The organism is Flavobacterium sp. UBA7663 (assembly GCF_002483315.1).
Taxonomy (GTDB): domain Bacteria; phylum Bacteroidota; class Bacteroidia; order Flavobacteriales; family Flavobacteriaceae; genus Flavobacterium.
The window spans coordinates 339,643-381,639 of record NZ_DLHR01000015.1 but is presented as its reverse complement, the minus strand read 5'-3'; the positions used below and the strand labels follow the sequence as shown (position 1 = coordinate 381,639).

38 protein-coding genes and 1 tRNA gene are annotated in these 41,997 nt (G+C 33.2%); 20 read left to right on the top strand and 19 right to left on the bottom strand.

Annotated elements, in window-relative coordinates; translation table 11 throughout:
• Positions 1-19: 19 nt before the first annotated feature.
• Entirely contained in the window at positions 20-655 is a 636-nt protein-coding gene (locus B2741_RS06365; protein ID WP_291136450.1) for an endonuclease III domain-containing protein, read from the bottom strand.
• A gap of 72 nt (positions 656-727) precedes the next feature.
• Entirely contained in the window at positions 728-1,867 is a 1,140-nt protein-coding gene (locus B2741_RS06360) for an acyl-CoA dehydrogenase (RefSeq protein WP_291136447.1), read from the bottom strand.
• 96 nt (positions 1,868-1,963) lie between these two features.
• Between B2741_RS06360 and B2741_RS06355 the strand changes: the two genes are divergently transcribed.
• The 8 genes from B2741_RS06355 to B2741_RS06320 all read left to right on the top strand — a co-directional run bounded on the left by B2741_RS06355 (position 1,964) and on the right by B2741_RS06320 (position 9,089).
• Entirely contained in the window at positions 1,964-3,034 is a 1,071-nt protein-coding gene (locus tag B2741_RS06355; RefSeq protein WP_291136444.1) for an anhydro-N-acetylmuramic acid kinase, read from the top strand.
• 81 nt (positions 3,035-3,115) lie between these two features.
• Positions 3,116-4,342, top strand: a complete 1,227-nt coding sequence (locus B2741_RS06350) for a Glu/Leu/Phe/Val dehydrogenase dimerization domain-containing protein (RefSeq protein ID WP_291136441.1) — start codon at positions 3,116-3,118, stop codon at positions 4,340-4,342.
• A 10-nt stretch (positions 4,343-4,352) separates the two neighbouring features.
• Positions 4,353-5,729, top strand: a complete 1,377-nt coding sequence (nhaD, locus tag B2741_RS06345) for a sodium:proton antiporter NhaD (protein WP_291136438.1) — start codon at positions 4,353-4,355, stop codon at positions 5,727-5,729.
• A 49-nt stretch (positions 5,730-5,778) separates the two neighbouring features.
• Positions 5,779-6,483 (top strand): MotA/TolQ/ExbB proton channel family protein, encoded by a 705-nt coding sequence (locus B2741_RS06340; RefSeq protein ID WP_291136435.1) that lies wholly within the window; start codon positions 5,779-5,781, stop codon positions 6,481-6,483.
• Entirely contained in the window at positions 6,483-6,878 is a 396-nt protein-coding gene (locus B2741_RS06335) for an ExbD/TolR family protein (RefSeq protein WP_133610972.1), read from the top strand. Before B2741_RS06340 ends, B2741_RS06335 begins: the two co-directional genes overlap by 1 nt.
• Positions 6,879-6,885: 7 nt before the next feature.
• Positions 6,886-7,692 (top strand): energy transducer TonB, encoded by an 807-nt coding sequence (locus tag B2741_RS06330; protein WP_291136432.1) that lies wholly within the window; start codon positions 6,886-6,888, stop codon positions 7,690-7,692.
• Positions 7,693-7,713: 21 nt separating this feature from the next.
• On the top strand, positions 7,714-8,928 hold the full coding sequence (locus B2741_RS06325; RefSeq protein ID WP_291136429.1) for a bifunctional folylpolyglutamate synthase/dihydrofolate synthase: 1,215 nt from the start codon (positions 7,714-7,716) through the stop codon (positions 8,926-8,928).
• An 83-nt stretch (positions 8,929-9,011) separates the two neighbouring features.
• A tRNA-Val gene (locus tag B2741_RS06320) sits at positions 9,012-9,089 on the top strand.
• A gap of 34 nt (positions 9,090-9,123) precedes the next feature.
• Here the strand turns inward: B2741_RS06320 and B2741_RS06315 are convergent.
• Together B2741_RS06315 and gldJ are read right to left on the bottom strand one after the other, a co-directional pair.
• Positions 9,124-10,410, bottom strand: coding sequence for a UDP-N-acetylmuramoyl-tripeptide--D-alanyl-D-alanine ligase (locus tag B2741_RS06315; protein ID WP_291136426.1), 1,287 nt, complete (start codon positions 10,408-10,410; stop codon positions 9,124-9,126).
• 80 nt (positions 10,411-10,490) lie between these two features.
• Positions 10,491-12,185, bottom strand: coding sequence for a gliding motility lipoprotein GldJ (gene gldJ, locus B2741_RS06310; RefSeq protein ID WP_133609488.1), 1,695 nt, complete (start codon positions 12,183-12,185; stop codon positions 10,491-10,493).
• A 211-nt stretch (positions 12,186-12,396) separates the two neighbouring features.
• Between gldJ and porU the strand changes: the two genes are divergently transcribed.
• The 10 genes from porU to B2741_RS06260 all read left to right on the top strand — a co-directional run bounded on the left by porU (position 12,397) and on the right by B2741_RS06260 (position 25,909).
• The gene (gene porU / locus B2741_RS06305) at positions 12,397-16,269 is read left to right on the top strand and encodes a type IX secretion system sortase PorU (RefSeq protein WP_291136423.1); all 3,873 of its coding nucleotides are present in this window, start codon (positions 12,397-12,399) and stop codon (positions 16,267-16,269) included.
• A 39-nt stretch (positions 16,270-16,308) separates the two neighbouring features.
• Positions 16,309-17,520 carry a type IX secretion system outer membrane channel protein PorV gene (porV, locus tag B2741_RS06300; protein ID WP_291136466.1) on the top strand — a complete coding sequence of 404 codons (1,212 nt, stop codon included), beginning with the start codon at positions 16,309-16,311 and terminating at the stop codon, positions 17,518-17,520.
• Between the two features lie 65 nt (positions 17,521-17,585).
• The gene (locus B2741_RS06295; protein ID WP_291136421.1) at positions 17,586-18,065 is read left to right on the top strand and encodes a cytidine deaminase; all 480 of its coding nucleotides are present in this window, start codon (positions 17,586-17,588) and stop codon (positions 18,063-18,065) included.
• Between the two features lie 161 nt (positions 18,066-18,226).
• On the top strand, positions 18,227-19,225 hold the full coding sequence (gene pdhA / locus B2741_RS06290) for a pyruvate dehydrogenase (acetyl-transferring) E1 component subunit alpha (RefSeq protein ID WP_290819481.1): 999 nt from the start codon (positions 18,227-18,229) through the stop codon (positions 19,223-19,225).
• A 5-nt stretch (positions 19,226-19,230) separates the two neighbouring features.
• On the top strand, positions 19,231-20,835 hold the full coding sequence (locus tag B2741_RS06285) for a 2-oxo acid dehydrogenase subunit E2 (RefSeq protein WP_291136419.1): 1,605 nt from the start codon (positions 19,231-19,233) through the stop codon (positions 20,833-20,835).
• A 74-nt stretch (positions 20,836-20,909) separates the two neighbouring features.
• Positions 20,910-22,505 (top strand): S41 family peptidase, encoded by a 1,596-nt coding sequence (locus B2741_RS06280; protein WP_291136417.1) that lies wholly within the window; start codon positions 20,910-20,912, stop codon positions 22,503-22,505.
• Between the two features lie 64 nt (positions 22,506-22,569).
• Positions 22,570-23,535, top strand: coding sequence for a M28 family metallopeptidase (locus B2741_RS06275; RefSeq protein WP_291136415.1), 966 nt, complete (start codon positions 22,570-22,572; stop codon positions 23,533-23,535).
• Positions 23,525-24,208, top strand: a complete 684-nt coding sequence (locus B2741_RS06270) for an SDR family NAD(P)-dependent oxidoreductase (protein ID WP_291136413.1) — start codon at positions 23,525-23,527, stop codon at positions 24,206-24,208. The genes B2741_RS06275 and B2741_RS06270 overlap by 11 nt, the downstream gene beginning before the upstream one ends.
• Positions 24,209-24,210: 2 nt before the next feature.
• Entirely contained in the window at positions 24,211-24,813 is a 603-nt protein-coding gene (locus B2741_RS06265) for a SprT-like domain-containing protein (protein ID WP_291136411.1), read from the top strand.
• Positions 24,814-24,853: 40 nt separating this feature from the next.
• Positions 24,854-25,909, top strand: a complete 1,056-nt coding sequence (locus tag B2741_RS06260) for a mannose-1-phosphate guanylyltransferase (RefSeq protein ID WP_291136409.1) — start codon at positions 24,854-24,856, stop codon at positions 25,907-25,909.
• A 2-nt stretch (positions 25,910-25,911) separates the two neighbouring features.
• Here B2741_RS06260 and B2741_RS06255 read toward each other — a convergent pair whose 3' ends face one another.
• The 7 genes from B2741_RS06255 to gcvP all read right to left on the bottom strand — a co-directional run bounded on the left by B2741_RS06255 (position 25,912) and on the right by gcvP (position 33,494).
• Positions 25,912-26,682 (bottom strand): ABC transporter ATP-binding protein, encoded by a 771-nt coding sequence (locus B2741_RS06255; protein ID WP_291136407.1) that lies wholly within the window; start codon positions 26,680-26,682, stop codon positions 25,912-25,914.
• Complete coding sequence (locus tag B2741_RS06250; protein ID WP_133609516.1) at positions 26,682-27,428, bottom strand: MlaE family ABC transporter permease; 747 nt, start codon at positions 27,426-27,428, stop codon at positions 26,682-26,684. Before B2741_RS06250 ends, B2741_RS06255 begins: the two co-directional genes overlap by 1 nt.
• 65 nt (positions 27,429-27,493) lie before the next feature.
• Positions 27,494-28,342 carry a glycosyltransferase gene (locus B2741_RS06245; RefSeq protein WP_291136405.1) on the bottom strand — a complete coding sequence of 283 codons (849 nt, stop codon included), beginning with the start codon at positions 28,340-28,342 and terminating at the stop codon, positions 27,494-27,496.
• Positions 28,343-28,370: 28 nt separating this feature from the next.
• Positions 28,371-28,892 carry a methyltransferase gene (locus B2741_RS06240; protein ID WP_291136403.1) on the bottom strand — a complete coding sequence of 174 codons (522 nt, stop codon included), beginning with the start codon at positions 28,890-28,892 and terminating at the stop codon, positions 28,371-28,373.
• A gap of 66 nt (positions 28,893-28,958) precedes the next feature.
• Positions 28,959-30,017: a 3-oxoacyl-ACP synthase III family protein gene (locus tag B2741_RS06235; protein WP_291136401.1), complete on the bottom strand. Its 1,059-nt coding sequence runs from the start codon at positions 30,015-30,017 to the stop codon at positions 28,959-28,961.
• 134 nt (positions 30,018-30,151) lie between these two features.
• Positions 30,152-30,523, bottom strand: coding sequence for a group III truncated hemoglobin (locus B2741_RS06230; RefSeq protein WP_291136400.1), 372 nt, complete (start codon positions 30,521-30,523; stop codon positions 30,152-30,154).
• Positions 30,524-30,650: 127 nt separating this feature from the next.
• Positions 30,651-33,494, bottom strand: coding sequence for an aminomethyl-transferring glycine dehydrogenase (gene gcvP, locus B2741_RS06225; protein WP_291136398.1), 2,844 nt, complete (start codon positions 33,492-33,494; stop codon positions 30,651-30,653).
• Between the two features lie 150 nt (positions 33,495-33,644).
• Here gcvP and B2741_RS06220 point away from each other — a divergent pair, with 150 nt between their 5' ends.
• The gene (locus tag B2741_RS06220) at positions 33,645-34,484 is read left to right on the top strand and encodes a hypothetical protein (RefSeq protein ID WP_291136396.1); all 840 of its coding nucleotides are present in this window, start codon (positions 33,645-33,647) and stop codon (positions 34,482-34,484) included.
• Between the two features lie 2 nt (positions 34,485-34,486).
• Here the strand turns inward: B2741_RS06220 and B2741_RS06215 are convergent, their stop codons facing one another.
• The 4 genes from B2741_RS06215 to B2741_RS06200 are packed head-to-tail and all read right to left on the bottom strand — an operon-like array spanning position 34,487 to position 36,122.
• Positions 34,487-34,873, bottom strand: coding sequence for a hypothetical protein (locus B2741_RS06215; RefSeq protein WP_291136394.1), 387 nt, complete (start codon positions 34,871-34,873; stop codon positions 34,487-34,489).
• An 11-nt stretch (positions 34,874-34,884) separates the two neighbouring features.
• Complete coding sequence (locus tag B2741_RS06210) at positions 34,885-35,229, bottom strand: hypothetical protein (RefSeq protein ID WP_291136392.1); 345 nt, start codon at positions 35,227-35,229, stop codon at positions 34,885-34,887.
• A complete protein-coding gene (locus B2741_RS06205; protein WP_291136390.1) occupies positions 35,226-35,564 on the bottom strand; it encodes a hypothetical protein in 339 nt (112 codons plus the stop codon). Before B2741_RS06205 ends, B2741_RS06210 begins: the two co-directional genes overlap by 4 nt.
• Before the next feature lie 54 nt (positions 35,565-35,618).
• Positions 35,619-36,122 (bottom strand): GbsR/MarR family transcriptional regulator, encoded by a 504-nt coding sequence (locus B2741_RS06200; RefSeq protein ID WP_008254547.1) that lies wholly within the window; start codon positions 36,120-36,122, stop codon positions 35,619-35,621.
• A gap of 190 nt (positions 36,123-36,312) precedes the next feature.
• Here B2741_RS06200 and B2741_RS06195 point away from each other — a divergent pair, with 190 nt between their 5' ends.
• On the top strand, positions 36,313-37,428 hold the full coding sequence (locus B2741_RS06195; protein ID WP_291136388.1) for an ATP-binding protein: 1,116 nt from the start codon (positions 36,313-36,315) through the stop codon (positions 37,426-37,428).
• A gap of 48 nt (positions 37,429-37,476) precedes the next feature.
• On the opposite strand, the gene B2741_RS06190 is transcribed toward B2741_RS06195, so the two are convergent.
• The 4 genes from B2741_RS06190 to B2741_RS06175 all read right to left on the bottom strand — a co-directional run bounded on the left by B2741_RS06190 (position 37,477) and on the right by B2741_RS06175 (position 41,981).
• Entirely contained in the window at positions 37,477-39,501 is a 2,025-nt protein-coding gene (locus B2741_RS06190; RefSeq protein ID WP_291136386.1) for a M3 family metallopeptidase, read from the bottom strand.
• Between the two features lie 160 nt (positions 39,502-39,661).
• Complete coding sequence (purE, locus tag B2741_RS06185; protein WP_291136384.1) at positions 39,662-40,144, bottom strand: 5-(carboxyamino)imidazole ribonucleotide mutase; 483 nt, start codon at positions 40,142-40,144, stop codon at positions 39,662-39,664.
• Positions 40,145-40,210: 66 nt separating this feature from the next.
• Positions 40,211-41,374, bottom strand: a complete 1,164-nt coding sequence (locus B2741_RS06180; protein WP_291136382.1) for a 5-(carboxyamino)imidazole ribonucleotide synthase — start codon at positions 41,372-41,374, stop codon at positions 40,211-40,213.
• A 70-nt stretch (positions 41,375-41,444) separates the two neighbouring features.
• The gene (locus tag B2741_RS06175; protein ID WP_291136380.1) at positions 41,445-41,981 is read right to left on the bottom strand and encodes a hypothetical protein; all 537 of its coding nucleotides are present in this window, start codon (positions 41,979-41,981) and stop codon (positions 41,445-41,447) included.
• Positions 41,982-41,997: the final 16 nt, after the last annotated feature.

Here is a 41,997-nt window from a genome sequence, read left to right as displayed (position 1 = left end):
CCTCAATAGGGTGGTTTTTTTATTGGTTCAAATTTTTTAAATAATTACAATGTGAATTTATAGGACAATCATCACATTTAGGATTGGTTGGTCGACAAATTTCTCTGCCTAAAAAGGATAAAGCCATTCCAATTTCGTTCCAAATTTCATAAGGTAGTTGTTGCATTAATAGTTTTTCGATTTTATTTCCATCTTCATATTTTGGTGTTAAACCAATTCTTGGTACAACTCTAATAACATGTAAATCAACTATTATGCCTTCTGTCTTTTGATTGGATTCTCTTAATATTACATTCGCGGATTTTCTTCCAATCCCTTTTAAAGCGATTAAATCTGTTAAATTTGTTGGAAGATTGCTGTCAGTTTTTAATAATTTTGCTAATTCAATTATCCAATTTGTCTTTGTAGGATAATTTTTGACTTTTGTAAAATATGGGGTAATTTCTTCAATGCTTGAATTTGAAATGCTTTTCATATTAGGATATTTTTCAAAAAATGGAATACTAATATTGTTAATATTAGCATCAGAATCTTGAGCGGACAAAATAACCATAATAACCAATTGATAGGTGTTGTTGTAGTTTAGAGGATGTTTCCTTCCTTTGTACTTGTCAATTAATGGCTCTAAATTTTCTTTCCAATTTTCAAACAACATTTTTATTTTAAAGGTAATAAAAAAAGGAGTTCAACTTGATTGCTGAACTCCTTTTGTGAATTATGTATTATATTATTTTACTAAACCTCTTGAAATAACAATTCGTTGAATTTCTGAAGTTCCTTCGTAAATCTGTGTAATTTTAGAATCACGCATCATTCTTTCTACGTGGTATTCGCTTACGTAACCATTTCCACCATGAATTTGTACTGCTTCATTTGCTACCTCTAATGCAATTTCTGAAGCGTATAATTTTGCCATAGCGCCAGAATGCGCAATATCTTCTCCGTTATCTTTTTCAGTTGCTGCTTTGTGGATTAACAATCTAGCACATGTGATTTTAACATGCATATCAGCTAATTTGAAAGCAATTGCTTGGTGATTGAAAATTGGTTTTCCAAAGGCTACACGCTCTTGAGAATATTTCAATGCTAATTCATAAGCTCCTTGCGCAATTCCTAAAGCTTGAGAAGCAATTCCAATTCTTCCTCCGTTTAATGTTGACATTGCGAACGCAAAACCAAATCCGTCTGCACCAATTCTGTTTTCTTTTGGAACTTTTACATCATTGAATAATAAAGTATGTGTATCCGATCCACGGATTCCCATTTTCTTTTCTTTTGGACCTACTTCAAAACCTGGCATTCCTTTTTCCACGATAAGAACGTTAATTCCTTTGTGTCCTTTTGAAGCATCAGTTTGAGCAATTACTAAATACGTAGAAGCTGTTCCTCCATTCGTAATCCAGTTTTTAGTTCCGTTTACTAAATAATGATCGCCCATGTCAACAGCAGTCGTTCTTTGTGAAGTAGCGTCTGAACCTGCTTCTGGTTCTGATAAACAGAAAGCTCCAATTACATCTCCTTTTGCTAATGGAGTTAAATATTTTATTTTTTGTTCTTCTGAACCATATTTTTCTAAACCAGCACAAACTAAAGAGTTATTTACTGACATAATAACCGCTGCAGAAGCATCAACTTTAGCAATTTCTTCCATTGCTAAAACATAAGATAAACTGTCTAATCCAGCTCCTCCGTATTTTGGATCAACCATCATTCCTAAGAACCCAAGTTCTCCCATCATTTTTACTTGTTCTGTTGGGAATTTTGAATGCTCGTCTCTTTCAATAACTCCAGGTAATAATTCTGTTTGAGCAAAATCTCTAGCAGCTTGCTGAATCATTAAATGCTCTTCGGTTAATTTAAAATCCATATTATTTAGATGTAATGTTTGTTTATTTTGTAATTTCAGGAACCAAATGTAAAGATTAATTACCAAATTTTCAATAACAATTTGTAATTTTAACCCATGTTTAAAGAAAACTACAACGTTATCGGAGTTATGTCGGGCACATCGTTAGATGGTGTCGATTTGGCTTACATAAAATTCAATCATTCAGAGTATTGGACGTTTGAAATTTTTCAATCCGAAACCGTTTCTTATTCGGAAGAATGGCTTAACAAATTGAAAAATGCGATTCATTTTAGTCATTCAGAATTAGAGGAATTGAATATAAGTTATACAAAACTTTTAGCTTCGATAATTTCTGAATTTATTTCCAAACATAATCTTACCGAAATTGATGCCGTTTGTAGTCATGGTCACACAATTTTACACCAACCTCAAAACGGTTTTACGCTTCAAATTGGGAATCTTCCAATAATTAGAGATCTAGTAAATCAAACGATTGTTTGCGATTTTAGAGTGCAAGATGTGCAATTTGGTGGTCAAGGTGCGCCTTTGGTTCCGATTGGAGATGAATTGCTTTTTTCGGAATATGATTATTGCTTGAATTTGGGCGGATTTTCGAATGTGTCATTTAATGAAAATGAGAACCGTATTGCTTTTGATATTTCACCCGTGAATACCGTCTTGAATTTTTATGCTAATGAATTAGGTTTTCCGTATGACGATGCTGGGAATTTGGCAAAAGCAGGAAATGTCAATCAGGATTTATTGCAACAATTGAATGATTTAGATTTTTACAAAGCACCGTATCCAAAATCTTTAGGAATGGAATTCGTAAATGCGGAAATTTTCCCACTTATGCATTCTTTTTCTATAGACGTAAAAGATAAACTTCGAACTTTTGTAGAACATATTGCCATTCAAATTGCGAAGATTTGTTCAAAACCAAATTCAAAATTATTCATAACTGGTGGAGGAGCATATAATCGATTTTTAATTGAGAGATTACGTAATTATTTGCCTACAACTGAAGTTGTAATTCCAGATGATAAAACTATTCAGTTTAAGGAAGCATTGATTTTTGGATTTTTAGGTGTGTTAAAATTACGAAATGAAATTAATGTATTGTCCTCAGTAACAGGAGCTAGTAAAAATCACTCATCAGGAGTCGTGTTTAATAGAATGTTATAAAAAACTAAAAAATGGAGTTTAGGCTTCGATGCTTAAACAGAATATGTATATTTGTAAAACGAATAAAATTTAACCAACACAATGAAAGATTTATTAAAGAAATTTGAAAACAAAGAACCAGAAATAGTATTTAATTGGAAAGACCCTGAAACGGATGCAGAAGGATGGACAGTAATCAACTCGTTAAGAGGTGGTGCTGCTGGTGGAGGAACTCGTATGCGTAAAGGGTTAGATATGAACGAAGTACTTTCATTAGCAAAAACGATGGAAGTTAAGTTTTCAGTTTCAGGACCAGCAATTGGTGGTGCTAAATCAGGAATTAATTTTGACCCGAACGATCCAAGAAAAAAAGGTGTTTTAGAGAGATGGTATAAAGCTGTTTCTCCTTTGTTAAAAAATTACTACGGAACTGGTGGTGATTTGAATGTGGATGAAATTCACGAAGTTATTCCAATGACTGAAGATTGCGGGGTTTGGCATCCACAAGAAGGTGTTTTCAATGGTCACTTTAAACCAACAGAAGCAGATAAAATTAATAGAATTGGACAATTACGTCAAGGTGTAATTAAAGTGATTGAAAATCCAAATTTTTCTCCAGATGTAAATAGAAAATATACAGTTGCCGACATGATTACTGGATACGGAGTAGCAGAAGCGGCTCGTCATTACTATGATATTTATGGAGGAACAATTGTTGGAAAAAAAGCTATAGTTCAAGGTTTTGGAAACGTAGGTTCGGCAGCCGCTTTTTATCTAGCGCAAATGGGAGCTAAAGTAGTTGGAATCATCGATAGAGATGGTGGTGTTATCAATGAAAACGGATTCTCTTTCGAAGAAATTACAACATTATTCTTAAACAAAGACGGAAATAAATTAGTAGCAGACAACATGATTCCTTTTGCTGAAATCAATGAGAAGATTTGGTCAATGGGAGCTCAAGTATTTGCTCCATGTGCAGCTTCAAGATTGGTTACTAAAGACCAGGTTGATAGTATGATTGCGTCTGGATTGGAAGTAATTTCTAGTGGTGCAAATGTTCCGTTTGCGGATAAAGAAATTTTCTTCGGTCCTATTATGGAAGAAACAGATAAAAAAGTGAGTTTAATTCCTGACTTCATCGCAAATTGTGGAATGGCAAGAGTTTTTGCTTATTTCATGGAGAAAAAAGTACAAATGACAGATGAAGCTATTTTCTCTGACACTTCAAATAGAATCAAAAATGCAATTGAGAAAGCTCATGCAATAAATTCTGACAAAAAGAATATTAGTGCAACCGCCTTTGAAATTGCTTTGAAACAACTTGTATAAAAAATAAATCATGGAAGCAGTATTAATACTTCTGTTCGTTATCGGATATTTGTCTATTACTTTAGAACATCCTTTAAAATTAGACAAAACAGTGCCAGCTCTTATGATGGCAGCTTTGATGTGGGCTTTGCTTGCAATAGGTTTTCATAATGGATGGTTTTCTGTAGTTGATGGACATGGAGCTATTTTTAATATTAATTCTGGAGATATTCATCAACAGGAACATGGGTTCGAAGGGTTGCTTTTGCATCACGTAGGAAAAGTAGCTGAGATTTTAATTTTCCTGATTGGAGCCATGACTATTGTTGAGCTTATCGATTTACATAGAGGTTTTGATGTTCTAAAAGGAATGGTTAAAACTAAAAGTAAAATTAGATTGTTGTGGATAACAGGAATTCTTGGTTTTATTTTATCTGCTGTTATTGATAATTTAACGGCAACAATTGTATTAATCTCTCTTTTAAGAAAATTGATTTATAATAGAGAAGAACGTATTTGGTATGCTTCATTAATTGTTATTGCAACAAATGCAGGAGGTGCTTGGTCCCCAATTGGCGATGTTACTACAACAATGCTATGGATAGCTAAAAAAGTATCAGCTGGTGGATTGTCAGAATACATTATTATTCCTGCAATTCTTTGTTTTGTTGTGCCTTTTGCATTAGCATCAAAAATGAAAATATTTAAAGGAGATATTGAAGAAATTGAAACGAAAAATAACGAAGAGGCACATAAATTATTAAGTAGTAAAACCATGTTATGGTTAGGCTTAGGTGCTATTGTTTTTGTACCAATTTTTAAAACTATCACACATTTGCCTCCTTATGTTGGCATGATGTTGAGTTTATCAGTAGTTTGGTTAGTTTCTGAATATATTCACCCAGAAGATAATTTCGATAAAAGTAAAAAGCATTTATATTCAGCTCATAAAGCATTATCTCGTATTGAGATTTCGAGCATTTTATTCTTTTTAGGAATTTTAATGTCGGTTGCAGCACTAGAAAGTTTAGTTTTTGGAGCAATTAACGGACAAGAAGTTGGAACACTTAGATATGCTGCAGAAAGTATTTCTAATGCTATTCCAAATATGGATATTGTGGTAATATTATTAGGAGCTTTATCTGCTGTTATTGACAATGTACCTTTAGTTGCCGCTTCAATGGGAATGTATACTTATGAAATGGATAATCCAATTTGGCATTTTATTGCTTATTCAGCAGGAACAGGTGGAAGTATGCTAATAATTGGTTCTGCTGCAGGTGTTGCAGCAATGGGAATGGAAAAAATCGATTTTATTTGGTATTTGAAAAAAATCACATGGTTAGCATTTGCAGGTTTTATAACTGGAGCTCTTGCTTTCTTATTTATTGAACATTATATTAGATAAACAATAATAAAATTATATATACGTTTTTAATACAAATTAAGTAATTACTATGAGTATATTTCTTCAAGCAGATAGTTTAGCAGTTGCAAGCCAAGTGGTGGCAGAAGCTCAGCCAACAGAACAAACCTTATCCATGTGGAGTTTGTTAACTAGTGGTGGAATAGGTGGGCAATTAATTATGTTGGTTCTTTTTATTCAATTGTTTTTTGCTTTATTTCTATATTTTGAGCGATTAATGGCCATTAACAAAGCTTCTAAAATTGATGCTAGTTTTATGAACAACATCAAAATGAATATTATGTCGGGCAAAATTGATGCTGCCAAAATGTTATGTGCTCAAACAAATTCACCGGTTGCAAGATTAATCGAAAAAGGAATTTCTCGTATTGGAAAACCATTAGAAGACATCAATACCGCAATTGAAAATGCAGGAAACTTGGAGTTATATAAGTTGGAGAAAAATACCAGTATGTTAGCTACTATTTCAGGAGCTGGACCAATGGTTGGTTTCCTTGGAACTGTAGTTGGTATGATTCTTGCCTTTCATAAAATGGCTAGTGGTGGCGGACAAATTGAAGTGGGTGCTTTGGCTGAAGGAATTTATACGGCTATGACAACTACGGTAGTTGGACTAATTGTTGGAATTATAGCTTATGTTGGTTACAATCACTTGGTAGTAAAAACGAATAAAGTGGTTAACCAAATGGAAGCCAATGCGGTTGATTTCTTAGATTTATTAAACGAACCAGTGTAATGAAATTAGGTAAAACTAGAAATAAAGTTTCAACAGAATTTAACATGTCGTCAATGACCGACATTGTTTTCTTGTTGCTTATTTTTTTCATGATAACCTCTACTATGGTAACTACTAATGCATTAGATTTAGTGTTGCCAAAAGCAAAAGGGAAAACGGATAGTAATAAAAGTACTTCAGTAAGTATTGATAAGGATTTGAATTTCTTCATCGATAAAGATAAAATCAATGAAGCTGATTTAGAAAAACAATTATTGGCTTTAATGGCTAATTCTGATAATAAAGCTATTGTTTTAAGAGCTGAAAAATCGGTGCCTCATGAAAAAGTGGTTAAGGTTATGGAAATAGCTTATCGAAATCAAATAAAAATGGTTATTGCGGTTAATCCAAAATAAATAAAAAATGAAATTTTTAGAAACACCAGAGGAGAAAAAATCATTCACAATAACGTCAGTTATTTTTGTGATACTTTTTCTGTTGTTCGCTATTTTTGGATTAACATATATGGATCCACCACCAGAAAACGGAATTGCAGTTAACTTTGGAACTAGCGATACAGGTAGTGGAGAAATTCAACCAACAGAACCCGTGCAAATGTCACCTGATCAAGCGCAGTCAGAACCTGTTCCCGCAGAAGAAGATGATGTCTTAACGCAAGACGAAGAGGCACCAGTTACGTTGCCTAAAAAAGATATAAAAAAACCTGTTGTCAAGCCTTCAGAGACTAAGCCTGTAACAAAACCAACAGAAACAAAACCAACAAAACCGAATAATAGTGCTTTAAATAGTATTATTAAAGGCCCAAAACAAGATGGAACATCACAATCTGGTCATGGAGATGATGCTGAAGGTGGTGATAAAGGTAATCCAAACGGAAGTTTGTATGCCAATAGTTTTTACGGAAGTGGTTCTGGCGACGGAATTGGAACTGGAAAAGGAACCGGTTGGGGATTAGTTGGAAGAAAATTATCAGGTAACAGTAAACGAATTCAAGATTGTAATGAATCTGGAAAGGTTGTGGTTAAGATTTGGGTAAATCGTCAAGGAAATGTAATCCGTGCAGAACGCGATAAAGGAACCACAAATTCTGATCCATGTTTAGTAAACCCTGCAATTGCAACCGCAAAAACTTTCAAATGGCAACCCGATGCTAACGCACCCGAAACTCAAATTGGTTTTGTAGTTGTAAATTTCCAAGTAGGAGAATAATTCTTTGTTATCCCATTTAAAATGACGTATCAAGAAACAACAACATGGTTATTTAACCAGTTACCTATGTTTCAAATGCAAGGAGCATCGGCTTATAAAAAAGATTTGACCAATACGCATTTATTGGTAGAACATTTACAACATCCCGAAACCAAATTCAAATCGATTCACGTAGCAGGAACTAATGGAAAAGGTTCAACTTCGTCTATGATTGCTTCAATACTTCAAGAAGCAGGATATAAAGTTGGTTTGTACACTTCGCCTCATTTAAAAGATTTTCGCGAGCGCATTCGTATCAACGGAGAAATGATTTCAGAAGATTTTGTGGTTGATTTTGTAGCTCAAAATAAGAATTTTTTTGAAGCCAATCAGTTGAGTTTTTTTGAAATGACAGTAGGCTTAGCCTTTGACTATTTTGCAAAAGAACAAGTTGATGTAGCTGTTATCGAAGTTGGAATGGGAGGAAGATTAGATTCTACCAATGTGATTACTCCTTTAGTTTCTGTGATAACGAATATAGGTTTTGATCACACTCAGTTTTTAGGAGATACGTTATCAAAAATAGCTGCTGAAAAAGCTGGAATTATCAAATCTAATATTCCAGTAGTAATAGGAGAATATTCAGAAGAAACAAAACCTGTTTTTGTAGATAAAGCGAAATTAGAAAATACTCCAATTTATTTTGCTCAAGATAACCCTGAAGTTACTTACGAATGTGCTTTGTTAGGAGATTATCAAGTACATAATAAGAAAACAGTTCTTCAAGCGATTCAATTATTGCAATCACAATTTAATATCGAAGAAAAGCATATTGAGTTAGGATTTAAAAATGTAGTTCAAAATACAGGATTACTTGGTAGATGGCAAATTTTAAATCAAAAACTCTTTACGGTTTGCGACACAGCTCACAACAGTCATGGATTGAAAATAGTATTGAATCAAATTCAAAAACACGAATTTGAAGCACTACACATCGTTTTAGGTGTGGTAAATGATAAAGATTTAGATTCAATTTTACCTTTATTTCCAAAAAATGCCAACTATTATTTCTGTAAGCCGAATGTCCCAAGGGGATTAGACGCACAAATTTTACAGAAAAAAGCAGATGAATTTCGATTGTATGGTGAAGTATTTAATTCTGTTTCAGAAGCTTATGCTGAGGCATTAAATTTGGCTAATGATTCCGATTTTATTTACATTGGTGGTAGTACTTTTGTTGTGGCAGAAATTGTGTAATTTTTTTTTCAAAAAGACTTGTAATTATAAATATTCAGTGTATATTTGCACTCGCAATACGGTAATAGTAAAGCGTTTTATTGGGGCGATTAGCTCAGCTGGTTCAGAGCACCTCGTTTACACCGAGGGGGTCGGGGGTTCGAACCCCTCATCGCCCACCAATTCAAATCCTACTTTAAAGTAGGATTTTTTGTTTTATATCAGTTCTAAAGTTTTTTCTAGCGCCATTCCTCTGGATCCTTTAATTAAAATTAAACTTTCTTTCGGTTGGTTTACTTTGAAAAATGTTGCGAAATTTTCAAAATTTTCAAAGAATTTAATGTGTGAATTTTGAACTTGATTTGCATAAAAATCTTTTCCAATAAAGTAGGTAGTTATATTAGTTTCGGAAATTAATAATGCTATTATTTTTTTATGTTCAGAAAGACTTTCTTCGCCTAATTCAAACATGTCGCCTAAAACTGCAACTTTATGATTGTTCTCTAATTGAATAAAATTTGTTATGGCTGCCGACATGCTACTCGGATTCGCATTATAGGCATCTAATATTATTTCATTTCCGTTTTTTTGTATCAATTGCGAACGATTATTTTCAGGAATATAATTTTCAATTGCTTCTTTAATTTGTCTATCAGAAACTTTAAAATAATTTCCTATAGCGATAGCGGCATTGATATTATTAGCGTTGTAAATTCCAATAAGATGCGAATTAATTGTTAAGTCATTGAAGGATATTTTTACCATCGGATTGGCTTCAACCTTATCGATTTTTACATCAACATTTAACTCGTTTAAACCGAAACTAAATTGTTTAATTCTTGTTGCTTTTTCCTTTTGAATGGTATCATCTAAATTAATAAAAGCAATTTTTTCATTGTTTCTTAGGTAATCATACATCTCGCTTTTTCCTTTGATCACACCTTCAACTCCGCCAAATCCTTCTAAATGAGCTTTCCCGAAATTAGTAATGTAACCATAATCAGGTTGAGCAATTTTACATAAGAACTCAATTTCCTTTTGATGATTAGCACCCATTTCAACAATGCCAATTTCGGTTTCTTTTGTAAAACGCAATAGTGTAAGAGGAACTCCAATATGATTATTCAAATTGCCAATAGTTGCCAGTGTATTGTATTTTTTTGAAAGTACAGCGTGTATTAATTCCTTGGTAGTAGTTTTTCCATTGCTTCCTGTTAAGGCTATTATCGGCAAACCTAAATAGTTTCTGTGAAACTTAGCTAACTCTTGTAAGGCAATAAGTGAGTCTTCTACTAATAAAGTTCGCTCGTCAATTTTATAGCTAGGGTTGTCAATTATTACAAATTTGGCTCCTTTTTCTAAAGCCTCTTTTGCAAAGGTATTGGCATCAAAGTTTTCTCCTTTAAGGGCAATAAATAAGCTGTCTTTTTCTATTTTTCTTGTATCGGTAGAAACGCTTGAGCAATTTAAAAATAAGGAATGTAAAGTAGCTATTGTGGTCATGTGAGTTGTTTTAAATCGAAACGAAGATAAAAAAAAGCCCTTTCAAACGAAAGGGCTTTTTTAAGTATTTTGTATGAAAATTATTTTTTTGGATTTCCTCTAGGAGTCTTTTTGTTTGACTTAGGACCTACTTTAGACATCGCACATCTGAATCCGATGTAATCAGTTGCCATATCTTGAGGGAAAAATCTTCTAGAAGCTGGGTCTAACCAGTATGCTCTATCTCTCCATGAACCACCTTTGTAAACTCTAACGTTGTCATCTACTAAAGTAGTTCTCTTATCAGATTTATCAAATTTTTTATCCATTTTACCTAAACTATCAGCAGTGATAGAGTGTTTAGGAGCTTCGTACATTCTGTGTTTTTCTTCACCTGCACCTTCTTCAGAGTCAGTAAATTTGTAGAAACGTGTAGATTGTCTATCACCATCTCTGTAATTTCTGTTATCAGAAGTAGAAAATTGAGTTCTTAAGTAAGTTTCGTTTTCATCAACAGGAACTTGAGCAATTTGACCAGGGAAATTTCTAGCCATGATTCTACCGTTACTTAATGTATCATAAGTGATGTTGTCAGAAGTTACTAATTCAACAACTCCATCTTCACCAATTTTGTTTTTAGTATAAACGTTACCTCTAAAGTAGTTGAAGTCATTTGCTTCGTCATCTACCATAGGTCTGTAAACGTCTTGTACCCACTCAGCTACGTTTCCGGCCATATCATATAAACCAAAATCATTTGGAGCATATGCTTTCACTTTATTTGTAATGTCAGCTCCGTCATCAGACCAACCTGCAATTCCTCCGTAATCCCCTTTACCTTGTTTAAAGTTAGCTAATTGGTCACCTCTGTATTGTCTTTTAGACGAACGAGTATATTGACCACTCCAAGGGTATTTTTTTTGTCCTTTGTAAATATTGTACTCTCTGTTTCCAACTAAAGCTACTGCAGCATATTCCCACTCAGCTTCTGTTGGTAATCTATATTCTGGTAAAATTAAACCAGAACTTCTTTGAGCGTATACGTTTTTAGCAGTATCTGCAGCTGGTCTTCTACCTCCACCCATTTCTTTTTTCAATACTACTTCTTCGTTACCACCAAATGCTTTAGATGGCGTATTGATATAAGTTTCAGTACTGAAAGAGTTTTCAGCAGTTACGTCAGAACCTAATTTGATTTTGTTATCTTTCTTAAGGTAACCTTCACGCTCTAAAATGTTTTCATTTACACGGTCAGTTCTCCATTTGCTAAATTCAGTTGCTTGAATCCAGTTAACACCAACTACTGGGTAGTCAGCATAAGCAGGGTGTCTTAAGTAGTTGTTAGTCATCGTTTCGTTGTAACCTAAACGATTTCTCCACACTAAAGTATCTGGAATTGCTCCATTATAAATGTGTTTGTAGTTTTCTTCTGTTGGAGGAAACACAGTTTTCACCCAAAATAAGTATTCAGAATACATTTTATTGGTTACTTCTGTTTCGTCCATAAAGAAAGATTGTACGTGTTGTTGATTTGGAGAGTTGTTCCAATCATGCATAACATCATCTTGTACTTTTCCCATTGTAAAAGTACCTCCTTCAATAGAAATCATCCCTGGAGGTGTTTCTTGTTGTTTAAACTTGTCGTTAAACTGGAATCCACCTTTTTTATCATTGATTTTCCATCCTGTAGCTGTAGAACCACCTTTTGTGCTTCCTTTTTTGCTACAACCTGTAAAGCCTAATGCCAGTGCTAATACTACTAACACTTTTAAAGCCATAATTTTCTTAATTTTCATACTTTAGTAGGTAATAAATTTCGTGTCGCAAGATAATAATAATGAATTAAAATGCAACATGTTTTTAAATTTTTGTAAAAAAAAATTAATGTTGTGTTAAAATCCTTTCTCTTACAACGATTTATATTAAGTTTTATTGTAAAAAATTAGATTAAAATAAATATTTTTTTTCTCTTTGTAATATATAGGTGTTTAACACGTTTTATAGCTAATGAAAAAGACTATCTCATTTATACTGTTATTTTCTGTTGTGTTTGTTTTTGGGCAACAAGCAGATAATATTTCTATTAATTGGAATTCAAATGTGGATTACAACTTAGGGGAAACTTCAATTAAAGTACCACAGTTTGATTCAGAATTTTACAATATTGATATTCCGTTAAGAAAAATTCAATACAGAAAATTAGTACCAGTTACTGCTTCAACTAATGTGTCAAGTTTAGTTATATCAAATGTAAATTATCAAACTATAAACGAATCGGAACTTTATGATTTGAATAAATCTTTACTGCCTAATAAGATTCAAGCTTCATTGGAAGTAGTTAGAGCTCGTGATGATTACAAGGGTATTTTAATTTTTAATCCTATTATAAAAGAAGGTAATGTTTATAAAAAAGTTATTTCTTTAACTTATTCTTTTCAAAATAATCTGTCAAATAGAAGTCAAAATCAGAATGTTGTTCAGGCGGTTTCAAATTCTGTTTTAGCAACGGGCAGTTGGTATCGTTTTTATGTGGAAAAATCTGGGGTTTATAAAATTTCTAAATCTTTCTTGCAAAGTTTAGGTTTTAATGTTAATGTTGATCCAAGAAATATAAAGATTTATGGAAATGGCGGGCGTATGTTACCGTTAAATAATTCAATACCTTATCCAGATGATTTAGAGCAGAATGCCATTCAATTTATTGGTGAAGATGATGGTGTTTTTGATAATAGCGATTATATTTTATTTTATGCAGAAGGAGTTGATACTTGGAATACCGAAAGTTTAACCAGTGTGAATTTGTTTACTGATAAATCATATTATTACATAACTTCATTAGGTTCAGGTGGAAAAAGAATAGAACAAACATTGCAACCAATAAATCCTCCAACTTTAACTTTTAATCAGTTTGATGATGTTATTTATTATGAAAAAGATTTAGTTAATGCTGGAAAAGTAGGTAGAAGATGGTTTGGGGAGCAATTTAATGTAGATGAATTTCAAACATTTGATTTTTCAATTCCTAATTTAGATACTTCAGTTCCTGTTCAAATAAAAGTAAATACTGCTTCAAAGTCATTTGGTAACTCTTCATTTAATGTAAAAGCCAATACTGTTGATTTGGGAACTTTGAATTTTCCGCAGTTAACTTCAGGTAGTGGAGTTGAAGGTTATGAATCTGCTTTAAATACAGTTTTTAATGCCACTTCTTCAAATATTTCAATTGCACTAACATATAACAATGGTGGTGTTCCGAGTTCAAATGGTTTTTTAGATTTTATACGATTAAAAGTAAAACGAAATTTAACTGGTTTCTCTAAACAATTCCTGTTTTTTAATGATCAGGAGCAAGCTAATATTGGTGTTGGTGAATACAGAATTACAAATGCATCAGGAATTTCTCAAGTTTGGGATGTTACCGATTTATATAATATTACGGCTTACGAAAATACCACTGGAGCCAATTTTAATTTTAAAGTAAATTTAGGTACAGCTAGAAAATATGTGGCAGTTGACATGTCTGACACCTTTACGCCACTACGTGAATCAAATTCAGTTGTGCTGAATCAGAATTTAAAAGGCACAATTTTTAAAGATGCTCAAGGAAATTTTCAAGACATCGATTATTTGATTATTACGCCAGCACAATTAACAACACAAGCAGAACGTTTAGCTGATTTTCATAGAAATAATTCTGGTTTGACAGTGCGTGTGGTTGCTTTAGAAAAAATTTATCAAGAATTTGCTTCTGGAAAACAAGATATTGCAGCAATTAGAAATTTAATTAAGTATGTGTATTGGAATGCTTCCACTCCAGATAAAAGAGTAAAATATGTAAATCTTTTTGGAGATGCATCTTATGACTATAAAGACCGATTATTTAGCAATACCAACATTGTTCCTGTTTTTCATGGATTCAATCCTTTTGCTTCAGAGACAAATAACATTTCTAATTTCTCATTATTCTCGTCCTTTATGTCGGATGATTTTTATGGTTTGATGGATGATACTGAAGGTCAAATGTTAGGAGGTTTTGATGGAATTGATATTGCTGTTGGGAGAATGTTAGTTTCTTCTACTGGTCAAGCCAAAGAAATGGTTGATAAAGTAATTGAATATCACGATGAAAAATCATATGGTAGATGGCGTAATAATTATGTTATCTATTCTGATGACGCAGATAATACAACAGATGCAACGCTACAGTTTGGACTAGATAATTTAGCAAACACTTTAACTGCAGAAAAGCCATTTGTAAATGTTAAAAAAATACATACCGATTCTTATTTGCAACAAGTAGCAGCGGGTGGTGAGCGTTATCCAGAAGCAAAAAAAGACTTTTTAGACGCTTTAGCGCTTGGAGCTTTAGTTTTTAATTATTTCGGACACGGGAATGAAGAATCGCTTGCAAGAGAAAGATTGTTTGAAAAATTAGATGCTCAAAATTTAACTAATCGTTACAGATATCCGCTTTTTATAACAATAACTTGTGAGTTTACACGTTTTGATGATCCGGGTCGTTTTACAGGAGGTGAGTACATGTATTGGAATAAAAGCGGTGGGGCAATTGGTTTGATTGCTACTACACGTCAAATTGGTGTTACGACAGGTTTTGTAATGAATAATTTATTGAATGAAGACTTGTATGCATTTGGTTCAAACGATTATCCTTCAATTGCAGAAGCGTTGAGATTGACAAAGTTAGATACTGGTTCGGATAATAGAAGGGTTGTTTTTTACATTGGTGATCCTGCAATGAAATTAGCAATTCCAAGACCTAAAGTAGTGCTAACAAAAGTAAATGATATTCCGGTAAATCAACCATTGCCTGTTCTTCAGGCTTTAAGTTTGACAAAGATATCTGGTGAGGTAAGAGATGAAAATGATGTTTTATTATCAGGTTATAACGGTGATTTAGCAGTTCAGATTTTTGATAAAGATATTAATAGAGCTACTCTCGGTAATAATGGTGTTACCAATAGTAGTGGACTTATAGTGATGAATTTTACTACTTTAGGAGAAACTGTTTTTAGAGGAAATGCATCAGTAGTAAACGGACAATTTGAATTTAGTTTCGTTGTGCCGCAAGATATTAGAATTCCAGTTGGGAATGGTAAAATAAGCTTTTACGCAAAACGCGATTTGCCTAATTTGGATAACCAAACAGGTCATGATAGAACAATCCAAATAGGAGGTGTTAACGTAAATGCTGTAAGCGATACAAATCCGCCAACAGTTAGATTGCATATGAATGATGAAGGTTTTGTTTCAGGCGGAATTACAAATTGTTCACCCATTTTGCTGGCTTTTTTAGAAGATGAAAACGGAATCAATACAGCTAGTGGAATCGGGCACGACATTGTAGCAATTTTAGATGGAGACGAGTCTAATCCGTATGTTTTGAATGAGTATTATGAAACAGATAATGACGACTATACTAGTGGTTTTGTACGATTTCCTTTTAGAGATTTAACACCTGGTTTGCATACAATTTTATTTAAAGCTTGGGATGTTTACAATAATTTAATTACGGCTGAAATCCAGTTCAATGCAATTTGTTCAGATGATGGACTTCGAGTAGAAAGAGTGTTGAATTATCCGAATCCGTTTGTGAGTTACACGGAATTTTGGTTCAATCATAACATGCCTTTTGAACCACTTGATGTTCAAGTTCAGATTCTGACTGTTGCAGGAAAGTTGGTTAAAACAATAAATCAGCAAGTTACGACTGAAGGTTTTCTTTGTAGAGAAATTATTTGGGATGGTCGTGATGATTTTGGAGATAAGATTGGAAAAGGGGTTTATGTTTATAAATTAAAAGTACGATCTACAACTACTGGAAAGTCAGTTGAAAAATATGAGAAACTTGTAATACTGTAATAAAATACTATATTTGTCAAATTAATTTCTATGAATACAATGAAAAAAATTGCTATAATATTTACCTTATTAGTTGTAGGTCAATATGTTAAAGCGCAAGAAGATAATAGCCGAGTAATAACCACAGGTGTGCCTTTTTTATTAATTGCGGCTGATGCGCGTTCTGCGGGTATGGCTGATATGGGAGTAGCAACTTCTGCAGATGCTTTCTCACAACAATTCAATCCTGCTAAATATGCTTTTTCTCTTCAAAAACAAGGGTTTTCTGTGAGTTATACGCCATATTTGTCTAGTATTGCAAACGATATTTCTTTAGGTCAATTAACTTACTACAATAGAATAAACGAACGTAGTGCATTTGCTGGGACTTTGCGTTATTTTGGTCTAGGTGATATTGAATTAAGAGACACTCCTGATCCCAATGAGGCTGTAAGAACAGTGAATCCAAATGAATTAGCTTTAGATGGTTCTTATTCTCTTAAGTTAAGTGACCGTTTTTCTATGGCTGTTGGTGGACGATTTATTCGTTCTGCTTTAAGAATTGGTGATGCAAATAATGATGCTACAGCTGCTACAACATTTGCAGTTGATATAGCTGGTTATTATCAATCAGAAGAAATAGCTTACGATGATTTTAATGGTAGATGGAGAGCTGGATTTAATTTTCAGAATTTAGGTCCAAAAATTAGTTATGATAATGATGATTTAAATGATAACTTTTTACCAGCGAATATGCGTTTAGGTGGAGGTTTTGATTTTATTTTTGATGAGTATAGTAAAATTGGTGTTACGGCAGAAGTTACAAAGCTTTTAGTTCCAACACCACCTGCAAAAGTTGCGGCAATAGATTCTGATGGAAGTGGTTCAATTGAAGCAGCAGAGCAGGATATTGCAGATGATGCTTACACACAAGCGTTGTCAGATTATAGAAAAACAAGTTGGACAAGCGGTATTTTCAGTTCATTTAATGATGCTCCAGATGGAATTTCAGAAGAATTAAAAGAGTTTACTTGGGCTTTAGGTGCAGAGTATTGGTATCAAGACTCATTCGCACTACGTTTAGGTTACTTTAATGAGAATGAATTAAAAGGAGCAAGAAAGTTTTTTACTTTAGGAGCTGGTTTTAAGTATAATGTAGTAAAAATTGATGTGTCGTATTTGTTCTCAGCATCTAAAGTGAGAAATCCATTAGAAAATACATTGAGATTCTCTCTAACATTTAACTTTGGCGAAAATTACGATGAACTTTAAACGAAAAATAAATTAATAAACAATCCAAATTCTAAAATAAGAATTTGGATTTTTTTTCCTTACATATGAAGCAAATTTCAATAAACACGACCATTTCGGTACTTTCAAAAGAAGAGTTGTCTCAAGAAGAAACAGGTTTAATGTCGCAAGCAGTTGATGCTAGAAGTAAGGCTTATGCGCCTTATTCAAAATTTACAGTTGGTGCAGCCATTCTTTTAGATAACGGAATCGTAGTTCAAGGTTCAAATCAAGAAAACGCAGCTTACCCTTCAGGTTTGTGTGCCGAGCGTGTAGCAATTTATTATGCAGGTGCAACGTATCCAGATGCTAAAATTGTAAAAATGTTCATTACAGCATCTCCACAAGACAGAGATTTGGATGAGCCAATCCCACCCTGCGGAAGTTGTAGGCAAGCAATCGCAGAATACGAATTCAAACAAGATACTCCAATTGCTATTTTCTTTATGGGAGCAAAAGGAGATATTTATAAGTCGGATTCTTTAAAAAATCTACTGCCTTTGGTTTTTGATAAAAATCATCTATAACGATTTCGTAACTTTTTTTATCGATTTTGTTATAAAAAATACAAAAATCGTAGAATTTAATTTTTTCAATCAGGTTCTATGTAGTATTTTTGCTGTTCGTAAAATTGTGATTAACAAATAATGATTTTCACAATTCAATTGTATTAAAAAAACAAACTAAAATGAAACCAATTACAAGAGAAGTTTACCTAAAATGGTATGAAGATATGCTATTTTGGAGAAAGTTTGAAGATAAACTTGCAGCTGTTTATATCCAACAAAAAGTTAGAGGATTTTTGCACCTATACAACGGTCAAGAAGCAGTTTTGGCTGGAGCTTTGCACGCAATGGACTTGTCTAAAGATAAAATGATTACCGCTTACCGTAACCACGTTCAGCCAATTGGAATGGGTGTTGATCCAAGAAAAGTTATGGCAGAATTATACGGAAAAGCTACAGGTACTTCAAAAGGAATGGGTGGATCTATGCATATTTTCTCTAAAGAACATGGTTTTTATGGAGGACATGGTATCGTTGGAGCGCAAATACCAGTAGGAGCAGGTATTGCTTTTGCTGATAAATATTTTGAAACTGGTGGAGTTACATTAACTTATTTTGGTGATGGTGCTGCTCGTCAAGGTTCATTACATGAAGCTTTTAACATGGCAATGTTGTGGAAATTACCGGTGGTTTTTATCGTTGAGAACAACGGTTATGCAATGGGAACATCTGTAGAAAGAACTGCAAATCATACTGATATTTGGAAACTTGGTTTAGGTTATGAAATGCCATGTGGGCCAGTGGATGGAATGAATCCAGTAAAAGTTGCTGAAGCAATGCATGAAGCAATGGAAAGAGCCCGTCGTGGAGATGGACCAACTTTCTTAGAAATGAAAACATACCGTTACAGAGGACACTCAATGTCTGATGCACAATTATACAGAACAAAAGAGGAAGTGGAAGAATACAAAAAAATCGACCCAATTACTCAAGTTCTTGATATTATCAAAGAAAACAATTACGCTACAGAAGCTGAAATCGAAACAATCGATCAAAGAGTAGCTGATTTAGTGGCAGAATGTGAGAAATTCGCAGAGGATTCTCCGTTCCCAGAAGTAAATCAGTTATATGATGTAGTGTACGAACAAGAAAATTATCCTTTCATTCCACATAAATTATAAGAACTATGGCACAAATTATAACAATGCCCCGTTTGAGTGATACGATGACCGAAGGAGTTGTAGCAACTTGGTTGAAAAAAGTGGGTGATACAATCAAAACTGGTGATATTCTTGCCGAAATTGAAACGGATAAAGCAACAATGGAATTTGAATCTTTCTACGATGGTGTTTTATTACACATCGGAATTCAAGAAGGACAATCGGCTCCAGTAGATTCTTTATTAGCAATTATTGGAACAGCCGGTGAAGATATTGCTGCTTTATTAAGTGGTGGAACAGCGACTGAAACTAAAGAAGAAAAAGTAGTAGAAGAAGCAAAACCAACTTCTGCAACAGTTGAAATTCCAGCTGGTGTAAAAGTAGTAACCATGCCTCGTTTGTCTGATACAATGACAACAGGAACTGTTGCAACTTGGTTGAAAAAAGTGGGAGATACTGTAAAAGAAGGTGATATTCTTGCTGAAATCGAAACAGATAAAGCTACAATGGAATTCGAGTCTTTCAATGCAGGAACTTTATTATATATTGGAGTGCAAGAAGGTGATTCTGCTCCAGTTGATACAATTTTAGCAATTTTAGGACCAGCAGGAACTGACGTTTCAGGTATTGCGGCTAATTACAAAGTTGGTGCAGTTGTTGAAACTTCAAAATCTGAAGAAAAAGCAGTTACACAAACGGAAGCTACTTCCAACTCCCAACTTCCAACTTCTAACTCTGAAGGTAGAGTTTTCGCTTCTCCATTAGCTAAAAAAATTGCTCAAGATAAAGGAATCAACTTGTCTCAAGTAAAAGGCTCAGGTGAAAATGGAAGAATTGTAAAATCGGATGTAGAGAATTTCTCTCCATCAGCAGTTGCAACTCCATCTCAAGCCGTTGCAGAAGCTACAAATGCTGTTGCATCTGTGAAGCCATTTGTTCCAGCAGGAGAAGTATTTCAAGAAGAAATCAAAAATTCGCAAATGCGTAAAACCATCGCGAGAAGATTAGCGGAATCTAAATTTACAGCACCGCATTATTATTTAACTATCGAGTTAGATATGGACCATGCAATTGCTTCAAGAAATATGATTAACGGATTGCCAGATACGAAAGTTTCTTTCAATGATATGGTAATCAAAGCAAGTGCGATGGCATTGAAAAAACATCCACAAGTAAATTCACAATGGAGAGAAGATGCAATGGTTATCAATCATCATGTGAATATTGGTGTTGCAGTAGCAGTTGAAGATGGTTTAATGGTTCCGGTGTTGAAATTTACAGATCAAATGAGTTTAACTCAAATTGGTGCTAACGTAAAAGATTTAGCTGGAAAAGCAAAATCTAAAAAAATTCAACCAGCAGAAATGGAAGGAAGTACGTTTACAATTTCTAACTTAGGAATGTTCGGAATTCAATCGTTTACTTCAATTATCAATCAACCAAATTCTGCTATTTTATCTGTTGGAGCTATTATTGAAAAACCAGTTGTTAAAAACGGACAAATCGTAGTTGGAAACACAATGACAGTTACTTTAGCTTGCGACCACAGAACAGTTGATGGTGCAACTGGAGCGCAATTCTTACAAACGTTTAAAGCGTTTATGGAAAATCCAGTTACTATGTTAGCATAATTCAAATAAAATAGATATTTTAGAATCCCGATTTATGTCGGGATTTTTTTATAACCAAATTTAAACTTTTCTTTATGAAGCTAAAATTTATAGCCTGTTTCAGTATTAGTTGCTTGTTTTTTTTAAATACAAATTGTACTTCTGTACAAAAAGCTAATGCACATATCGATTCAAAAATTGCGGTAAAAGATTTGCAAAAAGACATAGATTATGTAGAATACAAGTTAAATAAATTACATCCATCATTAGATTGGTACATTTCAAAAGAAGATTTGGATAAAAAATTTGATAGTTTAAGAGCTTCAATCGTTACGCCATTAACTCCAAATGAGTTCTTTTTAGCAATAAGCCCAGTAATTGCTTCTGTGAAACAAGGACACATGGGGATTTTGCCGCTGACTAAAAAAGTGGATAAAAAAGAACTAAAAGCTTTGAACAAAATAGGAAAACATCCTTTATCATTGATGACTTTTAGATACCAAGACGACAATCTATATTTATTAAAAAATTACACAAAAGACACATTAATAAAAACTGGTTCAAAAATTATAAGTGTGCAAGGAATAGAACCAAAACAATTGTACGACAAATACAGAAAAACCTATACTTCAGATGGGTTAAATAAAACATTTTTACCGTACGCTTTTGCGAGCAGATTTTCAATGTATTTATTGTTAGAAAAACCAATAAAAGATAGTGTTCATGTTGTGTTTAATTATAAAGATAGTATTTACGAAAGAACAATCACAAGAGCTGGATTAATTAAGAAGGATTCGGTGATAAAAGAAACTTCTAAGCCAATTGTTGCAAAATTAACTAAAGAAGAAAAACTTGCAAAAGCTATCGAGAATAAGAAAATTACCACTAGAAACAAGCTTTTTTTGTATGATGGAACGACTAAAGAATTCACCCGAAGTTTAACCTATATTCCTTCGGATTCTACTATGGCGGTTTTAAAAATAAAAGGATTTAAACATTCACGTCACAAAAAAGCCTATGATAGTATTTTTAACGAAATTAAAAGCAAAGGTGTAAAAACATTAGTTTTAGATTTGCGATACAATGGTGGTGGAAGTTTAGCCGAAATTCATAATTTTTATAGTTATTTAAGTCCAGAACCATTCGTATTTATAGATACAGTTAGGGTAACAAATCGAACTTCAGTAGCTACAAATAAGTTAAGAACTATACCAAAAGTTGCTCTTGTTGTTTTTTCACCTGTGGTTTTGCCTTTTTTAGTTAAAAATATTTTAGCAGTTAAAAAAGATGAGAAAGGGCAATTGTATCTAAAAAGTAAAGAAGAAAAACTTACCGAACCAAAACCAAACCGCTTTTATGGTAAGTTATATGTGCTTACAAATGGTGGAAGTTTTTCGGCTTCGTGTATTTTATCTTCAAATTTAAAGAATTCAAATCGGGCAGTTTTTGTAGGAGAAGAAACTGGTGGAACCTATAACGGAACGGTTGCAGGTACAATGCCTTTGTTAAAACTTCCAAATTCTAAGTTGTTGTTTAGAGTTGGATTACAAGATATTGGACCTGTTAAAAAAACTACAGAATTTGGCAGAGGAATTCTACCCGATGTCACTATTATTCCAACAACCGAACAAATAATGGATAATAAAGATCCAGAATTGGATTGGATTATTCAAGATGCTAAGAAAAAATGATAAGAATATATTAAAATCCTGATTATTAATCGGGATTTTTTTATTTTTACTAAAAACTAAATTTATGCGCTATTACATCTTTTTATTGGGATTCGTATTGTTTTCGTGTGCATCTAAACCGCAACCTGAAAAAACGAACCAAACCAATCCAGTTTCCTACAAAGTTTCAGAAGAAAATGTTATAAAAACCCTTTCGTATTTAACCTCTGATGAACTCGAAGGAAGAGATTCTGGTAGCGAAGGAATTGAAAAAGCTTCTGTTTATTTAGAAAATCTTCTAAAAGAAAATGGTATCAAGCCTTATTTTAAAACCTATCGTGATACGTTGTCGAACTATAATAAAACGTCATATAATGTAGTAGGTTATATCGAAGGAAACGATTCAAAATTAAAAAATGAATTTGTAATCATTGGTGCACATTATGACCATATTGGAAAAATTGCTGCTGTAAATGGTGATGATATTGGTAACGGTGCAAATGATAACGCTTCTGGAACCACAGCGGTAACTGAAGTAGCTAAATATTTCGCTAAATTCAAAAATAACAAGCGAAGTGTACTTTTTGTGTTCTTTTCTGCAGAAGAAAAAGGACTTTTAGGTTCGAAACATTTGGCTGCTAAATTGAAAGAACAAAAAATGGATTTGTATTTTATGTTCAATTTTGAAATGATTGGAGTTCCTATGAAAGACAAGGGCATGGATTTCTATTTAACGGGCTTTGGAAAATCGAATATGGCGACGAGAATGAATGAATATACAGGAGAAAAATTAGTAGGTTATTTGCCAATAGAAACCAAATATATGCTATTTAGAGCTTCTGATAATTATCCGTTTTTCACAGAATTTAATGTGCCAGCACAAACCGTTTCTACATTTGATTTTGAAAATTTCCAATTCTATCACCAACCTGATGATGAATTTGAATTGATGGATACAAAACACATGACCAACGTGATTTCAAAAACAATTCCGGTTTTAGAACAAATGATTAATGCGCCTAAAAAAGAAATCAAATTAAATGAAAAGTAAAAATATAATTATTACTGGAACTTCTCGTGGAATTGGTTACGAATTAGCTTTGCAATTTGCAAACGCTGGACATCAAGTATTGGCGATTTCTCGCAAAACACCTCAAGCCTTAATCGAACATCAAAATATTACTTGTTTATCAATTGATATTTCAAATCCAGAAGAATTGCTTCAAGTGGAAAAATTTATCTCCCAAACTTGGAAAAAAGTTGATGTTTTAATTCACAATGCAGGAAGTTTGTTGCATAAAACGTTCACGCAAATTTCTGCCGAGGAATTTCAAAACATATATAAAGTCAATGTTTTTGCGGTTGCGGAATTGACAAAAATCTGTATTCCATTCATGGAAAAAGGAAGTCATGTAGTTACGATAAGTTCAATGGGAGGTATTCAAGGAAGTATGAAATTCGCTGGACTTTCTGCATATTCATCAAGTAAAGGCGCGGTAATTACCTTATCGGAATTATTAGCTGAAGAATACGCAGCACAAGGTATTGCCTTCAATGTTTTAGCACTTGGAGCGGTTAATACCGAAATGTTGCAAGAAGCTTTTCCCGGATACGAAGCACCACTTTCAGCTAAAGAAATGGCAGATTATATCTTCAATTTCGCATTAACTGGAAACAAATATTATAACGGAAAAGTATTGCAAGTTTCATCTTCAACGCCTTAAAATTGAGCGAAGTTTTACAAAAATACCTTCCAGAACACGCTGTTCATCATTGTTTTGAATTAATCAAAGCGAATCATGTGCATCTTAAAATCGTCAACGAACGTCAAACGCGTCATGGTGATTATCGAAAGGATGCGCAAGGATATCATTTAATTACGGTAAATGCGAGTTTGAATAAATACCGATTCTTAATCACATTAATTCATGAAATTGCGCATTTAGTTGCCTTTGAAAAATATGGTCGAAAAATAAAACCTCATGGCGAAGAATGGAAACTCACTTTTCAACGTATGATGGTGCCATTTATTCGTCCAGAAATATTTCCAAATCAATTGTTGCCTTTGTTGGCAAAACATTTTAGAAATCCAAAAGCCAGTAGCGATACCGATGCAAAATTAGCCATCGCATTAAAACAATTTGACCTAAAAGAAACCGATAAAAATTATATCTTTGAAATTCCAATGGGAAGTCATTTTAGAATTCACAATGGGAAAATTTTTAAGAAAATAGCATTACGAGTAAAACGATATGAATGTTTAGAAATAAGTTCTGGACGATTATATCTGTTTCAACCCAATGCCGAAGTAGAATTGTTGCCAAGTTGATTTTAGAATGAAGATTAACGATTTTAGATTTAAGAAATAAATGAACAAAAATTATTACGCAATATTAATGGCTGGTGGAGTTGGTTCACGTTTTTGGCCAGTAAGCACAACCGAATTTCCTAAGCAATTTCATGATATGTTAGGAACTGGCGAAACGTTAATTCAAAAAACATTTACCAGACTTTCTCAAATCATTCCAAAAGAAAATATTTTAATTCTAACACATGAGGATTATAATAGCATTGTTTTGGAACAATTGCCAATGGTAAAACAAGAACAAATTATTTTAGAGCCAGTAATGCGAAACACCGCACCATGTATTTTGTATGCTTCTTTGAAGATTAAAAAACAAAATCCAGATGCAATTATGGTAGTAGCACCTTCAGATCATTGGATTGAAGATGAAATGCAGTTTTGTTCTAATTTACAGCACGCTTTCGATTTTTGTGAGCGTGATGAGAACTTAATGACATTAGGAATTTTACCAACATTTGCCAACACTGGTTATGGTTACATCGAGTTTGATAAATTAGATTCGAGACCTATTAAAAAAGTAAAACAATTTCGTGAAAAACCAGATTACGCTACTGCAAGAAAGTTTATTCAAAGCAGAAATTATCTATGGAATGCTGGGATTTTCGTATGGAGTGCCAAAACCGTTTTAAAAGCTTATGAAGAATTTCAACCTGTAATGTACGATCATTTCATGAATGGTTATGACGCTCTAAATACAGAGAAAGAAGCCGCTTTTATTAAAGATAATTATCCGTTAGCACAAAATATTTCAGTTGATTATGCAATTTTAGAAAAAGCACAAAATGTTTATGTGTTACCTGCTACTTTCGATTGGAATGATTTAGGGACTTGGGGTTCATTATATGACAAATTGCCAAAAGACGAACAAGAGAACGCAGTGGTAAATGCAACGGTTTACTTAGAAAATGCAACTAATAATATCATCAGAACTGAAGGGAAAAAGTTAGTAGTAATTGATGGTTTGACCGATTATATTATTGTGGATAAAGACGATGTGTTGTTGATTTATCCAAAAAATAAAGAGCAAGATATTAAGCAAATAGTTTCTAAATTAAAATAGTACTATTTCACATCATCTTCCAAGTACATTTTTCGTACACGCTTGAATAACTCAGAAGAATACACAAAATCGGTAACGGCTTCGTTATCGGTTTTGAAAATTTCTTTATTCGAACCTTCCCATTCTAATAAACCATTTTTTAAGAAAACAATTTTTTCGCCAATTTCCATTACCGAGTTCATATCGTGTGTATTAATCACTGTGGTAATGTTGTACTCTTCTGTAATTTCCTGAATCAAATTATCAATTACAATAGCAGTTTTTGGATCTAAACCCGAATTTGGTTCATCGCAAAACAAATATTTCGGATTGTTTACAATAGCTCTAGCAATGGCAACACGCTTTTGCATTCCTCCTGAGATTTCAGATGGACGTTTGTGGTGCGCGTTTACTAAGTGAACTCTATCAATAACAAAATCAACACGCTCTTTAATTTCCTTTGGAGTCTTATTTGAAAACATTTTCAAAGGAAATCCAATGTTTTCTTCAACAGTCATTCCATCAAATAAAGCACTGCCTTGAAATACCATTCCTATTTCGGTTCTTAATGCTCTTTTTTCATCGTTTGAAAGTTCCGAATAAATCCTGCCATCAAATGAAATTGTTCCGCTATCTGGAGTGTGCAAGCCTAATAATGACTTTAAGAAAACTGTTTTCCCTGAACCACTTTGTCCAATAATAAGATTGGTCATTCCAGCTTCAAAACGAGTAGAAACGCCTTTTAAAACGGTTTGTTCGCCAAACTTTTTTACGATGTTTTTTACTTCAATCATTAGCTCAATAGGAGTTGGGTTAATATAAAGTTCATTAAAATAATTACTACTGAAGTCCACACGAAGGAAACAGTACTTGCTTTACCAACTTCTAAAGCGCCACCTTTCATGTAATAGCCATGAAAAGAAGGAATAGTCGCAAGTAATAAAGCAAAAACAATAGTTTTTATGAAAGCATAAGCAATATGAAACGGAATAAATTCAGTTTGAAGCCCGGTTGTGAATTCGAAACTAGTAGTAAATCCACCATAAACTGCTGCCATCCAACCACCAAAAACGCCTAAAAACATACTTAATCCAATTACGAAAGGATATAAAAGTAAGGCGATTATTTTTGGAAAAATCAAATAGTTCAATGAGTTAACTCCCATAACTTCTAGTGCGTCAATTTGCTCCGTAACGCGCATAGTTCCAATACTTGAAGTAATGAAAGATCCCATTTTTCCTGCCATAATGATAGAAATGAACGTTGGAGCAAACTCTAAAACCACCGATTGACGTGTTGCAAAACCTATCAAATATTTAGGGATTAAAGGATTGGTCAAATTTAACGCTGTTTGAATTGCCACAACTCCTCCAACAAAAAAGGAAATAAAAGAAACTATCCCTAGCGAACCAATGATTAAATCATCAACTTCTTTAAGGATTAATTGTTTCATTACCGACCATTTAGTAGGCTTGTTGAAAATTTCTTTCAACATAATAAAGTATTTTCCTATTTGCGATAAGTAGCGAACGAGCATCATATTATTTAGTGTTCAGTGATCAGTTTCTAGTATTCAGTAAAAATACTATATTTTTTTGGAATAGGTTAAAACAACTTTTCTTTCATTTTTTTCCAGCGGTAGTTTCTGAAAAATTTGGCTTGTTCAGGGGTTACAAATAAAGGTTTTCCAGATGATTTTGCTTTCCAAAATCCCATTAAATAATCAATGAATAAAAGAGGTTTTCCTTTTCGCATTGCCAATTTCAATGATGAAATAGCGGTAATGATAAATCCGTAGCCCAAACTGTAAAAAGCTTCGCCTTGTTTATAACGAGCAGCTTTATTGTAGCTGGCACCTGTAGGTTTTAGGTGTTTTACATGTAAACTTGAATCAGTAACTACTTTCCAATTGTAGAATTTACATAGTAATTCATCAACTGTGTCCCAACCCATTGCAGGTTTTAATCCACCAATTTGTTTATATGTCTCTTTTCGGTAGGCTTTTAATGCTCCACGGATATGATCTTTATCGGTTAGATTTTCTAAAACCCAATCCCCATTTTTTTCTACATAACAAAACCCGCCAGCCATTCCAATTTTCTCATCTGATTGAAAGTGCTTTATAATCGTTTCGAAATAGTTGTTTGGAAAAATCAAATCGGCATCTACTTTTACGATTATGTCGTAATTGTCATCAATATGTTTTTCTCCTTCATGAAATGCCTGAATTACTTTACTTCCTGGAAGATGAATTGTGTCAGATTTTTTATTCACTAAAGTGATAAAAGGATATTTTGATGCAAATTCAGAAACAATTTCTGGGGTTTTATCAGTAGAATTATCATTCACCACTACAACTTTTGCTGGCAAAATCGTTTGTTCTACTAACGATTGAAGTGTTAATGAAATGAATTTTTCCTCGTTGTATGTTGGTATGATTATGTAGTATCGCATAGACTAATTACTATTCACTAATTACTAATCACTTTCTTTCTGCGTAAACCAAATAATATCTCGGTGTAAACCATCTTAATAATGGTCTAAAACCAAGTTTCTTAACAGGATGTGTGAATTTTACTCGGTCAACAATTTTATATCCTGCTTTTTCCAAAAGCCAATCCAATTGCCAATCTTCAAATTCGTGATAATGTCTGTCCCACATATCCGTTTTACTTCTATAAGCTGAAGAAAACCACAAACGTAATGGAATCGAAATTAAAATTTTATCTGCTTTTACGTTTTGTAAAACAGTGTATGGATTTAGTAAATGTTCGAAAATTTCAAAACCCGTAAACACATCATAGTTTTCGTTTTGAAGCGCCGATTGATCATTGTCAATGTCTTCGCCTTTTGTGTTGATAACAGAATACCCATTATCTACCATGATTTTTGAAAAAGGATTTGGAACACCTAAATCAAAAATGGTTTCAGAAGTTTTGATATGTTTTTTTAGAAAATCTAAAGTGATATTGAATCGTTTAATCGGATATGTTTTCTCGTACATTGAAATAAAATTGGAGTACAAATTTACTTTTTTCTTTGAACATCCAACTTCGAACATCCAACTTTTTTACATCTTGTACACAATTGCGTTAATATTCATTCCTGCACCAACAGAAGCAAAAATTATGACATCGCCTTTGTTTAAATTTTGTCCTTCTAATTCTCCGTTTACAATTAAATCATATAACGTTGGAACCGTTGCAACACTAGAATTTCCTAATTTATGAATACTCATAGGCATAATTCCAGCTGGTGTTTCCATCTTGAATAATTTGTAAAAGCGATTAATGATGGCTTCGTCCATTTTTTCATTTGCCTGATGAATTAAAATTTTCTTTACATCGGTAATAGCGATTCCGCTTTTCTCTAAGCAAGAAGCCATTGCTTTTGGAACATTAGAAAGTGCAAATTCGTAAATTTTTCTGCCATACATTTTGATGTAGCGAATATTTGGGTCTTCATTTTTATTAAACGAATTTCCAAAATATAAAAACTTAGCTTCATCAAAAGAAAAAGTAGCTGATTCATGAGCTAAAATTCCGCCTTCATCATCAGTAGCTTCAATAATTGTTGCTCCAGCGCCATCAGAGTAAATCATGCTGTCGCGGTCGTGTTTGTCTACTACTCTTGATAAAGTTTCAGAACCAATAACCAAACATTTTTTAGCCATTCCGGCTTTTATGTAAGCTTGTGCTTGAATAACAGCTTCTATCCAACCTGGACAACCAAAAAGAATGTCATAGGCGACACATTTTGGATTTTTAATTTGTAATAAATATTTAACTCGCGTGGCTAAACTTGGAACAGTATCAGACTGAATTGTGTTCGCTTTAATATCCCCATAATTGTGGGCAAGTATAATGTAATCTATAGTTTCTGGGTCAACACCTGATTTTTCAATTGCTTTTTTTGCAGCCATGAAAGCCATGTCAGAATTAACCATGTCGTCAGCGGCATAGCGTCGTTCTAGAATTCCAGTAATTTCAACAAATTTTTCTGCAATAATATCATTCGTCATATTAAAAGCAGTGCCGTCTTCATTTAAAAAATCATGTTGAGCAAAATCAGAATTCGTAACTTTTTTAGTTGGAATATAGCTTCCTGAACCTGTTATTTTAATATTCATAATAGTTATTGTTAATGTAACGAAATTATTAATTATTTTTTAACATAAAATAAAAACGGATGTTTTTTTGCGCTAATTATTAAATCATCAATTTAAGCTCAAAATAATACGAAATTGACTTTTTTTAGGGGTATTTACGAAAATTTTATCTGCATGATTGTTGCCATGCTTAACGCTTGTGTTTTCATTTGTTCGGCATATTTACCTTCAAAATATTCATCAATCGTTGAATTAAAATGATGTAGCCAAGTTTCAAAATGTTCTTTTGTAAAAGCATGTTTCTCATGAACCTCTTTATGAATTGAAAACATATTGTTGTAATAACCACCTTTTAAAAGTAAGGATTGCTCCCAAAAAGTTACCAAAATCTCAAAATGTTCTTCCAAATGTTGGTCAACTGATGTAACTTTGGTAAAGAAGAAATTGATTGATTCATCAACTAATAGCTTTTCATAGAACTTTCGCATGATGAGTAGAATATCTTCTCGAGTTTCAATGTCTTTCATTTCCAAATTTTATAATTGTACAAATTTACAACAATACTTCTTGAAGCAAGTGACTTTTGTCATGTTTAAAAAAAATCCCAAAAACCTGAATTGGAATTTGGGATTTTAAATGTTCGAAATTTACTTTTTACATATATGCTTCAATAGGAGCACAAGAACAAACTAAATTTCTATCACCATACGCTTCATCAACACGACGAACCGTTGGCCAGAATTTATTTTCAGCAATATAGTCTAATGCAAACGCAGCTTGTTCTCTCGTATATGGGAAAACCCATTCGTTAGCTGTAACCATAGCTAAAGTATGAGGTGCATTTCTTAAAATGTTATTGGAATCCTCTTTTGTTGAAGCTTCAATTTCTTTACGAATTGAAATCATCGCATCACAAAAACGATCTAATTCTGCTAAATCTTCAGATTCAGTTGGTTCAATCATTAATGTTCCTGCAACTGGGAAAGAAACGGTTGGAGCATGGAATCCATAATCCATTAAACGTTTTGCTATATCCGTTACTTTGATTCCTTTTTCTTCGAAAGCTCTACAATCTAAAATCATTTCGTGAGCCGCTCTTCCCATTTCTCCAGAATATAAAACTGGATAATGTTCATCTAAACGTGCTTTCATGTAATTTGCATTTAAGATAGCATATTTAGTAGCATTTGTTAATCCTTCAGCTCCTAACATGGTAATGTAGCCGTAAGAAATTAAACAAACTAAAGCAGAACCATAAGGTGCAGAAGAAATAGCTGTAATTGCTTGACTTCCTCCTGTTGGAATAACTGGATTTGTTGGTAAGAAAGGAACTAATTTATCATTCACACAAATTGGTCCAACACCAGGTCCACCACCACCGTGAGGAATAGCGAATGTTTTGTGTAAGTTTAAGTGACAAACATCAGCGCCAATAGTTGCAGGATTTGTTAATCCAACTTGTGCATTCATGTTAGCACCATCCATATATACTAAACCACCATTATCGTGTATGATTTTTGTGATTTCAATAATTGCACTTTCAAAAACTCCGTGTGTTGATGGATAGGTTACCATTAAACAAGATAAGTTGTCTTTATGAAGAATTGCTTTTGCTCTTAAATCTTCTACATCGATATTTCCATTTTCCATGGTTTTGGTTACGATGATTTCCATTCCTGCCATAGCAGCAGAAGCTGGATTCGTTCCGTGAGCAGAAGCTGGAATTAAACACACATTTCTGTGGTTATCGCCTCTTGATAAATGGTAAGCACGAATAGCCATTAAACCAGCATATTCACCTTGAGCACCTGAATTTGGTTGTAAAGTTGTTCCTTGGAAACCTGTTACGACATTCAATTGTTGCTCTAATTTTTTCAACATGATTTGGTAACCTTCTGCTTGTTCAACAGGAGCAAAAGGGTGAATGCTGTTCCAATTTGCCATTGATAAAGGCAACATTTCTGCAGCAGCATTTAATTTCATCGTACAAGAACCTAACGAAATCATTGAGTGATTCAACGATAAATCTTTACGTTCTAATTTTTTGATATAACGCATCAATTGCGATTCTGAATGATGGTTATTGAATACTTCATGTTGTAAGAAAGTTGATTTTCTCACTAAGTTTTCAGGAACCATTAACTCATTAGCTAATTGACTAATTGTGATTTTGTCTTTTCCAGTTGCTTCAGCAAAAATGGCAATAATTTGGTTAATGTCATTTACAGAAGTCGTTTCGTTAAATGAAATCGAAATCGTTTCAGCATCTGGATAGAAGAAATTTACTTCGTGTTTTTCAGCAATCGCTTTAACTTTATTCGCGTCTGCTTTTACTAAGATAGTATCAAAAAAAGCGGAATTCGTTTGGTAAACACCTAATTTATTTAAAGCATCAGCAGTAGTAACCGCAGAAGCGTGTACTTTGTTAGCAATATATTGTAAACCTTTTGGTCCGTGATATACGGCATACATTCCAGCCATTACCGCTAATAAAACTTGAGCTGTACAAATGTTTGAAGTTGCCTTTTCACGTTTGATATGTTGTTCACGAGTTCCTAAAGCCATACGTAATGCGCGGTTTCCATTTACATCAATAGAAACACCGATGATTCTTCCTGGCATTGAACGTTTGTATTCTTCTTTAGTTGCGAAATATCCTGCGTGTGGTCCACCGTAACCCATTGGGATACCAAAACGTTGTGTAGTTCCAACTACAACTGCAGCTCCCATTTCACCAGGAGAAGTTAATTTTGCCAATGATAAAATATCAGCAGCAACGGCAACTTTAATTTCGTTTTCTGCAGCTTTTGCGATAAATCCCGCATAGTCATAAACTTGACCATATTTTCCAGGATATTGTAAAATAGCACCGAAGAAATCCGTTGAGAAATCAAAGTTTTCATGATTTCCAACTACTAATTCAATGTTTAGTGGAGTTGAACGTGTTTGTAAAACAGACAACGTTTGTGGTAAAATTTCTTCCGAAACGAAGAATTTCGACACATTATTTTTCTTTTGATCGCGAGTTCTTACATCAAAAAGTAATGCCATTGCTTCTGCAGCAGCTGTTCCTTCGTCAAGTAAAGACGCATTTGCAATTTCCATTCCTGTTAATTCGATAACCGTAGTTTGGAAATTTAAAATTGCTTCTAAACGACCTTGCGCAATTTCTGCTTGATAAGGTGTGTAAGCTGTGTACCATCCTGGGTTTTCAAAAATATTTCTTTGAATAACCGCTGGAACGATTGCTGGGTGATATCCTAAACCAATGTATGATTTGAATACTTTATTTTTCTTTCCTAATTCTTGAATGTGAGTTAAATACTCATACTCAGTCATAGGAGCATCTAAATTTAAGTCGTTTTTTAAACGAATATCATCTGGAATGGTTTCGAAAATTAATTGGTCTAAAGATTCTACACCAACCGTTTTAAACATGTGATTTAAGTCACTTTCACGTGGCCCTAAATGTCTCAAAGCGAATGCATCTGTTCTCATTTATTAAAAATGTGTATGTGTGTTATTATGTGTTGTTTTGGTCAACAAAAGTAATTATTAATCTTGTAATAATTTGTTTTTAAAATGTGAAATTTTGTGATTTTATCAACTAAAATCGAGTCTTATTAACAGATTGATTATTTTTGTTGAATGGTGGTTTTAAAGAAAATTCTCGATTTTTACATTAATAGTAGTTTGCATGTGGCGTTATCGGCATTTGCTTTAGTGTCTATGACGCAATATTTCTTTGGTGTTGAGACCGATTTTTCAGTTGCATTTTTTGCATTTTTTGGAACGGTAGTTGGCTATAATTTTGTGAAGTATGATGCCATCGCAAGGTTAAACAAAACCGAAATCAAAAAAGAACTCAAAGCCATTGTTTTTTTGAGTTTTATTTCGTTGTTGGCTTGTTTTTATTTTTTCTTGCAATTGAGTTGGGAATCAAAACTAAGTGCTTTTGCTTTTTTTGGACTTACGCTTTTATACACATTACCTTTTTTTCCAAACAAACAAAACGCTAGAAATTGGAAAGGCGTAAAAATCTACATTGTTGGAATTACGTGGGTTGGAGTAACTGTGATTTTGCCTTTGGTAGAAACTGAAATTCCGTTTTCAATGGATGTGCTTTTGATGTCTTTTCAAAGATTTTTATTAGTGTTTTCTATTGTTTTGGTTTTTGATATTGTAGATGTAAAACATGACGACTTGCATTTACAAACTGTTCCTCAGAAAATAGGAGTGAAGTTGACCAAAAAACTCGGTTATGTATTGTTGTTTTTATTGCTGATTTTAGAGTTTTTCTACACCAATAACCACGACTTTTTACCATTTTTTTTCAAACTTTTGGTATGTGGAACTATTGCTGTTTTTCTCTTTTTTGCAAATGAAAATCGTTCCAGATATTACGCTTCGTTTTGGTTAGAAAGTGTCCCGATTTTGTGGTGGTTGGTGTTAATCCTGACAGGTTTCAAAAACCTGTCAGGATTGTGAATTTACCCATTAATCACTATTCGTTGTTCTACTTGTGCTTGACTTGCTTTTCGTTTTCCTCTAAAGAAAAAATATAAGTTTAAGAATAGCATTATTCCCAAATAAATTGAAAATCCACCTATTTTGTAGCTCAATTTTTCAATTAAAACTTGATAACTATTGTCATACATGTTCATTTCTAAAATCATAAGTGCAAAGCCTAAATTCAATAAATAAAATCCAGTTTCGAATAGTTTGTTGGTTGCGTTGGCGATTTCTTCTCGACCTTTAAAAATATCCAACATATAAATTTTACTGTTTTTAAAAAGTGTTTTTGAAACATAGTAGGTTAAAAATAAAGCAATGGGAAGATAAATTGCATAACCGATTAAAATTTTTGTAGTTTCCATATTACGAGTGTTTAAATTAATTTTTTGATGTAATTCGTTAATAATATAATGTTGATGTAATGCATTACGGCAATCGCAATAATAATGAAAGCCGATTTTGAGGTAATCACTTCAATGAGTTGCGTGATACTTTCAATTTGTTCCCAAGAAATTATTGTCATCGCACAATAACCTATGTTTAACAGATAATATCCCACCAAAAGCAATTGATTTATTTTATGACACAAGTCTTTGTGATTAGGAATCAATTGTGAAACGAATATGTTTCCATTTTCATAACAGATTCTCCCAACTTTTACAATGATGACGCCTGTGATGCTGAAATAAATGAGATAGGCGATGATGTTGAGGTTCATATTTTTTCTTTTTGAGAGTAAATGATTACTGAAATATAAATGCAAAGCGCCAATGGTGTAAAAATCAACGGCCAAGTCAGCTCATCGATATAGTTTACATTCACGTTGTAATACCATAAACTGAAAAAAGTCAATACTAATAGGAAATATATTTTTATGTAAATATTTTCTTTATGGTTTTTCCAGAAAAAGATTCCAACAATAATTTGTAGTAAACCTGTTAGCATAGTTGAATAGGCTGCAAAATATAAACTGATTGGTTCTATAATTCCCAAAACTCCAAGGAATAATGGAATTATGATTGCAATTGAATTAGTTAATTTTAAATTTTCCATATTATCTATTATTTTAAACTTTCAGAAATAATTGAAAGTTTTGATTAAATTTTTTTATTTCATGATTTTAACAACCAATTTTGCTAACCAATTATCTTTGTATTCTGTAATTTTATCCAAAACGTTATCCGCTTTTAATACGAAGTCGTACAATTTTGTGGTTTGATCTACGAAATGTTTTTCTGCTTCTGTGTTGTCTGATTGAATAGATGAAACTTCTTTCAAAACTTTCAATGCTGGTTTGATTTCGCGCTTGCTTCTTTCTCGCGAAATTTTTACGGCTAATTCGTCTAAATCTTTTTCGGCAGTGAAAAATTCACGTCTTTCGCCTGCTTTGTATTCTTTGTAAACGATTCCCCAATCCATTAAAGCTCTTAAATTCATAGAAGCATTACCACGCGAAATTTGTAATTCTTCCATAATGTCTTCCATAGAAACAGGTTCGTGCGAAACCATCAACAACGCATGAATCTGTGCCATGGTTTTGTTAATGCCCCATTGAGAACCTAAAGCTCCCCATGTTTGTACGAATTTATTTTTTGCTTCTTTGAATTCCATGAGACAAATGTACAACAAAGTTTTTAAAGTTTCAAAAAAAAATGAAAATTTATTATTTTGATTATAAAAAGTTTAATATTGGTGAATATAATCACCAAAAAATATATAAATTCGGTGAATGTAATCACCAAAAAATATATAAATTTGGTGAATACGAATAAAATATATAAATTTGTTTAAAATTTAAGGTATGATTTTTAGAGATTTAGCAGCTAATTTGGAAGTAAAATTACACAAAGGAAAAGTTATTGTGTTAATTGGTCCAAGACAAGTAGGAAAAACAACTTTAATTAATTCCATTTTAAAAGATAAAGAGTATTTGTTTTTGGATGGGGATGATAATACTGTAACCGAAACTTTAGCTAATGCTAATACAGAAATTTTGAAAAGTATTATTGGTAATCATAAATATATTTTTATTGATGAGGTGCAACGCATTCCTAATATTGGGCTGAAGTTGAAAATTATAGTAGATCAAATAAAAGATGTGCAAGTTATTGTTAGCGGATCTTCTTCTTTAGATATTAATAATGTTACGCAAGAGCCATTAACAGGTAGAAAATTCGAGTTTCATATGTTTCCCGTTTCATGGAAGGAATTTGAAAGTAGTGTGGGTTACATGAAGGCACAACAACAACTTGAGATTCGATTATTATACGGAATGTATCCGGATGTTATCAATAATTTTGGTAATGAATACGAAATCTTGAAAAACTTGGTTTCGAGTTATTTGTACAAAGATATTTTGGCTTTGGCAGGTATTAGAAAATCAGATGTTTTAGAGAAAATTTTACGCGCTCTTGCCATGCAAGTGGGGAGTGAAGTTAGCTATAACGAAATTGCACAGTTGGTTGGAGTTGATAAAAACACTGTAAATAATTACATTGATCTGTTGGAAAAAAGCTTTGTGATTTTCCGTTTGACAAGTTTTTCAAAGAATATTCGAAACGAAATAAAAGCAAATAAAAAAATATACTTTTATGATAATGGTGTGCTGAATATGCTAATTGGTAATTTCAATGCTTTAGAATTCAGACAAGATAAAGGTGCATTGTGGGAAAATTTTTTAGTTTCTGAACGAATGAAACAATTGTCTTATACACAAAGTATAGCTAAGCCTTATTTTTGGAGAACCACAACCCAACAAGAAATAGATTATGTAGAAATCAATGCGGATGAGGTAAGTGCTTTTGAATTCAAATGGGCAACTACTAAAAAAGCGAAATTACCAAAATCTTTTTCGGATGCGTATAATCCAAGTTTTTTGGTGGTGAATAAGGATAATTTTAGAGAGTTTTTGAAGTAGATTTTAAATAACTCCGACAGAGTTCTGAATTCTGCCGGAGTTGATATTTTATAAAAGCCCAGCTCTCTTCAACAAAGCCTCCACTTTCGGTTCTTGACCACGAAACTTTTTATACAATTCCATAGGTAGCTCCGTGCCACCTTTTGAAAGTACGTTGTCTTTGAATTTAGTTGCGACTTCTTTATTGAAAATCCCTTTTTCTTGGAAATACGCAAAAGCATCGGCATCTAAAACTTCCGCCCATTTGTAACTATAATATCCCGAAGAATAACCGCCTTGAAAAATATGCGAAAACGACGTACTCATGCAATTTTCTGCTACGTCTGGATATAAACTTGTGCCTTCCATTGCTTGTTTTTCAAAAGCTTTTACATCTGCAATAGTTTGTGATTTTCCGTGATAGGTCATGTCTAAAATTCCGAAACTTAATTGTCTTAATGTTGCCATTCCTTCTAAGAAACTCGCACTTTCTTTGATTTTTTCTACATAGTCTTGCGGAATAATTTCACCCGTTTCGTAATGTTTGGCAAACAATGCTAATGCTTCAGGTTCATAACACCAGTTTTCCATCACTTGACTTGGTAATTCCACAAAATCCCAATAAACTGAAGTTCCTGATAAACTTGGATAGGTCGTATTGGCTAACATACCGTGTAAAGCGTGTCCAAATTCGTGAAACAATGTCGTTACTTCGTTAAAAGTTAACAAAGAAGGCTTCGTTGCTGTTGGCGGTGTGAAATTACAAACGATAGAAACGTGCGGTCTTTCGTTGATTCCGTCTTTAATATATTGTGGTTTGTAGGATGTCATCCAAGCACCATTTCGTTTTCCTTTTCTTGGGAAGAAATCCGAATAGAAAACAGCCACTAATTGTCCTTCGAAATCTAATACTTCAAAAGTTTGAACGTCTTCATGGTATTTATCAATGTCAAAAACTTCTTTGAACGTGATTCCGAATAACTTTTCAGCAATTGTGAACGCTCCATTCAAGACATTTTCCAATTTGAAATAGGGTTTCAATAACTCATCATCCAAACTGAATAATTTTTGTTTCAATTTTTCTGAATAATAAGCGCCATCATATTTTTCTAATTGGTCAATTCCGTCCAACTCTTTTGTGAAAGCAGTTAATTCAGCAAATTCTTTTTGAGCCGCAGGTTTTGCTTTTTCCAATAAATCATTTAAAAACGATTGTACTTTCTCTGGATTTTGTGCCATTCGTTCTTCCAAAACAAAATGCGAATGTGATTGATAACCTAATAATTTTGCACGTTTGTGACGTAATTCCACAATGCGTTTTACGTTTTTTTTATTATCGAATTCATTATCTTGAAACGATTTTTTTCCAGCAGCAATAGCAATTTCTTTTCGTAATTCACGATTTTCAATATACGTTACAAAAGGCAAATAACTTGGGAAATCTAAAGTAAAAACCCAACCTTCTAAATTTTTCGATTTTGCTAAACTTGCCGCCATTTCTTTAGCGCCATCAGGCAAACCTTCTAAATCGGTTTCATTGGTTATATGTAATTGATAGTTATTGGTTTCAGCTAAAACATTTTCACCGAAAGTCAGTTTTATTTTGGCTAACTCGGTATCAATTTTGCGTAATTTTAATTTGTCTTCTTCATTAAGTAACGCACCATTTCTAGAAAAACCTTTGAATTTTTTATCTAATAAAGTGGCTTGTTCAGTAGTTAATGTCAAACTATCTTTTTGATCATAAACGGCTTTTACTCGTTTAAATAAATCTTCATTCAAAGCAATATCGTTACTGAATGCTGTAATTAATGGAGAAACTTCTTGTGCGATTTTTTGCATTTCATCACAAGTTTCTGCCGAATTCAAATTGAAGAAAATATTCGATAAACGATCTAATTGTTCGCCAGAATAATCTAAAGCTTCAATTGTATTAGAAAAAGTCGGTGCTTCCGTGTTATTAACGATGCTATCGATTTCAGTACGTGCAAGTTCGATTGTCTTTTTGAAAGCCTTCTTGTATTCTGAAAGATTAATCTTACCAAACGGAGCTGTGTTGTGTTTTGTTGTAAATTTTTTAAAAAAAAGTTCCATAAAAATTTGTTTTTATCGATAAAGTGTATAATTTTGTCGACGAAATGATGCTGAAACATCCTTTTTGCCCCAAATCAGAGAGAGAGTAGAATTTTTTTATAGTTGTCACTTAATTGTGAGTAGAAATCCCGAATTAGCAATAATTCGGGATTTTCTATTTTTATTTTAAATCTTCAGAAGCTTTTAATACCGCTTGTTTCAACCCTTCTTTGTAAGCGATGATTTTATCTAACACACATTTATCAGAACTTCCGATAATTTGTGCTGCTAATATTCCAGCATTTTTAGCTCCATTTAAAGCGACTGTTGCTACGGGAACGCCACCTGGCATTTGTAAAATCGATAAAACCGAATCCCATCCATCAATTGAATTACTCGATTTTACAGGAACACCAATTACAGGAAGTGGTGACATAGAAGCAACCATTCCAGGTAAATGAGCCGCACCACCAGCACCAGCAATAATTACAGAAATACCTCTTTCGTGTGCGTTTTTACTGAAATCAAATAATTTTTCAGGTGTTCTATGTGCTGAAACAATATCTACTTCGGTTTCGATATCAAATCCTTTTAATATGTCGATGGCTTCTTGCATTACCGGCATATCCGAAATGCTGCCCATTATGATGGCTACTTTACTCATTTGTTTTTTGTTTCAAGTTTAAGGTTTCAAGTTAATTTAGTTTTCAAAACTACCAACTTCGACTGATTACTGTGACTGAACACTGATTACTCTTATAGAATTCTTAACTTCCTCCGCAATTCTTCTTGCTTCCGTCATATCTTCATTTACAATCGTAACGTGACCCATTTTTCGGAAAGGTCTTGTTTCTCTTTTTCCGTAAATGTGTGGTGTTACACCATCGATTGCCATGATTTTCTCTATGTTTTCGTAAACTACTTGTCCAGAATAACCTTCTTCACCTACCAAATTTACCATAATTCCAGCAACTTTACTATCGGTATTGCCTAAAGGTAAGTTTAAAATCGCACGTAAATGGTTTTCAAATTGCGAAGTATAACTCGCTTCAATCGAATAATGTCCAGAATTATGTGGGCGAGGAGCGACTTCGTTTACCAAAATTTCATCATTTTCGGTTTGAAACATTTCAACTGCTAATAATCCAACATGATGAAATGCCTCAGAAACTTTTAAAGCAACTTCGGTAGCTTTTTGTGCTACTTTTTCATCAATTCGAGCTGGACAAATTACATATTCTACTTGATTCGCTTCAGGATGAAATTCCATTTCTACAACTGGATAGGTTTTCACTTCGCCAGAAACCGAACGCGCTACAATTACCGCTAATTCATTTTTAAATGGAACCATTTCTTCAGCAATGCATTCTACATCGGGTAATTTCACCAAATCTAATGCCGAGCGACAAATTTTAACGCCATTTCCATCGTAACCAAATTGCGCGCATTTCCATACGAATGGAAATTCTAATTCGTCTTTTGCTAAAGCGTTTCTCAAATCGTTTAAGTCAACAAAACGTTGGTGTGGCGAAGTAGGAATATCGTTTGAAACGTAATAATCTTTTTGTTTTCCTTTGTTTTGAATCAAACGTAAGGTTTTTGGCGAAGGGTAAATCGGTAATCCTTCTTCTTCCAATTTGTCTAAAGCGTCTAGGCTTACATTTTCGATTTCGATGGTTAACAAATCGACCATTTTACCAAATTGGTACACCGTGTCAAAATCCATCAAACTGCCTTTGTAAAATCCGTTGCAACTGTATCGTGCTGGAGCTTCTTCGCTTGGTTCTAAAACTAAAGTTTGGATATCAAATTTTCGAGTTTCGGTCAAAAGCATTTTTCCTAATTGACCTCCTCCTAAAATTCCTAATTTAAAATCAGAAGAAAAATAATTCATTTTGTAGTGTTGTTGTTTGCGCAAAGATACTCAGACAATTGATAATTAACAATTGATAATTAACAATTTGTTACTTGTTGAGTTTTTTCAAAAGATTTCGAGTTGCTGCTTGATAAGCCGCGGTATGATTCGTATAATCTTGAGAAATAATCGTTTTTAACTCTTCGTGAACCCAATCGTATTTCTTTCCCAAGACAAAAAGGGCTTTCATAGCATACACTTTTGCTGCTACTTTTTCGTCTTGAATCAATCGGTCAATTAAGGCTTCGATTAAATTGTGTTCTTGTTCTTGTGTGAGAGAAATTCCGTTTTTTCTGTGATTGCTTTTGGTGAGAAAAAAGGCAATTTTAGTCGCTGGTCGTAATGCAGAATCATCTTTTATTTTTGGAAGAACGCTGCAGAAATCTTCAATATGAGGAATAAATTGTTTCAGTTTTTTTTTGCAAACCAAATCCAAACTCCAAAAGGCTTTTACATGTAATTCATGTTTTGTGTCAAAAGCAAGTTGTATCATTTCTTTTAGATGATTTTTATCTTTCATAGCAAAATTGCTCACCATTTTTCGGCTGGCAACATGGCAAGTGCTTTCTTCGATTTTCTGATACATTTGACTTTTCATTTGG

Bases quoted from the DNA above. Each gene is read 5' to 3' on its own strand.
- B2741_RS06365 (WP_291136450.1), bottom strand. From the start codon at position 655: ATGTTGTTTGAAAATTGGAAAGAAAATTTAGAGCCATTAATTGACAAG.
- B2741_RS06360 (WP_291136447.1), bottom strand. From the start codon at position 1,867: ATGGATTTTAAATTAACCGAAGAGCATTTAATGATTCAGCAAGCTGCT.
- B2741_RS06355 (WP_291136444.1), top strand. From the start codon at position 1,964: ATGTTTAAAGAAAACTACAACGTTATCGGAGTTATGTCGGGCACATCG.
- B2741_RS06350 (WP_291136441.1), top strand. From the start codon at position 3,116: ATGAAAGATTTATTAAAGAAATTTGAAAACAAAGAACCAGAAATAGTA.
- nhaD (WP_291136438.1), top strand. From the start codon at position 4,353: ATGGAAGCAGTATTAATACTTCTGTTCGTTATCGGATATTTGTCTATT.
- B2741_RS06340 (WP_291136435.1), top strand. From the start codon at position 5,779: ATGAGTATATTTCTTCAAGCAGATAGTTTAGCAGTTGCAAGCCAAGTG.
- B2741_RS06335 (WP_133610972.1), top strand. From the start codon at position 6,483: ATGAAATTAGGTAAAACTAGAAATAAAGTTTCAACAGAATTTAACATG.
- B2741_RS06330 (WP_291136432.1), top strand. From the start codon at position 6,886: ATGAAATTTTTAGAAACACCAGAGGAGAAAAAATCATTCACAATAACG.
- B2741_RS06325 (WP_291136429.1), top strand. From the start codon at position 7,714: ATGACGTATCAAGAAACAACAACATGGTTATTTAACCAGTTACCTATG.
- B2741_RS06315 (WP_291136426.1), bottom strand. From the start codon at position 10,410: ATGACCACAATAGCTACTTTACATTCCTTATTTTTAAATTGCTCAAGC.
- gldJ (WP_133609488.1), bottom strand. From the start codon at position 12,185: ATGAAAATTAAGAAAATTATGGCTTTAAAAGTGTTAGTAGTATTAGCA.
- porU (WP_291136423.1), top strand. From the start codon at position 12,397: ATGAAAAAGACTATCTCATTTATACTGTTATTTTCTGTTGTGTTTGTT.
- porV (WP_291136466.1), top strand. From the start codon at position 16,309: ATGAAAAAAATTGCTATAATATTTACCTTATTAGTTGTAGGTCAATAT.
- B2741_RS06295 (WP_291136421.1), top strand. From the start codon at position 17,586: ATGAAGCAAATTTCAATAAACACGACCATTTCGGTACTTTCAAAAGAA.
- pdhA (WP_290819481.1), top strand. From the start codon at position 18,227: ATGAAACCAATTACAAGAGAAGTTTACCTAAAATGGTATGAAGATATG.
- B2741_RS06285 (WP_291136419.1), top strand. From the start codon at position 19,231: ATGGCACAAATTATAACAATGCCCCGTTTGAGTGATACGATGACCGAA.
- B2741_RS06280 (WP_291136417.1), top strand. From the start codon at position 20,910: ATGAAGCTAAAATTTATAGCCTGTTTCAGTATTAGTTGCTTGTTTTTT.
- B2741_RS06275 (WP_291136415.1), top strand. From the start codon at position 22,570: ATGCGCTATTACATCTTTTTATTGGGATTCGTATTGTTTTCGTGTGCA.
- B2741_RS06270 (WP_291136413.1), top strand. From the start codon at position 23,525: ATGAAAAGTAAAAATATAATTATTACTGGAACTTCTCGTGGAATTGGT.
- B2741_RS06260 (WP_291136409.1), top strand. From the start codon at position 24,854: ATGAACAAAAATTATTACGCAATATTAATGGCTGGTGGAGTTGGTTCA.
- B2741_RS06255 (WP_291136407.1), bottom strand. From the start codon at position 26,682: ATGATTGAAGTAAAAAACATCGTAAAAAAGTTTGGCGAACAAACCGTT.
- B2741_RS06250 (WP_133609516.1), bottom strand. From the start codon at position 27,428: ATGATGCTCGTTCGCTACTTATCGCAAATAGGAAAATACTTTATTATG.
- B2741_RS06245 (WP_291136405.1), bottom strand. From the start codon at position 28,342: ATGCGATACTACATAATCATACCAACATACAACGAGGAAAAATTCATT.
- B2741_RS06240 (WP_291136403.1), bottom strand. From the start codon at position 28,892: ATGTACGAGAAAACATATCCGATTAAACGATTCAATATCACTTTAGAT.
- B2741_RS06235 (WP_291136401.1), bottom strand. From the start codon at position 30,017: ATGAATATTAAAATAACAGGTTCAGGAAGCTATATTCCAACTAAAAAA.
- B2741_RS06230 (WP_291136400.1), bottom strand. From the start codon at position 30,523: ATGAAAGACATTGAAACTCGAGAAGATATTCTACTCATCATGCGAAAG.
- gcvP (WP_291136398.1), bottom strand. From the start codon at position 33,494: ATGAGAACAGATGCATTCGCTTTGAGACATTTAGGGCCACGTGAAAGT.
- B2741_RS06220 (WP_291136396.1), top strand. From the start codon at position 33,645: ATGGTGGTTTTAAAGAAAATTCTCGATTTTTACATTAATAGTAGTTTG.
- B2741_RS06215 (WP_291136394.1), bottom strand. From the start codon at position 34,873: ATGGAAACTACAAAAATTTTAATCGGTTATGCAATTTATCTTCCCATT.
- B2741_RS06210 (WP_291136392.1), bottom strand. From the start codon at position 35,229: ATGAACCTCAACATCATCGCCTATCTCATTTATTTCAGCATCACAGGC.
- B2741_RS06205 (WP_291136390.1), bottom strand. From the start codon at position 35,564: ATGGAAAATTTAAAATTAACTAATTCAATTGCAATCATAATTCCATTA.
- B2741_RS06200 (WP_008254547.1), bottom strand. From the start codon at position 36,122: ATGGAATTCAAAGAAGCAAAAAATAAATTCGTACAAACATGGGGAGCT.
- B2741_RS06195 (WP_291136388.1), top strand. From the start codon at position 36,313: ATGATTTTTAGAGATTTAGCAGCTAATTTGGAAGTAAAATTACACAAA.
- B2741_RS06190 (WP_291136386.1), bottom strand. From the start codon at position 39,501: ATGGAACTTTTTTTTAAAAAATTTACAACAAAACACAACACAGCTCCG.
- purE (WP_291136384.1), bottom strand. From the start codon at position 40,144: ATGAGTAAAGTAGCCATCATAATGGGCAGCATTTCGGATATGCCGGTA.
- B2741_RS06180 (WP_291136382.1), bottom strand. From the start codon at position 41,374: ATGAATTATTTTTCTTCTGATTTTAAATTAGGAATTTTAGGAGGAGGT.
- B2741_RS06175 (WP_291136380.1), bottom strand. From the start codon at position 41,981: ATGTATCAGAAAATCGAAGAAAGCACTTGCCATGTTGCCAGCCGAAAA.